Origin of the sequence: Chitinibacter tainanensis DSM 15459 (assembly GCF_000429785.1) — a bacterium.
Lineage (GTDB): Bacteria > Pseudomonadota > Gammaproteobacteria > Burkholderiales > Chitinibacteraceae > Chitinibacter > Chitinibacter tainanensis.
Genome location: NZ_KE386951.1, coordinates 282,895 through 335,618, shown reverse-complemented (window position 1 = coordinate 335,618; position 52,724 = coordinate 282,895). Strand labels below are relative to the sequence as shown.

The 52,724-nt window shown below is 57.3% G+C and carries 52 protein-coding genes (1 of these 52 running past the window's edge); 37 read left to right on the top strand and 15 right to left on the bottom strand.

Annotation, left to right across the window (positions count from 1 at the left end; translation table 11 throughout):
• The first annotated feature begins 252 nt into the window (after nucleotides 1-252).
• The 10 genes from G482_RS18350 to gspN all read left to right on the top strand — a co-directional run bounded on the left by G482_RS18350 (nucleotide 253) and on the right by gspN (nucleotide 8,811).
• Nucleotides 253-939, top strand: coding sequence for a trypsin-like serine peptidase (locus tag G482_RS18350; protein ID WP_156905391.1), 687 nt, complete (start codon nucleotides 253-255; stop codon nucleotides 937-939).
• Between the two features lie 72 nt (nucleotides 940-1,011).
• A complete protein-coding gene (locus G482_RS0111050) occupies nucleotides 1,012-2,268 on the top strand; it encodes a glutamate-5-semialdehyde dehydrogenase (RefSeq protein WP_028450079.1) in 1,257 nt (418 codons plus the stop codon).
• Nucleotides 2,268-2,543, top strand: a complete 276-nt coding sequence (locus G482_RS0111045) for a chorismate mutase (RefSeq protein ID WP_028450078.1) — start codon at nucleotides 2,268-2,270, stop codon at nucleotides 2,541-2,543. Before G482_RS0111050 ends, G482_RS0111045 begins: the two co-directional genes overlap by 1 nt.
• Nucleotides 2,544-2,554: 11 nt before the next feature.
• A complete protein-coding gene (gene nadD / locus G482_RS0111040; RefSeq protein WP_034619648.1) occupies nucleotides 2,555-3,187 on the top strand; it encodes a nicotinate-nucleotide adenylyltransferase in 633 nt (210 codons plus the stop codon).
• Between the two features lie 2 nt (nucleotides 3,188-3,189).
• A complete protein-coding gene (rsfS, locus tag G482_RS0111035) occupies nucleotides 3,190-3,573 on the top strand; it encodes a ribosome silencing factor (RefSeq protein WP_028450076.1) in 384 nt (127 codons plus the stop codon).
• Nucleotides 3,574-3,791: 218 nt separating this feature from the next.
• Nucleotides 3,792-4,718, top strand: coding sequence for a sulfate adenylyltransferase subunit CysD (gene cysD, locus G482_RS0111025; RefSeq protein WP_028450075.1), 927 nt, complete (start codon nucleotides 3,792-3,794; stop codon nucleotides 4,716-4,718).
• Nucleotides 4,719-4,937: 219 nt separating this feature from the next.
• The gene (gene cysN / locus G482_RS0111020; protein WP_028450074.1) at nucleotides 4,938-6,377 is read left to right on the top strand and encodes a sulfate adenylyltransferase subunit CysN; all 1,440 of its coding nucleotides are present in this window, start codon (nucleotides 4,938-4,940) and stop codon (nucleotides 6,375-6,377) included.
• Between the two features lie 159 nt (nucleotides 6,378-6,536).
• Complete coding sequence (gspL, locus tag G482_RS0111010) at nucleotides 6,537-7,574, top strand: type II secretion system protein GspL (protein ID WP_028450073.1); 1,038 nt, start codon at nucleotides 6,537-6,539, stop codon at nucleotides 7,572-7,574.
• Nucleotides 7,571-8,050 (top strand): type II secretion system protein M, encoded by a 480-nt coding sequence (locus tag G482_RS0111005; RefSeq protein WP_028450072.1) that lies wholly within the window; start codon nucleotides 7,571-7,573, stop codon nucleotides 8,048-8,050. The genes gspL and G482_RS0111005 overlap by 4 nt, the downstream gene beginning before the upstream one ends.
• Entirely contained in the window at nucleotides 8,050-8,811 is a 762-nt protein-coding gene (gene gspN, locus G482_RS0111000) for a type II secretion system protein N (RefSeq protein WP_028450071.1), read from the top strand. Before G482_RS0111005 ends, gspN begins: the two co-directional genes overlap by 1 nt.
• A gap of 67 nt (nucleotides 8,812-8,878) precedes the next feature.
• Here gspN and G482_RS0110995 read toward each other — a convergent pair whose 3' ends face one another.
• The 5 genes from G482_RS0110995 to G482_RS0110975 form a co-directional block, all read right to left on the bottom strand.
• On the bottom strand, nucleotides 8,879-9,715 hold the full coding sequence (locus G482_RS0110995) for a DUF2971 domain-containing protein (protein WP_028450070.1): 837 nt from the start codon (nucleotides 9,713-9,715) through the stop codon (nucleotides 8,879-8,881).
• 171 nt (nucleotides 9,716-9,886) lie between these two features.
• Entirely contained in the window at nucleotides 9,887-10,726 is an 840-nt protein-coding gene (locus G482_RS18345) for a polysaccharide deacetylase family protein (RefSeq protein WP_051258946.1), read from the bottom strand.
• 21 nt (nucleotides 10,727-10,747) lie between these two features.
• The gene (gene gspE / locus G482_RS0110985; RefSeq protein WP_028450069.1) at nucleotides 10,748-12,220 is read right to left on the bottom strand and encodes a type II secretion system ATPase GspE; all 1,473 of its coding nucleotides are present in this window, start codon (nucleotides 12,218-12,220) and stop codon (nucleotides 10,748-10,750) included.
• A complete protein-coding gene (gspD, locus tag G482_RS18340; RefSeq protein ID WP_051258945.1) occupies nucleotides 12,217-14,334 on the bottom strand; it encodes a type II secretion system secretin GspD in 2,118 nt (705 codons plus the stop codon). The genes gspE and gspD overlap by 4 nt, the downstream gene beginning before the upstream one ends.
• On the bottom strand, nucleotides 14,331-15,143 hold the full coding sequence (locus tag G482_RS0110975; protein ID WP_028450068.1) for a hypothetical protein: 813 nt from the start codon (nucleotides 15,141-15,143) through the stop codon (nucleotides 14,331-14,333). The genes gspD and G482_RS0110975 overlap by 4 nt, the downstream gene beginning before the upstream one ends.
• 222 nt (nucleotides 15,144-15,365) lie before the next feature.
• Between G482_RS0110975 and gspF the strand changes: the two genes are divergently transcribed.
• From gspF to G482_RS0110920, 10 genes are all read left to right on the top strand, one after another.
• Nucleotides 15,366-16,568 (top strand): type II secretion system inner membrane protein GspF, encoded by a 1,203-nt coding sequence (gspF, locus tag G482_RS0110965; RefSeq protein ID WP_028450067.1) that lies wholly within the window; start codon nucleotides 15,366-15,368, stop codon nucleotides 16,566-16,568.
• Between the two features lie 9 nt (nucleotides 16,569-16,577).
• On the top strand, nucleotides 16,578-17,078 hold the full coding sequence (locus tag G482_RS0110960; protein ID WP_028450066.1) for a GNAT family N-acetyltransferase: 501 nt from the start codon (nucleotides 16,578-16,580) through the stop codon (nucleotides 17,076-17,078).
• A 62-nt stretch (nucleotides 17,079-17,140) separates the two neighbouring features.
• A complete protein-coding gene (gspG, locus tag G482_RS0110955) occupies nucleotides 17,141-17,557 on the top strand; it encodes a type II secretion system major pseudopilin GspG (protein WP_051258944.1) in 417 nt (138 codons plus the stop codon).
• 10 nt (nucleotides 17,558-17,567) lie between these two features.
• Nucleotides 17,568-18,065, top strand: a complete 498-nt coding sequence (locus G482_RS19655; protein WP_028450064.1) for a GspH/FimT family pseudopilin — start codon at nucleotides 17,568-17,570, stop codon at nucleotides 18,063-18,065.
• Nucleotides 18,062-18,427 (top strand): type II secretion system minor pseudopilin GspI, encoded by a 366-nt coding sequence (gene gspI / locus G482_RS0110945; RefSeq protein WP_028450063.1) that lies wholly within the window; start codon nucleotides 18,062-18,064, stop codon nucleotides 18,425-18,427. Before G482_RS19655 ends, gspI begins: the two co-directional genes overlap by 4 nt.
• The gene (gene gspJ / locus G482_RS19650) at nucleotides 18,408-19,040 is read left to right on the top strand and encodes a type II secretion system minor pseudopilin GspJ (protein WP_028450062.1); all 633 of its coding nucleotides are present in this window, start codon (nucleotides 18,408-18,410) and stop codon (nucleotides 19,038-19,040) included. Before gspI ends, gspJ begins: the two co-directional genes overlap by 20 nt.
• 17 nt (nucleotides 19,041-19,057) lie before the next feature.
• Complete coding sequence (gspK, locus tag G482_RS0110935) at nucleotides 19,058-20,005, top strand: type II secretion system minor pseudopilin GspK (protein ID WP_169721071.1); 948 nt, start codon at nucleotides 19,058-19,060, stop codon at nucleotides 20,003-20,005.
• Nucleotides 20,006-20,106: 101 nt separating this feature from the next.
• Complete coding sequence (locus G482_RS0110930) at nucleotides 20,107-21,000, top strand: DUF6268 family outer membrane beta-barrel protein (RefSeq protein ID WP_028450060.1); 894 nt, start codon at nucleotides 20,107-20,109, stop codon at nucleotides 20,998-21,000.
• Between the two features lie 201 nt (nucleotides 21,001-21,201).
• The gene (locus G482_RS0110925) at nucleotides 21,202-21,702 is read left to right on the top strand and encodes a glycine cleavage system transcriptional repressor (RefSeq protein ID WP_028450059.1); all 501 of its coding nucleotides are present in this window, start codon (nucleotides 21,202-21,204) and stop codon (nucleotides 21,700-21,702) included.
• Nucleotides 21,699-22,664 (top strand): ABC transporter substrate-binding protein, encoded by a 966-nt coding sequence (locus tag G482_RS0110920; protein ID WP_028450058.1) that lies wholly within the window; start codon nucleotides 21,699-21,701, stop codon nucleotides 22,662-22,664. Before G482_RS0110925 ends, G482_RS0110920 begins: the two co-directional genes overlap by 4 nt.
• 6 nt (nucleotides 22,665-22,670) lie before the next feature.
• On the opposite strand, the gene G482_RS0110915 is transcribed toward G482_RS0110920, so the two are convergent.
• Complete coding sequence (locus tag G482_RS0110915; RefSeq protein ID WP_034619516.1) at nucleotides 22,671-23,834, bottom strand: class I SAM-dependent methyltransferase; 1,164 nt, start codon at nucleotides 23,832-23,834, stop codon at nucleotides 22,671-22,673.
• A 149-nt stretch (nucleotides 23,835-23,983) separates the two neighbouring features.
• Here G482_RS0110915 and G482_RS0110910 point away from each other — a divergent pair, with 149 nt between their 5' ends.
• The 10 genes from G482_RS0110910 to G482_RS0110865 all read left to right on the top strand — a co-directional run bounded on the left by G482_RS0110910 (nucleotide 23,984) and on the right by G482_RS0110865 (nucleotide 35,284).
• Nucleotides 23,984-24,838 (top strand): NAD(P)/FAD-dependent oxidoreductase, encoded by an 855-nt coding sequence (locus G482_RS0110910; RefSeq protein WP_028450056.1) that lies wholly within the window; start codon nucleotides 23,984-23,986, stop codon nucleotides 24,836-24,838.
• A 93-nt stretch (nucleotides 24,839-24,931) separates the two neighbouring features.
• The gene (ttcA, locus tag G482_RS18325; RefSeq protein ID WP_051258989.1) at nucleotides 24,932-25,879 is read left to right on the top strand and encodes a tRNA 2-thiocytidine(32) synthetase TtcA; all 948 of its coding nucleotides are present in this window, start codon (nucleotides 24,932-24,934) and stop codon (nucleotides 25,877-25,879) included.
• A complete protein-coding gene (locus G482_RS0110900; protein ID WP_051258943.1) occupies nucleotides 25,879-26,667 on the top strand; it encodes a fused MFS/spermidine synthase in 789 nt (262 codons plus the stop codon). The genes ttcA and G482_RS0110900 overlap by 1 nt, the downstream gene beginning before the upstream one ends.
• 110 nt (nucleotides 26,668-26,777) lie before the next feature.
• Nucleotides 26,778-27,290: an RNA pyrophosphohydrolase gene (locus G482_RS0110895; protein WP_028450054.1), complete on the top strand. Its 513-nt coding sequence runs from the start codon at nucleotides 26,778-26,780 to the stop codon at nucleotides 27,288-27,290.
• A gap of 48 nt (nucleotides 27,291-27,338) precedes the next feature.
• Nucleotides 27,339-28,919: a sensor histidine kinase gene (locus G482_RS0110890; protein WP_028450053.1), complete on the top strand. Its 1,581-nt coding sequence runs from the start codon at nucleotides 27,339-27,341 to the stop codon at nucleotides 28,917-28,919.
• Entirely contained in the window at nucleotides 28,903-30,279 is a 1,377-nt protein-coding gene (locus G482_RS0110885) for a sigma-54-dependent transcriptional regulator (protein ID WP_028450052.1), read from the top strand. Before G482_RS0110890 ends, G482_RS0110885 begins: the two co-directional genes overlap by 17 nt.
• 124 nt (nucleotides 30,280-30,403) lie before the next feature.
• A complete protein-coding gene (phnD, locus tag G482_RS18320; protein ID WP_169721069.1) occupies nucleotides 30,404-31,387 on the top strand; it encodes a phosphate/phosphite/phosphonate ABC transporter substrate-binding protein in 984 nt (327 codons plus the stop codon).
• Nucleotides 31,388-31,436: 49 nt separating this feature from the next.
• A complete protein-coding gene (gene ampD, locus G482_RS0110875) occupies nucleotides 31,437-32,018 on the top strand; it encodes a 1,6-anhydro-N-acetylmuramyl-L-alanine amidase AmpD (protein WP_028450051.1) in 582 nt (193 codons plus the stop codon).
• A 106-nt stretch (nucleotides 32,019-32,124) separates the two neighbouring features.
• Nucleotides 32,125-34,017, top strand: coding sequence for a potassium transporter Kup (locus G482_RS0110870; protein ID WP_028450050.1), 1,893 nt, complete (start codon nucleotides 32,125-32,127; stop codon nucleotides 34,015-34,017).
• A 214-nt stretch (nucleotides 34,018-34,231) separates the two neighbouring features.
• Nucleotides 34,232-35,284: a porin gene (locus G482_RS0110865; RefSeq protein WP_028450049.1), complete on the top strand. Its 1,053-nt coding sequence runs from the start codon at nucleotides 34,232-34,234 to the stop codon at nucleotides 35,282-35,284.
• A gap of 51 nt (nucleotides 35,285-35,335) precedes the next feature.
• Here G482_RS0110865 and G482_RS0110860 read toward each other — a convergent pair whose 3' ends face one another.
• From G482_RS0110860 to argB, 3 genes are all read right to left on the bottom strand, one after another.
• Complete coding sequence (locus tag G482_RS0110860) at nucleotides 35,336-35,983, bottom strand: pyrimidine 5'-nucleotidase (RefSeq protein ID WP_028450048.1); 648 nt, start codon at nucleotides 35,981-35,983, stop codon at nucleotides 35,336-35,338.
• Between the two features lie 54 nt (nucleotides 35,984-36,037).
• Nucleotides 36,038-36,469, bottom strand: a complete 432-nt coding sequence (locus G482_RS0110855) for a CBS domain-containing protein (RefSeq protein WP_028450047.1) — start codon at nucleotides 36,467-36,469, stop codon at nucleotides 36,038-36,040.
• A gap of 111 nt (nucleotides 36,470-36,580) precedes the next feature.
• Entirely contained in the window at nucleotides 36,581-37,459 is an 879-nt protein-coding gene (gene argB, locus G482_RS0110850; RefSeq protein WP_028450046.1) for an acetylglutamate kinase, read from the bottom strand.
• 179 nt (nucleotides 37,460-37,638) lie between these two features.
• On the opposite strand from argB, the gene G482_RS0110845 reads away from it, so the two are divergent.
• The 7 genes from G482_RS0110845 (at nucleotide 37,639) to G482_RS0110815 (ending at nucleotide 48,259) form a co-directional block, all read left to right on the top strand.
• Nucleotides 37,639-38,268, top strand: a complete 630-nt coding sequence (locus tag G482_RS0110845; RefSeq protein ID WP_028450045.1) for a TetR/AcrR family transcriptional regulator — start codon at nucleotides 37,639-37,641, stop codon at nucleotides 38,266-38,268.
• 2 nt (nucleotides 38,269-38,270) lie between these two features.
• Nucleotides 38,271-39,377 carry an efflux RND transporter periplasmic adaptor subunit gene (locus tag G482_RS18315; protein WP_051258941.1) on the top strand — a complete coding sequence of 369 codons (1,107 nt, stop codon included), beginning with the start codon at nucleotides 38,271-38,273 and terminating at the stop codon, nucleotides 39,375-39,377.
• Nucleotides 39,370-42,453 carry an efflux RND transporter permease subunit gene (locus G482_RS0110835; protein WP_028450044.1) on the top strand — a complete coding sequence of 1,028 codons (3,084 nt, stop codon included), beginning with the start codon at nucleotides 39,370-39,372 and terminating at the stop codon, nucleotides 42,451-42,453. Before G482_RS18315 ends, G482_RS0110835 begins: the two co-directional genes overlap by 8 nt.
• A gap of 45 nt (nucleotides 42,454-42,498) precedes the next feature.
• Nucleotides 42,499-43,842, top strand: a complete 1,344-nt coding sequence (locus tag G482_RS0110830) for a TolC family outer membrane protein (RefSeq protein ID WP_028450043.1) — start codon at nucleotides 42,499-42,501, stop codon at nucleotides 43,840-43,842.
• 89 nt (nucleotides 43,843-43,931) lie between these two features.
• Nucleotides 43,932-44,246: an H-NS histone family protein gene (locus tag G482_RS0110825; protein ID WP_028450042.1), complete on the top strand. Its 315-nt coding sequence runs from the start codon at nucleotides 43,932-43,934 to the stop codon at nucleotides 44,244-44,246.
• A gap of 112 nt (nucleotides 44,247-44,358) precedes the next feature.
• The gene (locus G482_RS0110820) at nucleotides 44,359-46,497 is read left to right on the top strand and encodes a UvrD-helicase domain-containing protein (RefSeq protein ID WP_028450041.1); all 2,139 of its coding nucleotides are present in this window, start codon (nucleotides 44,359-44,361) and stop codon (nucleotides 46,495-46,497) included.
• Between the two features lie 70 nt (nucleotides 46,498-46,567).
• Complete coding sequence (locus tag G482_RS0110815) at nucleotides 46,568-48,259, top strand: tetratricopeptide repeat protein (protein WP_051258940.1); 1,692 nt, start codon at nucleotides 46,568-46,570, stop codon at nucleotides 48,257-48,259.
• Between the two features lie 15 nt (nucleotides 48,260-48,274).
• Here the strand turns inward: G482_RS0110815 and G482_RS0110810 are convergent, their stop codons facing one another.
• From G482_RS0110810 to G482_RS19645, 6 genes are all read right to left on the bottom strand, one after another.
• Nucleotides 48,275-48,937, bottom strand: coding sequence for a DsbA family protein (locus tag G482_RS0110810; RefSeq protein ID WP_028450039.1), 663 nt, complete (start codon nucleotides 48,935-48,937; stop codon nucleotides 48,275-48,277).
• Complete coding sequence (locus G482_RS0110805) at nucleotides 48,934-49,371, bottom strand: disulfide bond formation protein B (RefSeq protein WP_028450038.1); 438 nt, start codon at nucleotides 49,369-49,371, stop codon at nucleotides 48,934-48,936. Before G482_RS0110805 ends, G482_RS0110810 begins: the two co-directional genes overlap by 4 nt.
• 175 nt (nucleotides 49,372-49,546) lie before the next feature.
• Nucleotides 49,547-50,803 (bottom strand): ABC transporter permease, encoded by a 1,257-nt coding sequence (locus G482_RS0110800; protein ID WP_028450037.1) that lies wholly within the window; start codon nucleotides 50,801-50,803, stop codon nucleotides 49,547-49,549.
• Nucleotides 50,797-51,495: an ABC transporter ATP-binding protein gene (locus G482_RS0110795; protein WP_211227610.1), complete on the bottom strand. Its 699-nt coding sequence runs from the start codon at nucleotides 51,493-51,495 to the stop codon at nucleotides 50,797-50,799. The genes G482_RS0110800 and G482_RS0110795 overlap by 7 nt, the downstream gene beginning before the upstream one ends.
• Nucleotides 51,496-51,534: 39 nt before the next feature.
• A complete protein-coding gene (locus G482_RS18310) occupies nucleotides 51,535-52,023 on the bottom strand; it encodes a ZrgA family zinc uptake protein (protein ID WP_051258939.1) in 489 nt (162 codons plus the stop codon).
• 48 nt (nucleotides 52,024-52,071) lie between these two features.
• A protein-coding gene (locus G482_RS19645) for a DUF3299 domain-containing protein (protein ID WP_051258938.1) crosses the window boundary here: on the bottom strand, nucleotides 52,072-52,724 show its 3' portion. Its footprint extends 16 nt past the window's final position; the window shows 653 of its 669 coding nt (coding positions 17-669); its start codon lies off the right edge, out of view; its stop codon occupies nucleotides 52,072-52,074.

Here is a 52,724-nt window from a genome sequence, read left to right as displayed (position 1 = left end):
CAAGCTAAAAAAGCTTCAGCTGCATCTGTAGCTTCTAAAGCTTCTGCCGCTGCTGCAAAATAATCAGCTTCTTGCCTGATTAAAGAAAAAAGGACGGCTTGCCGTCCTTTTTTCGTTTCTCCACGAGGTTGTGCCGTGAAGTTGATTTGCACTAGTTTTGCTTTGCTCTGTGCGGCAGGGGCCGCGCTGGCAAATCCGTCTGCGCTCAGCAAAGAGAAGCAGGCGCTTTTTTTTGGTCACGATGACCGTACGATGATCAGTGCGCCTTATGCCGCACCCTACAATGCGATTGGGCGGCTGGAGGTGAAATCGGGTGGCACATGTACTGCCACGCTGATTGCCCCTGATGTCGCGATTACTGCGGCGCATTGCTTCTTGATGCTACCGCGCCAGATTGATGCCGGGCGCTGGTTTATGGCGGGTTTTCACAATGGCCAGTATCAGGCCCGCTATCAAGTTGTGGGCCAGCTTTTTCATCCGCGTTTCCGCCAGGGGCTGACCTATAAAGGCGATGATGTGTATATCGCCCCCAGCGCCGCTCCATATGATATTGCGCTGATTAAGCTCAAGCTCAAAGACGGCACGCCACCCAGCCCGATGCAGCTGTTTCAGGGTAAACGGCAGCAGTTAATGCGCAGCATTTTGCAGCAAAACCAGCAGGTGAATCAGGGCGGCTTTGCCGAAGACCATGATACCCAGTTATCGGTGCATCATGGCTGCCAGCTCACCCAGCTGCGCAGCAATGGCACGATCTTCCACCGCTGCGATACCTTGTCGGGTGATTCGGGCTCGCCAATCTGGCTGGATTTGCCGACCGGCCCCACGTTGATTGCCGTACAAAGCTCGGCCCCGGATTGGTTTAACCGGGCGCTGGCCGATAATGTAGGCGTTACCGTCTTGCAATTGCCGTCCAAGGCGCAGCGCTGGCTGGCCCACTAGCCGTATCGCCGCCGCCTAGTAAGCGATACAATAGGCTGATTCGATTAAAAAAACAGTCACGGATTCATGACGATGGATATTCAAGCTTACATGCAGAATGTAGGCCGTCAGGCGCGGGCCGCTAGCCGCGCGATGGCCAAAGCCTCGACCGGCGCGAAAAACGCCGCGCTGAACGCGATTGCGGATGCAATTGAGCGCGATGCAGCGCTGTTGCTGGCCGCCAATCAGCAAGATATGGCGCAAGCTCGCGCTGATGGTCTGGAACCGGCACTGCTGGATCGCCTGCAACTAACTGAAAAAACCATCGCCACCATGGCGCAAGGGCTGCGCGAAATGGTCGCGCTGCCCGACCCGATCGGCAATATGGGCGACTTTAAATACCGCCCTAGTGGCATTCAAGTCGGCAAAATGCGCGTGCCATTGGGCGTGATCGGCATTATTTATGAAGCCCGCCCGAACGTCACCGCCGATGCGGCCGGCCTGTGCATTAAATCGGGCAATGCCACCATTTTGCGCGGTGGTCGCGAGGCGTTTCATTGCAACCAGGCCATCGCCGCTTGTGTGAAAGAAGGCCTCGCTAGCGCCGGCCTGCCAGAAACAGCGGTGCAAATCATCGAAACCCCAGATCGCGCCGCGGTGGGCGAGCTGATCACGATGAGCGAATTCGTGGATGTGATCGTTCCGCGCGGCGGCAAGGGGCTGATCGAGCGCATTAGCCGCGATGCACGCGTGCCGGTGATCAAGCATCTGGATGGCATCTGCCATGTGTATGTGGATGATGAAGCCGAGCTGGGCAAAGCCGTGCGCATTGCCGACAACGCCAAAACGCAACGCTACGCGCCCTGCAATACGATGGAAACCCTGCTGGTCCACCGCGTGGTGGCGGCACAGTTTTTGCCGCAAATCGCCGCGATTTATCAGGCTAAAGGCGTTGAAATGCGCGGTTGTGCGGCGACGCAGGCGATTTTGCCAGCGGCCATTGCTGCCACTGAAGAAGATTGGCGTACCGAATATCTGGCGCCGATTATTGCGATTCGCGTGGTGGATGATCTGCAAGCCGCGATTGATCACATCAATACCTATGGCAGCCACCATACCGATGCGATCATCACCGAAAACTACACCAAAGCGCGGCAATTCTTGCGCGAGGTGGATAGTGCCAGCGTGATGGTGAATGCCTCGACCCGGTTTGCCGATGGCTTTGAATATGGTCTGGGCGCCGAAATCGGAATCTCCACCGACAAAATCCACGCCCGCGGCCCGGTGGGGCTGGAAGGCCTGACCAGCGAAAAATGGATTGTGCTTGGCGATGGCGAGGTGCGCAGCTAATGAGCGTGCCGGCCGAATTGCTCGCGCTACGCGCGCAAATTGATGAGCTGGACCAGCAGCTTTTTACTGTGCTGGCCGCGCGTTTTGCGGTCACCGCGCAAGTGGGACAACTGAAAAAGCAGCACCAATTGCCGGCGCAAGATGCTGATCGCGAAGCGCAGCAGCTGGCCAAAACGGCGGCACTGGCAGCCGCCACGGGCTTGGATCCGGCTTTTGCCCAGCGGCTGCAGCGCTTGATACTCGATGAGGTGGTCGCCCAGCATCAGCAGTGCTGAGCGTCTCGGTGATGCGCACTATCGGCGTATTTGGTGGCACTTTCGACCCGATTCATTACGGGCATCTGGCCTTGGCGCGGTGTTTACGCACTTCGCTGGCGCTGGATGAAGTGCGGCTAATCCCAACGGGTTTGCCGCCGCACCGGCCGGCGCCACCGGTCAGCCCGCAGCAAAGGCTGGCGTGGGTACAGGCGGCAATTGCCGGCGAAAACGGCCTGCTGGTGGATGATCGAGAAGTAAATCGCGAGGGGTATTGCTACACAATCGATACCCTACTTGAGTTGCAGCAAGATACCCCTGATGCCTTGTTGGTGTGGCTGATCGGAGCCGATTCGTGGCGGCAACTGACGCGCTGGCACCGCTGGCGTGATTTATTAGAGGTCGGGCATTTAGTGATTGCGGCCCGGCCCGAGTATGCATTTAATGATTTAAGCCCTGATTTGGCAGCAGAATTTGCCGCTCGGCATGTAAATGCCACCCCGGCGCAGCTGTCTCGGGGTAAAATCAGTCAATTAGCCAGCCCGCTGCTGCCGGTATCGTCGACACTGATCCGCGACAAATTGTCGCGGGGGGAAGATGTCTCCGCACTGACCCCCGTGTCGGCCCTGCTGGTGGCCAGTGGGCTGTATTGTTTTAAGGAATAACTATGAATGAAATGGTAAGCGCCATGCGCGACGTGGCCGTGGCGGCCTTGGAAGACATCAAGGGCAAGGAAATCCAAGTCCTGGATACCACCCAACTGACTGATCTGTTTGAATGCATGATCGTAGCGACCGGCGATTCAAATCGTCAGGTGCGCGCCTTGGCCAATAATGTCTCAGTTGAGCTCAAAGCCAAAGGCTACGAAATCGTCAGCACCGAAGGTGAAGAGAGCGGCGAGTGGGTGCTGGTGGATGCCGGCAGCCTCGTGGTGCACGTGATGTTGCCACCGGTGCGCGATTATTACGATCTGGAACAACTGTGGGGCGGGCAAAAACCGACCTTCAATCCGCTTGGCCGGGCTTGGTCGGCGGTAGGCTCGGCAGAGTAATCTGCTGCAGGCAGGCAATGGCGGCGACAGGCCGCCATTGCTATTTGAAGCCCCACCCCGGCTTCCTTTGGCCGCCAGCTGAAAATGCAGCAGTACCGTGCGCAGCGCCTAGAGCAATTAGATCTAACGATATAGCCAAAACGTCTTTTTGGTTTGGGAATTTCTCCGTAAATTCCATCTCCATTCTCTATCGATTTTGAAATCCTGAAGTTCACGCCATGAATACTTTGTCTGAAGCGCGGCTGACGCACTTAAAGCAGCTGGAAGCCGAATCCATCCACATTATCCGTGAAGTGGCCGCCGAATTTGAAAACCCGGTCATGCTGTACTCGATTGGTAAAGACTCAGCGGTGATGCTGCATCTGGCCAAAAAAGCCTTTGCGCCAGGCAAGCCACCGTTTCCGCTGATGCACGTGGATACCACCTGGAAATTCCAGGATATGTACAAACTGCGTGAAAAACAGAAAGCCGAAGGCTGGAATCTGATCACGCATGTGAACGAAGAAGGCGTGAAAGCCGGCATCAACCCGTTCACCGCCGGCTCAGCCAAGCACACCGACGTGATGAAAACCGAAGGCTTGAAACAAGCCTTGAATAAATACGGTTTTGACGCGGCCTTTGGTGGTGCGCGCCGCGACGAAGAAAAATCCCGCGCTAAAGAGCGTGTGTATTCATTCCGCGATAAAAACCACCGTTGGGATCCGAAAAACCAGCGCCCAGAGCTGTGGAATATCTACAACTCGAAAGTCGATAAAGGCGAATCGATTCGCGTGTTCCCGATCTCGAACTGGACCGAACTCGATATCTGGCAATACATCTTCCTCGAAAACATCGAAATCGTACCGCTGTACTACTCGGCTGAGCGCGAAGTAGTCGATTACAACGGCACGCTGGTGATGATCGACGATGAGCGCATCTTGCAATACCTGACGCCAGAGCAAAAAGCCTCCATCCAGAAAAAATGGGTGCGCTTCCGTACGCTGGGCTGTTACCCGCTGACCGGTGCCGTTGAGTCCAAAGCGCAAACGCTGCCTGAGATTATCCAGGAAATGCTGTTGGCGACGACTTCCGAGCGCCAAGGCCGCGCGATTGACCATGACAGCGCTGGGTCGATGGAAAAGAAAAAAATGGAAGGCTACTTCTAAACACGTCGATTCGCTGGCTGCGCGACTGCATGTCCGCGTTGTGCGCGCCTCGCAATCCGCATGGACTTGATGTCCATTCACGTTTGCTGCGGTGCTGACGCCTTGACCTGAAGCCGCTCGCGGCGCGACTGAACGTGTTGATGACGAAAGCTCGCTACGGCCTTGAATTGAGTGACTCATTCAAGGTGAGCAATAAATAATTGAGATTGGAAGAACACCATGTCACATCAATCTGACTTGATCGCCAATGACATTCTGGCGTACCTGAAACAGCATGAAAACAAAGACATGCTGCGCTTTATTACTTGCGGCAATGTGGATGACGGTAAATCCACGCTGATCGGCCGTTTGCTGCACGACTCAAAACTGATTTTTGACGATCACCTCGCGGCGATTCAAAAAGACAGTAAAAAATTCAACACCACCGACCAAGAAATCGACTTGGCGCTGCTGGTGGATGGCTTGCAAGCCGAGCGCGAGCAGGGCATTACGATTGACGTGGCGTATCGTTATTTCAGCACTGAAAAACGCAAATTCATCATCGCCGACTGCCCGGGCCACGAGCAATACACTCGCAATATGGCCACCGGTGCGTCAACATCTGATCTGGCGATTATCCTGATCGACGCGCGTTACGGCGTGCAAACACAAACCCGCCGCCACAGCTTTATCGTGTCGCTGCTGGGTATCAAGCACGTGATCGTGGCCGTGAACAAAATGGATTTGGTGGATTTCAGCGAAGCACGCTTCAACGAAATCCGCGCGCAGTACTTGGAATTCGCCAAAGAGCTGAACATCAGCGACATCCGCTTTGTGCCGCTGTCGGCGCTGCGTGGCGACAACGTCGTGAACGAATCGGACAAAACGCCATGGTACGAAGGCGAAACACTGATGGGCTTGCTGGAAAGCGTGCAAATCAATAAAGACGCCAAGCTCGATGCCTTCCGCCTGCCAGTGCAATACGTCAACCGCCCGAATCTGGATTTCCGCGGTTTCTGCGGCACGATTGCCGCTGGCCATGTCTTGCCGGGCGATGAAATTATCGCGCTGCCATCGGGCAAAAAATCCAAAGTCAAAGCGATTGTAACTTTCGAGGGCGAGCAAGCGGTGGCGTTCTCTGGCCAGGCGATTACGCTGACGCTGGAAGACGAAATCGATATTTCACGCGGCGATATGATCGTGCGCGCGCAAGATGCGCAGCCGCACGTGGGCAGCGCGTTTGATGCACACGTGGTGTGGATGAACGAAGCGCCGCTGAGCGTAGGCAAGGAGTATGTGGTTAAACTCGGCGGCAAACAATGCTTCGGGCGCGTTACCTCTATCCAGTATCGTATCGACGTGAACAGCCTTGAGCACATCGACGCCAGTGAGCTGAAACTGAACGAAATCGCCTTGGCGCGTTTCGAGCTGACTGCGCCGATTGCTTTCGACAAATACACCGAATGCCGCGGTACCGGTAGCCTGATCGTGATTGATCGCCTCAGCAACGCCACCGTGGGCGCCGGCATGATTGTGGCCCAGGCCGAAGCTGGTGGCGCCAGCGCTAGCGAGCTGGACGAGCTGAGCCGTCTGCGCGAATTTGAAGTCGAGCTCAATGCATTGGTGCGCAAATACTTCCCACACTGGGAAGCCAAAGACGTGCGCGAGCTGCTGAAATAAACGCAGCAAGTCGCAAGATGACAACGGCAGCCCGCGGGCTGCCGTTTTTATTGGTTTTTTGTCATCGTTTCTTTATTGTTTCATCATTTTGCCGGCACAATAGCTGGTTTGTGATTCCATCCGCGTGGCCATGCCGGCCGCGCCAGAAGTGAGAAGTCGATGACCCAGTTTCATCGGGTAGTAATCCGCCTGCATACAGCGCCGCTGGCGGTGGCTGATTGGTTGGCCTTTGATGCCGCCGGCCAGCTTTTGCAGCAGGGGCAAGGCACGCAATGGCCTGCGGCCGAGCAGCTTGATCTGGCCCTGCCGGCCGCCTGGCTGACCCAACACCGTTTACGCCTGCCCGCCAGCAAAGACAAACAACGCCAACAGCTGATTGCCCAAGCGCTAGAAGACCGCGTGCTGGGGCCTTTGGCCGATTATCGCTGGCAAAGCCAGCGGCTGGGCGATGACACCTGCGTGTGGGTGTGGCCCGCCGCCGAGCAACAGCGCTTAAGCGAATGGCTGGCTAGCCAAAGCTGGGCGCCACAGCGCTGGATTGCCGAATTTGCCCTATTACCGGCGCAAGATGATGTGCTGCTGCCGGCCGGAGAAGGCTGGCTGCTACGCTGCGCCGGCCAATGCCTGTGGCTGGCTGATGCCAGCGAAGCCGAGCTGCTGTGTCCCACTGGCGCCCCCGCCGCGCAAAGCCGGGCGGCGCTGGCCGCCCCCAGCAAAGACGCCGCAGTATTACTGCGTGGCAAGCTATCAGGGGTATCGCTCCGGGTAGATTGGCAACAATGGCATTGGCCGCTATACCTGCTGGGTGTATTGCTGGTGTTGCTATTGCTCGGGCAAATCATTCAGTGGCGACAGCTGGCAAGCCGTGAAGCCAGTTTGCGCCAGGAGCTGCGCCAAACCTTTGCCAGCCTGTATCCGGGCGTGCCGGTGGTTGATCCGGTGTTGCAATGGCAAAGCCTGCAGCAAAATCCAGCCAGCCAAGGGCAGGCCGATGCGCTGGCGCTGGCGCAAAAAATCGCCAGCCAGCTCGATGGTAATTTGGGCGTGGAATCGCTCGCCGCCAAAGAGGGCAAAGTGAGTCTGATTTTGCCGGCCAGCCAGGCTGCGGCGATTCCGGCTCGCTTGCAGGCGCAGGGGTTAAAAGTCACTAGCCAAACCTTGCCCGATGGGCGTAGCCAACTGGAGATCACACCATGAGCGCCGCACTGCAACGCGCCCGCACCTATTGGGCCAGCCGCTCGCCGCGCGAGCAGCGCTTTTTGCAAGGCTGGGCGGTGGCCATGCTGGGCTTAGGGCTGTATTTTGGCCTGCTCTCGCCCTTGTGGCAGCAGATTGGCCGCCTGCAGGTGCAGGTGCCACGGCTGGAAGCCCAGCTGATGGCCATGCGAGCCACCCAGCCGGCGCTGGCCGCACCCGGTAAGGCGGCTACGGCCGATCTACGTAGCGCCGCATTTAGTGCCATGTCGGCGCGCCAGCTCAGTGCCGATATCCGGCCGCTGGCGGCCGGGCAGGTGGAAATCAGCCTGACGCAACCCAATGCCACTGCCGCCGTGCTGCTGGCCAGCGCCTTGCGCAGCGAGCTGGCGGCTCAGGTAGTTAGTCTGCAATTAAAACAACAGGGCAGTGAGATCGGCTTAGTGCTGGTCTTGGCCCGCGCCGGCCGGAGCGAATAATGGCCCAGATTCCGTTTTACCGTCGCCGCTGGGTGCTGGGCAGCCTGCTGAGTCTAGCTTTTGTGTTGCTGCTGTTGGCGCGCGCCCCGGTAGCCGCACTGGGCTGGGTGTTGCCCGCCAATCTTACTTTGAGCCAAGCCAGCGGCACCCTCTGGCAAGGGCAAATGAGCGCGCTGGGGCTGGAAGGCGTGGCGCTGCAGCAAAACCTCAGTTGGCAATTCGAGCCCCGCGCTTTGCTGGCCGGGCAGCTGGCCTGGCAAATCCGCGGCCAAGCCGCCGCTAGCACCAATCCGGCCGCCAGTCAGGCCCGACTGGTGTTGGGCGCTGGCGGGGTGGCGCTGGAAAATGTCGACATCACTCTACCGCTGGAAGGTGCGCTGCGCGCCGTGCCAAAAATCGCCGGCTGGGGGCTGGGCGGTACCGCGCAGCTGCGCAGCGCCCGGCTATCCAAGCAAGCTGGCGACAGCGCCGAGCTCACTCTCGATCCGCTATTTAGCCAGCTGGTACCCGCACTGAGCCCGCTCACCACATTGCGTGCCAATCTGGTCATGAATGAAGGTGGAGCGAAATGGACGATCAGCCCACTGGGCAGCAGCGCCATCGCCGTACAAGGGCAGGGCGCCTTGCAATGGCTGGCGGGCGGGCGTGTCAGTAGCCAAGGCGAAATCAATCTGCAGCCGGATGAAAAAGTAAAACAACAGCTTGCGCCGCTGTTGCTGCAAATTCCGGCTACGGCGAATGGATATCAGATTAAGTTCTGATGTTGGAGGTGTGATGTTGGGGTGGTGATTTTAAGCTCAAGTTTGTGTTTAAGTTTTGAAATTCCACCTAGTTCTTTGCATTTGTGAGATTGATAGCTTCTAACTTAACAGAATAAGTTTCAGAGCAAAGTTTGGCTTCGTATATCTTGGGGCGATGTATCCGTCGCTCTGCCGCTTGAAGAACTCGTTCACGTACACTGTCTTTGATTCTTGACCCCAAAATAATGCCATGCAGGCATGCAGATTCTAATCTGTATTGGCCTACAGACAGGTTGGGTAAGACAACCCGCCATTCTTCCTCATATTTCCATTCTTCGCTTTTGGTCAGGTAGGTCTTTTCAACCTCTTTCAACTCATCGGTCGCGCCAAAAAGGTAAATTTCTGGGCGCTCTAGTTTGTACTCAACTTTGAGCGCGTGATCGAAGAAACCGATATTTCTGTACTCAAGACATATCCCCTCGTGATTTGAAGCGTAGTGTGACCACATCAGGATGCTTGTAGGGCATGTGCTCACACAATAAATTCGGGTTTTTTCTGCAAAGCTTAAATGTTTTTTAACATCTTTCTGAAAATCGGGATGACTAAGCTGACCATAATATTTTTTACTAGCCTCGTTTGCATACTGCTTCTTCTGATTGTTGCTTATATCAGGGAAGAGTGAGTTATGTTTCTCAAGGATGAGACTTCTGAATTTCTTGCGTGTAATTTCGGGGGGATGAATACGAATTTTGGGTGCGCACTCGAAAGGATCGTTAAACTCAGCGGCGATTGATAAGTAAATACTGTCATCAACTATCTGGTCGATTAAATAGTCTAGCTGTGACTTTCCATCGCTATTACTCGTGGTGCCGACCCCACGGTACTTATAGAAAAAATCTGGTATTGATTCAGTCGTGAAGGGCATGGTTTGAACCAGTTAATTTTTCAGCTGATTGATTTATTTTGGCGAACTAAGACAATGACGCTGAGGCTCGAGGTTGAGTTTTTCCTGCAGCTGCTGCAAGGGCGCATAAGTGATTAGCTTAATACCACGCGCCTTAATGGCTTTGTGTAATGCCGGCTCTTGCCATGCCGCCTAGTCGCTTAGGCGCAAGGTTAGGTCGGGGATGGCGGCCTGTGCCGAAGGACTGTCTTCGGCGGGATGAATACCGATGGTGTGGACACCGTGCGGCAATTGCTTGATCAGCTCTAGATAGCCCCGATAAGCGACGCCACGTTGGCGCATGCTCGGATTGTAATGCATTAAAAATGTATCGGGCGTGACGATGGCGTTTTCAGACTGTATCTGCCGATGCACTTGATATTGCTCTGCAAGCGAGCCATGAAAGGATTGAATCACAATCGGGATGCCCGTTTCCTTGGGCAGACTGGTGTAGATATTGAGTAACTCGGGGGTGGCAGGCCAGAACACCATATGGGCATCCAGATGGGTGATTTTCAGTCCGGCGGCTTGCACCTTGGCAATTTGGGCGAGGAGCTCTTTTTTTACTTCGTCCGGTTTGGCGTGTGCGGCCAGCTCGGCCACCGTAGCCCACAAATTGCCTTGCGGATTGTAGAGCGAAGGCACTTCATCGCGTGATAACACGGCGCCCCACGGCTGCTTTTCCTGCCATTCATTAGTGAGCGTCAGATGGACGCCCACCGCTAATTGACGCGCTTTGGCCCATTGCGCCGCTTGCGCAAAATTGGGCGTTGGCGGCATTAACGATAGATCCTGAATCTGGCCGGCATCAATGAGCTTGAATGCAGCTTTATCTAGATCAGGATGCATGCCCACGTCGTCGGCGTTCACAATCAGCGCGATGTCTTGATCGCTCAAGCCAATGCATTTGGCTAAGGGCGTGGCAAATCCGGGCTTGGCAATCAAGCCCGCGGCAATGAACAAACAAGTGAGTATTGCGCGTGGCGATGCCATGATTTGCCTCGACGAGAGTGATTAGTTACTGCGGGTAATCCTCAGCATTTCCTCCACGCTCGTCACCCCTTCCACTACCCGCTGGGCGGCGTCTTGCCGCAGGCTGTGCATGCCGCGGCTTTCGGCGTAGTGGCGGATATCTTGTTCGTTGGCGGCGTTGTGGATTTGGCTGCGCAGGTTTTCGTCCACCAGCAGCAATTCGTGAATGCCGGTACGGCCACGGTAGCCGGTGTGGGCGCAGGCGGGGCAGCCGACGGGGCGATACAGGGTAATACCTGCTCGGGTATCTATCCCTAGTTCTTTTAATTCATCGCTGCTGGCGATATACCCCTGCTTGCAGCTGGCGCACAGCGTACGCACCAGGCGCTGCGCGAGCACGCCGATGGTCGATGAGGCGAGCAAGAACGGCTCGATGCCCATGTCCACCAAGCGGGTCATTGCGCTGGGGGCGTCGTTGGTGTGCAGCGTGGCGAGCACCAAATGGCCGGTGAGCGAGGCTTGCACGGCAATTTGCGCGGTTTCCAGGTCGCGAATCTCACCGATCATAATCACATCCGGGTCTTGGCGCAGAATGGCGCGCAGGGCGCGGGCGAAGCTCATTTCGATGCGCGGGTTCACCTGCGTTTGGCCGATGCCATCCAGGTCGTATTCGATCGGGTCTTCCACCGTCATGATATTGCTGTTTTTGGCATCCATGCTGCCCAGCGCAGCGTACAGCGTGGTGGTTTTACCCGAGCCGGTGGGGCCGGTGACCAGCACAATGCCATGCGGCGCGGCGAGCAGGCTGGTGAGCTCATTGAGCGTTTTTTCGCCCATGCCCAGCTTGGCCAGCTCCAAGCGGCCCGCCGATTTATCCAGCAAACGCAGCACCGCGCGCTCGCCATGACCCGTTGGCAGCGTCGAAACCCGCACATCGACTGGGCGGCCCGCAATGCGCAGATTGATACGGCCATCTTGCGGTAGGCGTTTTTCGGCGATATCAAGGCCGGCCATGACTTTAATCCGCGACACCAGCGCGGCATGCAGCGCGCGATTGGGCTCGATGACATCACGCAGCGCGCCATCGACGCGGTAACGCACCACCGAGCGGGTTTCGAATGGCTCGATATGAATGTCGGATGCGTTTTCGCGCAGCGCTTCGGTGAAAATGGCGTTGATCAGCTTGATGACCGGTGATGATTCTTCGGCCTCCATCAAATCCGACACTTCCGGCATGTCTTGCACCAGCCGCGCCAGATCGGCCGATTCTTCAATATCGTCGACCAGATTGACCGCGCTGCTGCTGCCGTGATCGCCAAAATGCCGGTTGAGCTGCGCTTCAAATTCGGCGGCGGCCAGCGGCACCAGCCGGTGTGGGCCAAGCTGGCGGCGTAATTCGGCCAGTGCGGCCAGCTCGCCGCCCTGACGCCAGTACAGCGGGGTGAGGCCGTCTTCGACCTGGCCATCCAATACGCCAAATTCGCGGGCGTAGCTGTAGCTTACACGCCGGCTCATGGCTGTTTGGCCGCCGGTTGGCTAGCTGGCTGCGCCGCCGGTTTCACCGCGGGCGAATACACCGATACGCCATTGCTATCGGGCAACTTGGCCGGCAATTGCACGCCCGGCATATCCTGCAAGAACCAATGCTCGCCCACTTTATAATCACCCTGCTGGTTGCGCAGATATTGATAGCGATCGTTGCTCAGCACCGCGCTGGCCCCGTTATCTTTGATCAGCACCGGGCGCAGGAAGATCATCAGGTTTACTTTTTGCCAGCTGCGGTTTTCGTATTTGAATAGCTCGCCCAGCAGCGGAATATCGCCCAGGCCAGGGATTTGGTTGCCGCTATTATTCAGGCGATCTTCGATCAGGCCACCCAGCACCACGATCTGGCCATCATCCACCAGCACCTTGGTTTCGATGGTGCGCACCTTGGTGGCCAAGCCCGCGCCGCCGGTATTCACCGAGTTATCAATGCTCGATACTTCCTGGAACACATTCAGCGTAATGATGCCACCCTCGGACACTTGCGGGCGTACGCGCAGCTTAATCCCGATGTCTTTGCGCTCCACCGTGACATACGGATTCGGGTTGCCGCCCACGGGCTGCTGCGAACCGGTGATGATCGGGATATTCTGGCCGACGGTGATTTTGGCTTCTTCGTTATCCAGCATCAGCAGATTGGGCGTCGACAGTACATTGCCGTTGCCGCTGCTTTGCAGGGCCGAGGCAATTACGCCCAGTGAGGCGGTGCCTTTGGTCGGGTCGCCATTAAAGAGCCCAAAGGTGGCGCCCAGCGGAATTGCGGCCGGGTTTTTATTGATGACCGCGGTGGCGATATTACCCAGCGTATTGCTGCCGGTGGCGAGGTTAGACACCATGCCGCCGCCGATTTTGTCGTTACCGCCGCCCACCATCCACTGAAAGCCAAATTCCGATAATTTGGATAGATTCACTTCGGCAATCATCGCCTCGACGTAAATCTGGCTGCGCCGCACATCCAGCTTGTCGATCACCGCACGCAGATTGTTATAGATATTCTGCGGCGCGGTAATGATCAGCGAGTTGGTCACGCTATCGGCCTGCACGCGCACGGTGGCACCGGCCACTTGCACGGTGGTGCTGGTATTGGTGGGCGCGGGGCTGCTCGTGCTGGTACTTGGGCTGCTATTGCCCGCGGTATTACTGCTCATTGCAGTGCTGGTGGGGGCGCTGCTGCTGGCCGTGCTGTCGTCTTGGCCGGTGAGCAGGCCTTTGAGCGTGCCGGCCAGTTTGGCCGCTTCGGCATTGCGTAGGTACACCACATTGATGGCGCTGTCGTTGGTAGCGGCTTCATCCAGCTGGCTAATCAGGCTGCGCAGTTGTGAGGTTTGTGCGGCATTAATCGCGCGCACCATCAGCCGGTTGCCACGCGGATCGGGCACCACAATCGAGCGGCGCACGCCATCATTTTGCGGAATGGCGCTGGCGACATTCTGCACGCTCACTTCCGGCATCAGGCGGGCGATGTTTTGCGCTGCATCCAGCGCCGAGGCGTGGTTGAGCTTGATGGTGAAGATTTCGCTGTTTTTCGGCTGGTCGATATTATCGATAATGCGCGCCAGGCGGCGCACATTGTCGGCGTAATCTGTGACCACCACGGTATTGCTGGTGCCCGATTGGTAGGCGCTGATCAGGCTATTGGGCGTGGCCAGCGGGCGCAGCATGGTGGCCATCTGGTTGGCGCTTTCGTTGTTCAGATTAAAAATCTGCGTGACGATCTGCTCGCCATTGGCGGCTTCGCCGCGCACCAGGGTTTTGTTGCTGAGTGATTTGCTGTCCGCCTCGGGCTGAATCTTGATCGCCCCGCGCGTTTCCACGGTGGCAAAGCCCGCCTGCCGCAGTGCCGATTGCAAAATCGGATACACCAGCTCTTTGCTCACCGGCTGGGTCGAAACGATATTGATCGTGCCCTTGACCCGTGGATCCAGAATAAAGTTTTTCCCCGAAATCAGGCTAATGGCTTTGACCGTCGTTTCGATGTCCGAATTGACGAAATTGAGCATGACCTTCTCGTCATTGGCCAGCGCCGGGGTCAGAAGCAGGGCACTTAGCAGGGTGCCGATCAGGGTGTGCTTGATGGTTTTCATGGATTTACGGTGTAGCTCAGGGTTTGCGCCTCGCCGGCGCGGACAATTTGTACGCTCACTGCGCTTTGCTGGCTGAACGCCGCATACAGCAGGGAGAGGTCTTCCAGTTTGGCCAAATTGCGGCCGTTCACACTTTTGATAATGTCGCCATCGCGCAGCTGCAAGACGCTGGCCAGCGCTTGCTGGCTGGCAGCCTCGACGGCAATACCGCCGCTGGCGTGGGTGGCCAGGCCCTTACTCCAGTTGGCCAGATTGCCGCCTTGCAAAATGCCGGTGAGCTGACCACGGGTGAGCGTGGTGGCCGGTGCTGCGCTGGCGGTAGTGGTACTCTGGGTGGGTATGGTGCTGTTGGTATTTCCGGTGTTGGCTTGTGGGGCAATACTCTGCTGCTCTAGAAATACTTTGCGGCGCTGGCCATTGAGCTCAAGCACGATATGATCGCGCTCGGCCGCCACCAGCTTGCCGTGGCTGCCGGCCTCTTGGCCAAGCTTCACTGCCACCGCACTGGCTTCCAGCCCTTCGATAATCGCCACGCCATTGGCGCCCGATACCAGCGCTTTTAGTTTCAGATTGCTGCTGGCTTCGCTTGCCACGCTGCTGGCCGGGCCACTAAACAGGCGGGCGATCAGATTGGGGTCTTGCTGCTGGGCGGCAGGCGCGGCGGCGGGGAGGCGCAGGCTGCGGCCAGCCTGGCTGGGCGTGAGCCCCAGCCACAATAAGCCCGCCAGTTGCCACAGCACCATACTGGCCAGCACGGCGCTGGCCAAGAGCGCCAATTGGCGGGAAGAGAGTCGGAAATTCAGTGCCATGGGTAAACTGCCGGGGCCAAAGTGGGGTGAAAGACCACCAGATCGCCCGCAAAGGTCATCAGTGATGTCAACTTGTCATGATTCTGCCATAGAATGTGCGCATTAAAGCACGGCAACATGACGTTCTGATGAGAATGACCGTGCCAAATGTCAATTGCATGACAAAATCGTCGCGCACCCGTGGGTGGGCGACAAACCCTGAACCCGAAAGACCTATTCATCGTGCCTGCCTATCGTTATCAGGCGCTGGCTGCCAGTGGCGGCCCGGCGCAAACCGGACAGATTGATGCCGAATCGCCCCGTCACGCCCGCAGCCTGCTGCGCGAGCAAGGCTGGCATGTACTGAGCCTGGAGCTAGCGGCGGCGCAAGGTGCCAACGCCCAGCGGCTCAAGCTCGGCGGTGCCGAGCTCTCTACCCTCACGCGGCAGTTTTCGGCCTTGCTGGATGCGGGCCTCACCATTGATGAGCTGCTGGTGGTGCTGGCCGAACAGGCCGAGCAGGGCAAAACCCGGCAGATTCTGGCCGGCCTGCGCCATGATGTCTTGGCCGGTTTGCCGCTCTCCAGCGCCATGGATCAATTTCCACGCGTGTTTCCGCTCTTGTATCGCACCTTGGTGAAGGCCGGTGAAGAATCGGGCCGCCTGGGGGCGGTGATGGCGCGGCTGGCGGATTATCTGGAAGCGCGGGGTGAGCTCAATAGCAAAATCACCATGGCGTTTATTTATCCGGCCGTGGTGATCGGGGTATCACTGCTGGTGATTCTGGGCATGCTCACCTGGGTGGTACCGCAGATGGTGCAGGTGTTCGAGTCGGCCAAGCAAACCTTGCCGCTACTCACCCGGCTGTTGCTGTGGAGCAGCGCGGCGGTCAAAACCATTGGCCCGTATCTGGCGCTGGGCTTGCTGTTGGCCGCGGTGGCGGCGCATCGCGCGCTAAAAGATCCGGTCCTGCAATTGCGCTTTCATCGCTGGCGCTTAAGCTGGCCGGTACTGGGCTATCTGGATCGGCTGGCCAATACCGCCCGTTTTGCCAGCACGCTCTCGATTTTGGTCGGCAGCGGCGTGCCTTTATTAAAAGCGCTTACCGCCGCCGAAGGGGTGATGAGTAATCGCCAGCTGCAATTGGCTGTGGGCGAAGTGGCCGGCCAAGTGCGCGAAGGGGTGAGCCTGGCGCGAGCGATGAAGGCTGCCAATGAATTTCCACCGTTGCTATTGCACTTGGTGGCCAGCGGTGAAGCCACCGGGCGGCTGGCGGCGATGCTGGAGCGCGCGGCCAGCGAACAAAGTAAAGAACTCGATCGCAAAGTCACCACCTTCACCAGCCTGCTCGGCCCGCTGATGGTGCTGGTGATGGGCGCGATTGTGATGTTGATTGTGCTAGCGATTCTATTGCCGGTGTTTGAAATGAACCAATTAGTCAAATAAGGGAATGCCATGACAGCCGTTCAGATTCGCCATAGCACCACAGCGGATATCGAGGCGATTACGCGGATTTATGCCGGTAAAAAAGCCTATACCGGCACCTTGGGCCTACCTTATCCGTCGCCAGAAGTCTGGCAAAAGAAACTGGGTACGCTGCCGCAAGGCGCGTATAGCCTGGTCGCCGATTTAAATGGCGAAGTGGTGGGCAATTTATTTCTGGGTGTCGAGCAAAATCCGCGCCGCAAGCATGTAGCGATGTTCGGGATTTGGGTGCGCGATGATCTGCAGGGCCAGCAGATTGGCACCCAGCTGATGACTGCCGCGATTGATCTGGCTGACAATTGGCTCAATCTGCACCGGCTTGAAATCACCGTTTACACCGATAATGACGCGGCAATTGCCTTGTACCGTAAATTTGGCTTTGAGATCGAAGGTGAAGGCAAAGATTTTGCTTTTCGCGATGGGCGCTATGCCAATGTGTTTTATATGGGGCGAATTCGCTCCGTTGCATGATGTATTTGCTTGCAGGCTAATTAGATTGTTGTTGATGGGGCTATACCCCTATGGAGTATCTGATGAAAAAGAACCGTGGTTTTACGCTGATTGAGATTTTGGTGGTGGTATCGATTCTGGCGATTTTGGGCGCGCTGATTGTGCCCAAAATCATGGAGCGCCCCAACGAAGCTCGGATTGTGGCGGCCAAGCAGGATGTGTCGGCCATTATGGCAGCGCTGAAACTCTATAAGCTTGATAACGGCCGTTACCCAACGGCGCAGCAAGGCCTGAAAGCGCTGGTGGAAAAACCCAGCACCGAGCCGCTACCGCAAAACTGGAAATCCTACCTGGATAAACTGCCGAAAGATCCATGGGGCCAGGATTATGTTTACCTGAACCCGAGCGCCCACGGCGCGGAAATCGATGTGCTGAGCTATGGCCCGGAAGGTCAGGCCGGCGCGGATAAGCCGGAAAACCTGATTGGTTCGTGGCAGTAAGCGGCATTTGATGCACAACCCAAGCGCTTTTCGTGGCCAGCAGGGCTTTACCTTGCTGGAAATTCTGGTGGTGACGGCGATTATCCTGATCGCCACCAGCATGACGGTTTTTCAGTTTCAGCGTGGCTCGGGCTTGGCCGAGGCCGCGGATAAGCTGGTGCTGCAACTGGATACCGCGCGCGATGAAGCAATGGCCAAAGGCCGGCTGATTGGCTTTTCGAGCGATGGCGCGGCCTATCAATTCTGGTGGCAGAACGAGCGCCAGGAATGGGAGCCGCTCAGTAGCGAAGGCCTGCGCAATACTCGCCTGCCCGAAGGCGTGCAGATCGCCGGCTACCGGGTGAATCAGCAAAATCGCCCGCTGGGCGAACGGGTGCTGCTGCCTAGCGATGGCGTGATCGAGCCCTTCGAAATCGAGCTGCGCGCGGGCAGCGATAGCCTGCGCATCAGTGGTGATGTGATGGGGCGCATCGGCGTGGCCAGCGCCGCCGCGGTGGCAGAGCCATGAAAGCGCGCGGTTTTACCCTGATTGAAGTGCTGGTGGCGCTGGCGGTGCTGGGCATTACGCTGGCGGCCGCGGCCAAGCTCGTGATCGGCAGCACCGATTTGCTGATCGATTACCGCACCCGCACGCTGGCCAGCTGGGTGGCCAGCAATCTGATTAACGAACAATTGGCCCAGCGCGCCTACCCGGAAACCGGCGCGACCGAAGGCCGCGTGCAGCAGGGCGGAGAAACTTTTATCTACCGCATGAATGTCAGCCCCACGCCGAATTACAGCTTCCGGCGGGTGGAATTACAAATCCTGGCCGCCGCTGCGCCCACGCATGTGCTTTCCACGCAGGTGTACTATGCCACGCGCACCCAGTAATGCCGGCGGGGCCTTTTCCAGCCAGCCTTGCACGGCCATACGCCGGCAGGGTATGCGTGGCTTTACGCTGCTGGAAGTGCTGGTGGCGCTGACGATTTTTGCCATTCTGAGTTTAATCACCTATCGCGGCGTGAATATGCTGGTGGATACCCGCACCGCCGTGATTGATGAAACGCGCTATTGGCGCGAGCTCACGCTGGCCTTCGAGCGCATCGAGGCCGATCTGGCTCAGCTGGCGCCACGCCCATGGCGCGATGCAGCGGCAAGCTGGCAGTTGCCACTGCAATCGGTGGAGGCGGTCGCCAATACGCCGGGCGTGGGGCTGGAATTTGTGCGTTTTGATGCGCAGCGCGCGCCCTTGCATGGGGTGTATCAGTGTCAGGGCGATCGCCTGCTGCTCTGGCTGTACCCGCGGCCCGATGTGGTGCGCGAGGATGTGCCGCGCCGCTACACCATGCTCAGCAATCTTACCCGCTGTGAATGGGCGTATCTCGATGCGCAAAATCAGTGGCAAAACAGCTGGCGCAGTGCCAGCAAACCGCGTGCGATTCGCGTGCGGCTGGGGCTGGCCCAGCGGGCGGGCGATTACGAACGGATTTTTCTGGTGCCATGATGCGGCTGCGTGGGGTAATGTCTCGGCAAAGCGGGGTGGCGATTATCGCCGCGCTGATGGTGGCCGCGCTGGTGGCCTCGGTGGCCGGGCTATTGATGTTGCGCCAGCAGCGGGCCTTGCAGCAGCTGGAAATTCGCAAAGACACGGCCGAAGCGCGCGCGGCCACGTGGTCGGTCTTGCAGCTGGTGCGCCTGACTTTGCGCGATGATGCGCGGCTGGGCCAGCCTGATCATCAGCGCAAACCGTGGGCGGTGCCGATTCCGGAAATCAAAATCGAAAACGGTGGCCTTAGCGGCCGGCTGACCGAACTGAATGGCCGCTTTAATCTAAATAACTTGCGCAGCAGCAATGGCGAATTCGACCCCGCCGCGCTGGCTGCCTATCGGGCGCTGCTGGCTAATCTGGGCCTGCCGGCCAATCTGGCCGATAGCCTGCAAACGGCCTGGCAAGAGCGGCGGCGCCCACGGACGGCTGGCGCCGCCAATCCATCCAGTGCGTCGCAGCCAGCCTCAGCCCCCGCCAGCGCGGCCGGTTCGGGCGAGCTGGTGCCGTGGCTGGAGCTGAATGATTTGCAAAGCGTGCCCGGCTACAGCGAGGCCATCGTGCGCCAGCTCGCGCCCTATATGGTGACCCTGCCCGGCAATAGCACGCTAAATGTGAATTTCGCCAGCGCCGAAGTGCTGGCCGCGTGGCTGCCCAAACTGGGGGTATCTGGCGCTGAGCAAGTGCTGGCCAAGCGTCGCAGCCAATACTTCAATAGTGTGGATGAATTTGTGGCCGCCTTGCCGGTGAATCAGCAAGCCGATGTGCCGCGCGAACGGCTGGCGGTGAAAAGCGATTATTTCTGGGCTGATCTGGGCGCCCGCTTTGGCGTGGTGTTTTTGCAGCACCGCGCCTTGCTTGATCGCGGCCAGAATGAAATGCCCACCGTGCATTGGTTGCGCCGCGAATACGGGCCCTTGTGAGTCGCTTAGCGCAGCCACCGTGCTAATCCAACCTAGCTTGACTCGCCACTGACACGCCAACGGGTTAAACTGCGCGCAACGATTAATCTGGAGGCATTGATATGTTCAAAACCGCTTTGCGCGCCTTGGCCCTGACGCTGGCTGCGACCGGCGCCGCGCACGCCGCCGATGGCAGCACCCTGAATTACAGCCTGACCCCGGTGCTGATCGGCGATTTCAATCTGGATTCGGGCGGTAAAGCCAGCGGCACCTGGATGACCGCCGATTTTGCCTACACCAAGGCACTGGACGCGCAGCGCCAGGTGGGCCTGAGCTTTGGCGCCGGCCGCCAGAATTGGTCGTTTGATCACCCCACCGCTTGGGGCGGCAAAACGCCATTTGAAACCCTGCATCGCTTTAATCTGGCACTCAATTACACCTACATGAGCCAAAGTGGCTGGATGTATAACTTTGACACCGGCGTGAGCTACGCCGGCGAATCAGAAGCCAAAACCAGCGATAGCCTCAGTTACGGCGCCACCGCTTTTGCGGCCAAAATGCTGCAGCCTGGCCTTTTGCTCGGCGTGGGGGTGAGCGCCTGGACTGGCTTAGATGACGCGAGCGTCTTCCCGTTTGTGGTGGTGAATTGGCAAATCAATGAAAACTGGCATCTGGGCAACCCCTTGGCCAGCGGCCCGGCCGGCCCGGCTGGGCTGGAGCTGAGCTACAAAGTGAACCCAAAATTTGAACTGGGCGTGGGCGGCACTTGGCGTAGTTTCGAGCATCGGCTGGCACAGAAAAACGCCGTGGCTGCCGGTGGTCGGGTTGAGCAAAACAGTGTGCCGGTGTTTGTTCGTGCGGGTTATCAATTTAGCCGCGAATTTGCGCTAGATCTGCACGTGGGTGCCGCCATGGCCGGTGAGATCATCATCGACAACGCCCAAGGGCAGGAAATCAGCAAGGAAAAGCACGACGCGATGCCATTTGCCGCGATTTCAGTGTCAGGCCGCTTCTAAGCCCGCCCCTCCCTCAGGGGAGCCTCGCTACGCGAGTGGGGGGCATCAATCTAAACCCGCTACGGCGGGTTTTTTTACGCCGATTACTGGGCTTACGCAAAAACAACAGCCATCTATCGCTCAATAGGGCGTGAACACGAACTATGCTGAAATGCAGTCACGGCCAAACCGGCCGTATTGGCTTGCAAACGAGGTTGAGGCATGAAAACGGTACTGATTCTTTCGGCGCTGGGGCAAGATAAACCCGGCTTGGTCGAGCAACTGGCGGCGCTGATTTCGGCGCAGGGCGGCAATTGGCTGGAGTCTTCATTTGCCCGGCTGGCCGGTCAGTTTGCCGGCATCGTCAAAGTAGCGGTAGAGGGCGATGGCGCCACGCTGCTGGCGGCTGTGCAGGCCTTGCCCGATCTGGCGGTGAGTGCGGTGCTGGATCAGGAAGCCGACACCGCGCCTGTGCAGCAATTTGGGCTGCATCTGGTGGGGCATGACCGGATTGGGATCGTGAAAGAAGTGGCCAGCATCCTGGCCCGCCAACAGGTGAATGTGGAAAAACTCACTACCTGGCTGGAAAGCGCGCCAATGAGTGGCGATGTGATGTTTCATGCTCGCGCCGAGCTATCGGCGCCGGTGCAGGTCGAGCTGGCGACTGTGCGTCTAGCGCTGGAAGCGATTGCTGACGACCTGATGGTGGAGTGGGTGGCATGAACTGGCGGGGTTGGCTCGCCGCTGCTTGCTGCCTGAGTGCGCTGCTGCCGGTTCAGGCCCAGCCACTGGTCACCGTAGTGGAGAGCTATCACCCCGAAAACAGCTGGGATCACGACTATTTGCAAGGCATTAAAAGCAAACTGGATGGCGTGGCCGAGCTGGAGTTTTTATTTCTCGATACCAAACGCCTACCGACGGATGAACACCTCGAGCAAGCCCAGCGGGCGCTGGCCAGCATCCAAACCCAGCGCCCCAAGGTGGTGATTTTGGGCGACGATGCGGCGCTAGCGCTGATGGGGCCCAAGCTGGGGGTAATGAAAGTGCCGACGATTTTCCTGGGCATTAACGCTGACCCCGCCAGTTATTTCAGCAAAAACCAATTACCCCCTACGATCAGCGGGGTGTTGGAGCGCCCGCAATATCGCGCAAGTTTTAGCCTTGTGCGTGAGCTGCTGCCGCACGGCAAGCGCTGGCTGGTGCTGCTCGATTCTGATCGCTCGGCCGAGATCTTGCGCAATGATCTGCTGGCGCTGAATGAAAAAGGCGTTGAAGTGCAGATGTGTCGCACCTTCGAGCAATGGAAAAACGCCATCAAAGCCGCCGAAGGGGTTTACGATGCCGTGCTGATTGGCACGTATCAGGCGCTGATCGATCAAGACATGGCGCATGTGGATGCGCGGCAGGTGATGCAATGGACGGCTGGCAATAGCAAATTACCGCTATTTGGGTTTTGGGATTTTCAAATTGGCCGCGATGCCGCCGCCGGCGGGGTGGTGATCACCGGCTTTGAACAAGGCGCGATTGCCGGCAGCATGGCGCGCGCGTGGTTGCTGGTGCCCAATCAAGTGCAAGCTATACGCCCGAGTGCCGCCGGGCGCGTGATGCTCAGCCGCGCGCAGGCTGAGCGCTGGAAACTGCGGGTAAGCCCCGCCTTGCGCCAGCGCATCAGCTGGCTGCCCTAAGCCCGCTTACAGCTCGCCGGAGCGATCTTGCTGGCGAAAGCCCGGTGCGGTGGGGCCACTCAGGCCGCGTGAAAACGCAATCGCTTTGAATAATTCGCCCATTTCCGCATGCCCCAGCAGCTTTTGCAGCGCGGCGGCGGTGCGCAGATATTCCACCGATTTGCTATCGAGCTGGCGGGCTTGCTCCAGAATGCCGCAATCAATCAGATAGCTAGCCTGGGAGGTATAGCCGTCTAGCGCAAGCCCCGCTTGGTCTGCAGCGGTATACATCGCAGAAAAATCCACATGGCAGGTGAGATCAGTCAGCCCGGGATGAAAGAAAGGATCATGCACGGTGTGATGGCGATAGTGGCCAATCAGTGTGCCCATGCGCCGCTCGGGGTGATAAAACTCGCCAGCCGGAAAACCATAATCCAGCATCAGAATCAGTCCACGCTGCAGGCTTTGCCCCAGCGCGCGGATAAAACCCTGCGCTTCGAGCTGGATTTCGCTGCAATAGCCGTCAATTTGCGGCCAGCGTGCGCAGTGCGCTAGCAAGACCGGATCTTGGCACGGCCGGTTGGCCCAGCTGAGTTGACCGTCAGTCAGGCACACACCGCGCCGCTGCCAGACACCATCGACCAGCTGCATGACTTCGCAGGGCATGGCATCGAGTACTTCATTGCCCACCATCACGCCGGTGAATTCGGCCGGCAGGCGCTCCAGCCACACCACTCGCTCGGCCAGATGCGGCACCAGCGTGCGCAGGGTAGCGAGCTGGCGCTCTTGCAGCTCGGCCGAGAGCTCCAGAATGGCGTATTGCGCCGGCAGTTGTTCCAGCCGTTCCAGCTCAGCCAGAATTTGCGCCGCCAGCTGCCCGGTGCCCGCGCCGATTTCCAGCACAGTACCGCCGGCCTCGGCCAGCACATGGCTGATGGTGTGGGCGAGGGCTCCGCCAAACAGCGGCGAAAGCCCCGGAGCGGTAATAAAATCGCCTGCCGTGCCAAATTTGGCCGCGCCACCGGTGTAGTAGCCGAGCCCCGGGCTGTACAGCGCCAGCCGCATATAGTCGGCAAAGGAAATCCAGCCGCCAGCGGCGGTGATCTGGGTGGCGATATGGGCCAGTAGCTGCTGGCTGCTGGCCAGTGCTTCGGCAGAAGGGGCGGGGAGCTGGGCTTCCTGTTGGCGCATGATCAAAGCGGGTCGAGGCAAAAACGTGGATTTTAGCATGCTCGCCCACTGCGCCGCTGGCCGCCAGCCGGCCGCTGCGGCACAATACTGATCAGTAGCGGTGGTTGAGGTCACCGCATTGTGTAGAAATTGAGGGATGGGTTTTGGCCATGGTGCAGGTGGAAGTGCTGATTGTCGGTGGCGGGATTGCCGGCCTCACGCTCGCGCAATGGCTTAGCGGGCTAGAGCGGCGCTGGCTGCTGCTGGAGCGCGGTGAGCTGGGCGGGTGCCTGCGCGAGAGCGACTATCCGCTCAAATGGGTGCCGGGCTTTGCCGACATTAGCGGGCGCGATTATGTCGCCCGCCTGCTGGCGCAAGTGCCCACCGAGCATTGCCGCTCGCACACCACGCTGGCCAGCATTGCACCCAGCCCAACTGGCGGGTGGCGGGGCACGCTGAGCACCGGCGAAAGCTGGGCCGCACAACGGGTGGTGCTGGCCTGCGGGGTGGCGCCCTACGCGCCATTTGCCCCGCACCCGAGGCTGATTGTGGGGCCGGGTCTGATGCAGCTGGCGCACTTGCAGGCCGGTGACGCAGTGGCGATCTTGGGCGGCGGCGACAATGCACTGGAGCATGCTTTACTGCTGCATGCGCGAGGCTGCGTGGTGACCGTGTATACCCGCGGGGCGTTTCGCGCTTCTAAGGCGATGTATCAGGCTGCAAGCCATGCGGGTATTAGTTTGCAGCCCTATACCCCGGTAGATGAATTGGCTGATGCGCCGACTGGGCTGTGCCTGCCGCAGCTGGCTGGCCAGCCCGTGTATGCGGCGGTGGCCGTGTATTACGGCTATCGGCCACCGGCGATTTTGGCCGAGTTCCCCGCCCTGCGCGGTGCGTCTGGGGCGGGCTTGGCGGCGGGGGTGGATATGATTGGCGATATGCGCGAAAACCCCGACCCCAACCTCTTGCTGGCGCAGGGGCAGGCGGCGCAGCTGGCGAAACAGCTGGATCGTCAGCTAGCCTAGCCTAGGCCTTTTCAGGTAAAATCCGAAACAATTCAATCATCTATCGCGGGGCTGGCAGATTGCGTGCAATCGGCGGCCCCGCGCGCTTTTGTCATGACCGAAAACACTGTCACGGCGGCGCTCGACGAGGCCGCTGAAGCTGCGAAAAAACAGCAATATAACTTCAACAAACTCGCCAAACGCTTGCGCCACCATGTGGGCGATGCGATCAACGATTTCAATATGATCGAGGATGGCGACCGGGTGATGGTTTGCCTCTCGGGCGGCAAAGACAGCTACACCATGCTGGATATTTTGCTCGGCCTGCAAAAATCGGCGCCGATCAATTTTTCGATTGTGGCGGTGAATCTGGATCAGAAACAGCCCGGCTTTCCCGAGCATGTGCTGCCTGAATACCTCAGCCAGCTGGGCGTGGAATACAAAATCGTTGAGGAAGACACCTATTCGATTGTGAAGCGGGTGATCGAGCCGGGCAAAACCACCTGTAGCCTGTGTTCACGCCTGCGCCGCGGCATTTTGTACCGCGTGGCCGACGAGCTGGGCGCGACCAAAATTGCCTTGGGTCACCACCGCGACGACATCTTGGCCACGCTGTTTCTGAATATGTTTTACGGTGGCAAGCTCAAAGGCATGCCGCCGAAACTGGTGTCGGACGATGGCAAGCATATGGTGATTCGCCCGCTGGCCTATTGCAAAGAAAAAGACATCGAAAAATACGCCATTGCGAAAGAATTCCCGATTATTCCGTGCAATTTGTGCGGCAGTCAGCCGAATCTGCAGCGCCAAGTGGTGGGCGATATGTTGCGCGACTGGGATAAACGTTTTCCGGGCCGGCTGGAAAATATGTTCGCGGCCACCTGCAATGTGGTGCCTTCGCATCTGAATGACCCGAAAATCTACGATTTTGTCCACGCGAAAGCCGATGGCGTGGCGCGGGCTGATGGCGACAAAGCCTTTGATAAAGAAGAATTTGCCGATCCCGCACGGATTTCGATTCTGGCCAGCAAACCTGCAGCCAGCGCATGCGGGAGTGACGACTGATGCTGTTTCGCTCCAAACGGTTTTCTAAAGCCAATGACGACGACATTGTGATTGATGTGTCCGAAGAAGGCGGCGTGCGCAAACTGCATTTCGGTCAGGATGACACCCAGAGCGCGATGAAAATCAGCGCGCCCAATGAGTTGCTGCTGGCGTATTCGCGCTGCGTGTTTGCCAGCTTGCTGTTTGTGGAGCCGCCCAAAGACATGTTGCTGATTGGCCTGGGTGGCGGTTCGATTGCCAAGTGGGTGCATGAATACCTGCCCAGCACGCGCCTGACCTGCGTCGAGCTGCATCAGCAGGTGATTAACGTGGCGCGCAGCATGTTTTATCTGCCGCCCGATGATGAGCGCCTGAGCGTGTTGGCCGCTGATGGCGCGGCCCATGTCTATGGCATGGCCGATGATTCGGTTGATTGCATTGTGATGGACGCGTATTCGTCCACTGGCATCGCCGCGCCGCTGGCCAATGCCGATTTTTTCCAGGCTTGCCGCGATAAGCTCACCGACAACGGTGTGCTGGCCGTGAATTTGTGGAGTATCGACCGCAAATTCGAGCAATATTGTGCCCAGATTGGCGAGCTTTTTGATGGCCGCCTGCTGTGCTTGCCCGCGCGGCAAAAGGGCAATGTGATTGCGTTTGCCTTTAAACGTGGTCAAAACAGCCCACAGTGGGAGCGCTTGGCTGAACGGGCGAAAAAGCTGGAAAGCCAGTATGGGCTCGAATTTGGTGAGTTTGTCAGCGATCTTGCGCGGATGAATCCGCATAATGATCGCCGGCTGTTCATCTAGGCCGCCGCTTGCCCGCATGGCTAATGGCGCAAACGCAGGAAATGGTTTGCAAGATGGCCGGGATGTGAAAAAATTAAGGTAATCAACGAAATTCTGAAATAGGTAGTTTTATGCTCGACCGTGATGGCTATCGGCCAAACGTCGGCATCATCATCCTCAATCGCCAGAACCAAGTGTTTTGGGGAAAACGGGTGCGCGAGCACTCCTGGCAGTTTCCGCAGGGCGGCATCAAGCAGGGGGAAACTCCTGAACAAGCCATGTATCGTGAACTGGCCGAAGAAGTTGGCCTGTTGCCCGAGCATGTCGAGATTGTCGGCCGCACGCGGGATTGGGTGAAATATGATGTGCCGACCAACTGGGTGCGCCGTGAGTGGCGTGGTACCTACAAAGGTCAAAAGCAAATCTGGTTTCTGCTGCGCTTGGTGGGCAGAGATTCGGATGTCTGCCTGCGCAAGACCGCACACCCCGAGTTTGACGCTTGGCGCTGGAATGAATACTGGTCACCGCTGGAGGCCGTGATTGATTTCAAGCGGGGGGTGTATGAAGCTGCGTTGGGAGAGCTGGCGCATTACATTGGCCAGACTCTGACGCCGCCCAATCTGGGTAGTCATATCAGCAATTAAACACAATAACGGGTGGCCACGGTCGCCCGTTTTTTCTGCCGGTCATTCATGGATTTAGTCGCTCGTCAGGTTAGCGAGGCTTTATGGCGCTCGCTGGCCTTTTTCAACGTTTTCCGCTTGCTGACCATCATTGGCTTGTTGGCGGGGATGTTTTTCTTTGCCCGCTCGCCGGTCAATGAGCTGGCCAATCCCGTTGATGCCGCTATGCTCTTGGGCGGCTATACCATTTTCGCCTTGTTGTTTACCGCCGGGATTGCCAAGCGCTGGCCCAGTTTTGATCTGCAGCTCTCTTGTCAGGTCACGGTCGATGTCCTGATTATTGTGAGCCTGATGCATCTGGGCGGCGGGGTAAAGAGCGGACTGGGGATTTTGCTGCTGCCTTATCTCGCTGCCGCCGGCCTGATTGCGCGTGGGCGGATGACGCTGTTTCATGCTTCGGTCGCCAGTATTGCACTGTTGCTCCAGATGTTGTGGGCCAATCTGACCCAAAGCGGGGAAGACTGGGCTTCAATGCCGACTGCGCTCTTGTGTGTGGCCTCCTTTGCCGTGGCGTGGCTGGCGTTTCGCTTATCGCGCTACGCCGAAGAAAACCGCGCCTTGGCTGAACAGCGTAGCGTGGATTTGGCCAATCTCGCTCAGGTGAATGAGCGGATTTTGCAGGATGTATCCGATGGCGTGTTTGTGGTGGATGAGAATGAAACCATTCGCCAATATAACGAACAGGCCGTGCGTCTCACCGGCTTGCGGCCGGCGCTGGGCTCATCACTGGCGGCGGATGTGCCGGAGCTCGCCGGCCCCTTGTTGCGCTGGCGTGCCCAGCCCGGGGTGTCGGCCGAGCTGGTACAAACAGCCGATGGCCGTAATACCTTGCGGGCCCGCTTTGTGCCGCTGAACGAGGGCGGTAACGGCAGTGTGCTGATTTATCTGGAAGATATGGCCCGGCTTCGCCGTGAAGCCCAGCAGCTCAAACTCGCTGCCTTGGGGCGGCTCACTGCCAATTTGGCCCATGAAATCCGCAACCCGCTGGGCGCAATTACCCATGCCGCGCAGCTGATGCAGGAAGAGGCGGATAATCCGCTGTTGCAAAAACTGACCCGCATTATCAATGACAACAGCCAGCGGCTAGAGCGGATGGTGAAAGATGTGCTGGAGCTCAACCGCCGTGATCGGGTCAAGCGGCAAGATATCAAGCTCGCCGAATGGCTAGACACCTTCAACGAAGAATTCATCTTGCAAGAAGCCGGCGTGCAGGCCTTGCAAATTGAGTGCGAGCCGCAAGTGCTGGTGCGCTTTGATTCCGGACACTTGCAGCAAGTGCTGTGGAATCTGGCCCGCAATGGTTGGCGTTACTGTACTCAGCAGCCGGGTAGTCTAAAGTTGCTGGTAACTCGGCAGCATGAATTCTGGGTGCTGGATGTGCTCAACGATGGGCCGCCGGTGCCACCAGACGCTCAGTCGCAATTATTTGAGCCTTTCTTTACCACGGAAAGTAAAGGCACGGGCTTGGGGCTGTATATTGCGCGCGAAATTTGCGCCGCGAATGGTGCCTTGCTTGAATATCTGTCGCCTCCGCAGGGTGGGGCGTGTTTCCGCATTGTCTTTGGATATACCGATGGCCAGAAAATCTAAAAGCTTGCCCCGTGTCTTGGTGGTGGATGATGAAGTTGATCTGGCAGATCTACTGGAACTCACGCTGCTGAAAATGGGGCTGGATGTCGTCAAAGCCAATGGCGTGCAGGTGGCCAAAGGGCTATTGGATAGCCAGCGCTTTGATCTGTGTCTTTCGGATATGCGCATGCAGGACGGCGAAGGGCTGGAGCTGGTGCAGCATATTCAGGCGCGCAAGCTCGATGTCCCCATTGCCATCCTCACCGCCTATGGCAGTACCAATAATGCGATTGCCGCCTTGAAGGCCGGCGCTTTTGATTATCTGGCCAAGCCGGTGGCGCTGGAGCAGCTGCGCACCCTGGTGAAATCGGCCTTAAAGCTTGATGCGCCAGAGCCCGCCGTGACCGTGCCCAGCGGCGATAATCCGCTGCTTGGGCAATCGCCAGCGATGCTGCATGTGCAAGGGCTGATTGAAAAGCTCGCCCGCAATCAGGCGCCGGTGTACATCACCGGTGAATCAGGTTCGGGGAAAGAGCGGGCGGCGCGGTTGATTCACGCCAAATCCAGCCGCAGCGAGCAGCCCTTTGTGGCCGTGAACTGTGGCGCGATACCAGAAACGCTGATGGAAAGTGAGTTTTTCGGCTACCGCAAAGGCGCGTTTACCGGCGCCAACGAAGACCGGGCAGGTTTTTTTCAGGCCGCCCATGGCGGGACTTTATTTCTGGATGAGGTGGCCGATCTGCCGCTGGCGATGCAGGTAAAACTGTTACGCGCTATTCAGGAGCGCAAGGTGCGGCAGGTGGGCGGTGTGGCGGAAGTCGATGTCGATGTCCGGATTATCTCGGCCACCCACCAGAATTTAGCCAAATGCGTTGAGGCTGGTAAGTTTCGGCAGGATTTGTATTACCGCCTGAATGTGATTGAGCTCAAAATGCCACCGCTGCGCGAAATGGGTGACGATATCTTGCTGATTGCGCGAGCGGTGCTGGCCAAGCTGGCGCAGCGGCACAATATGGATACGCCGCAATTGCAGCCCGATGCCCTACAAGCGCTGCGCCGCTATGATTTTCCCGGCAATGTGCGCGAGCTGGAAAACCTGCTGGAGCGCGCGCTGGCGCTCAGCGATGGCGAGCACATTACCGCCGAAGATCTGCATCTTTCTGATCCCGTTGCCACCGAGGCCGCCGCGCAGGCCGCCGATTTGGGGGAAACCTATCCGCTGCAGGATTATCTGGATCGGGTGGAAAAAGCAGCGCTGCTGGCGGCGCTGGCGAAAACCAATTTCAACCGCACTCAGGCCGCCAAATTATTGGGGATTACTTTTCGCAGCATGCGCTATCGGCTAGATCGGCTGGGGATTGCGCAGGAGTGTGATGAATAAGGCGATGCGTACCACTTGTCTACTGCGATCAACCGCTGGCGGTAGTTTGTAAGACTGGTTACTTATCCTGCGCAATCAATACGGTATGATCCGCGCCTTTTGTAAGCTTTTGCGCGGATTAGTCATGTTGAAGTCGGTACGGTGGTGGGTGTTGGGCGGGATGTTGTCGGTATGGTTGAGCGGAGCATCGGCCGCGCCGACCCTCACCGTGGGCCTGATCGCCCATGGCGAGGCAGCCGAAGCGGTGGCGGCTTGGCAGCCAGTGCTGGATGACCTGGCCAAAGCCACCGGCCGGCCCGTGAAAGCGGTGGCCGCCAAAAACTATAGCGAAATTCTGGATGGCCTGAAGTCGGGCCAGATTCAAGTAGCGCGGCTCGGGAATAAAGTGGCGCTCGAAGCGGTTGAAACTGCGAATGTCGATGTATTTGGCCAACTCGTGCTGGCCGGTGGCATCGATAAATACTCCTCGGTGCTGATCACCCGTAAAGACAGCGGCATTAAGGATTTGCAGCAGGTTCTTTTGAGCAAAGGCCGCTATCGCTACGGCAGTGGCGATCGCAAATCGACCTCCGGTTTTCTGTTGCCGCAGTACTATGCCTTTCTGAAAAACAATATCGTGGTGGAGCAGCACTTCAAAGCGGTGCGCTATGGTAATCATCAGGATAATTTCCTGGCTGTCGCCCGCGGTGAAGTGGATGTTGCCGCCAACAATACCGATGATCTGGTCAAATTTGCGCGCAAATTCCCGCAAGAGTCGGCCAAAATCAAAGTGATCTGGCAATCGGATGCATTTAATTTTGACCCGCTGGTGATGCGCCGCACCTTACCGGCTGAGCTCAAACAAGCCATTAGCAGCTTCTTTTTGCAATACGCCACCAATCCGCAATACCCGAATGCCAAAGCCAATCTGGCCGCCGCTGATAGCCTGGCCGGCTTTAAGCCACTGGCCAATCGCGATTTGAAGCGCATTGCCGAAGTTGAGCTGTTTTATGCGCAATTTAGCACCACGCTGAATACCGCTTTGAGCCAAGCGCAAAAAGAAGTGCAGGAAAAAGCTTTTTACCGCCGGCATGAGCAATTGATCGCCCTGTTGGGGGGTGCGCGCTAAGCCGTGGCAGAGTAGGATGGCTGGCGAATCATTGTGTGGCCATCCTGTTATGCCGATTTCTTATCTGATCGATGCCCAAGGCTGGTGCGCCGGCGCGCGCCGGGTGCCTAGCCCGAATTGCGACGCGCGCAGCCAGCCGGTGGATATGATTGTGATCCACAATATCCACCTGCCACCGCAACCGCCGGGTACGCGCGAATTTGCCGGGGATGATATCGAGCGGCTGTTTACCAATAGCCTTAATCCCTTAGCCCACCCCGCTTATCTCGAGCTGGCGCAGTTGCGCGTTTCGGCGCATTTTCTGATCCGCCGGAATGGCGAGCTGATCCAGTTTGTGTCTTGTGCTGAGCGCGCCTGGCACGCCGGCATATCCAGCTGGGCAGGGCGGGAGCGCTGTAATGATTTTTCGGTGGGTATAGAGCTGGAAGGCTCGGATTATGTGGCTTTTGAGTCAATACAGTACGGGGTATTGCAGCAACTAGTCGATGCCTTGCAGCTGCGGTATCCGATTGCGCATCTGGTGGGGCACCAAGACATCGCACCGGCGCGCAAGACCGACCCAGGCCCCTATTTTGACTGGCTACAATTGCAGGCTCAGCGGATGAAATTACGCCCGGCTGGCAACGAATGAAATAGCGCGCTGCTTTGGTGCATTGCCGCAACGAATGCCGCCAAATCATGCATTTAGCCGCCCACAGGCATATAATCCGCTTCCCGCTTTGGACGATTGAATCATCATGTCTCACCCAGATAGCCGTGATCCTAAAAAGCTAGCTGGCCTTGTGGTCGGCGCCATCGGTGTGGTGTATGGCGATATTGGCACTAGCCCGCTCTACACGCTAAAAGAATGCTTTAACGGCCACGTTCCTCTCGCGCTGAATGCGTTTAATGTACTGGGTATTTTGTCCCTGATTTTCTGGGGCCTGATGCTGGTCGTGACCTTGAAATACGTCAGCATCATTTTGCAGGCCGACAATCGCGGCGAGGGGGGGATTCTAGCGCTGATGGCCTTGGCCTTGCGTGCGGCGGGGGATCGCAAAACCACCGCGTTCAGATTGGCCGTGCTCGGTATATTCGGCGCCGCCCTGTTTTCCGGCGAGAGCATTATTACACCCGCGATTTCGGTGCTGTCCGCCCTCGAGGGGATTAGCCTCGTTTCCCATACTCTAGAACCCTACATTCTACCGGTCGCAATTGCGATTATGATTGGACTGTTCGCCATGCAGTCACGCGGCACGGCCCTGGTGGGTAAGCTATTCGGCCCGATTATGCTGACCTGGTTTGGCGTGCTGGCCCTGCTGGGGGTGATTAATATCGTGCAAGCACCGCAAGTGCTGGCCGCGGTGAATCCTTGGTATGCCGTACAGTTTTTTCTAGCCCATCCGTGGGTGGCCTTCGTGCTGCTGGGGGCCGTTGTCTTGTGTCTGACCGGGGTTGAAGCACTGTATGCCGATATGGGGCACTTTGGCCGGCCGGCGATCCGCTATGCCTGGTGTTTGCTGGTGCTACCGGCCTTGGTGTTGAATTATTTTGGTCAAGGCGCTCTACTGATCTCTAACCCCGAAGCAATCAAGAATCCGTTCTACCTGCTTGCACCAAGCTGGGCCCAATTGCCGCTAGTGGTCTTGGCGACCATGGCGACTGTCATTGCCTCACAAGCGGTGATTTCCGGGGCCTTCTCGGTGGCTAATCAGGCGGTACAACTGGGTTTTTGCCCACGGATGGATATTCAGCATACTTCCGAGCGGGAAATGGGGCAGATCTATATCCCCGGGGTGAACTGGTTCTTGTTGGTGTCTGTCATTATCCTGATTTTGAGTTTCCGCACTTCTAGTAATCTCGCTGCCGCCTATGGTTTTGCGGTGACCTGCACCATGGTCATGACGACCTTGCTCGCGTTTTATGTGGCTGGGCATTATCTACAAGGGCAGAAAAAGTATCTGTACTGGGCTGTTTTATCTTTCTTGCTGCTTATTGATCTTGCGTTCTTCTCGGCCAATATCCTGAAGCTGCATGAGGGCGGCTGGTTCCCACTGATGCTGGGCTTGATCGCCTTTACGCTGATGATGACTTGGAAACAAGGCCGCAAGATGCTGTCGGCCAAACTGCGTGAGGGCGAAATGCCCTTGCCCGGTTTTGTCGAAAGCTTGGAAGCCTGCCCGCCGCAGCGTGTAGAAGGCTTGTCGATCTTTATGACTGCTAGCTCCGATTCGGTGCCGCATGCCCTGCTGCATAATCTGAAGCACAACAAAGTGCTGCATGAGCAGGTGGTGTTTCTGACGATTCAGACCGACGATATTCCCTTTGTGCCCAGCCGCGAGCGAGTGGTGGTACGCAAACTGGGGCAAACTTTCTACCAGGTAATCGCGACGTTTGGTTTTAAAGAAGAGCCGAATGTGCCGCTGGTATTGCAGCAGGTAACGCAGCTGCAGCCCGAGCTGGCATTTGATGATATGAATACGTCGTTTTTCCTGTCGCGCGAGACAATTGTGGAGGCCAAATACCCGTCAATGAGCTGGTGGCGCCGGCGTTTGTTTAGTTTGATGAGCCGCAACGCCACGCGGGTGACCAACTTCTTCAAAATCCCGCCGAATCGGGTGGTGGAGATGGGGATGCAGGTCGAGTTGTAATAAGTCCTTGAATTTGCATGGTGAAGAAGCAGTCGGCGTGGTGTCGACTGCTTTTTTTTCGGCCATCTGAGCCAGATTTCAAGGCCAGCGGCATGGCAAAAATACACCAAATGGCTGTGATTTTGTGCCGCGAGCCAAGTTGAGCTGCCGCATACACTGCGAGGCATCTGTCCAGCACCGCTGGATTTTTCAAAGTGTAGTGGAGGCAATCAGCATGAAAATCAAAACAACTGCTCTCGTTATTTCCCTGGCGCTGGCTGCCGGTTTTGCGCAAGCCGACGTGACTATCTCTGGTGATGTGACCGGTGGGGTCAAACTGGATGATCGTGGTAGCGATAATAAAGACGGCGTTTATCTGGACGGCACTCTGTCGTTTGACGGTACGCACAAAATTGATGCGATTCCATCATCGATCATCTGGCGCTTGTCGGCTGGCGTAAATAACAGCAGCGGCGGCAGCAAACTGGATGACTGGGTGAGCGTGAAAGATGCTTATGTCGGTCTGCAAGGTGATTTCGGTACTGCTCGTATGGGCCGCTTGATGACACCAAGCTATGACGCACAAGATGCGCTGTTTACTGATACCGGTCTGAGCTGGTTGGCGGGTGACTATGGCCTGGGCCAAGCTACGCGGATTAACAATATCGTGCGTTATGACACCCCTGAGCTGAAAGGCTTCTCGGCGGGTGCGGCGTTTGGCTTTAAAGACTACAACGACGACGGTAACGGCTCAGGTAAAACCTATGACGTGGCTGCCAAGTACAAACTGGCTGGCTTGCAACTGGACGGTACTTACCAGAAACGTGATGGCGTTACGGATGATCTGACCGTGGGTAGCGCTTCTGCGACCCAAACATTCGATACCGAAACTTACTACGCGGGTGCACGCTATGAGCTGCAAAACGGCCTGGGCTTCACCGCGGGTTACAAACACAATATGTTTGACCCAGGTAACGCCAAAATGGAACAAGGCCAATGGTTGGCACAAGCGAGCTACAAACAAGATAAACACGCGGTTTATCTGAGCTACGCCAAACTGGACGATGTATCACTGAATGGTGCTAAACAAGGCGATTCAGGTGCCCAGGCGTACGTAGCCCGTTACAACTACTCGCTGAACAAAAACAACCTCGCCTTTGTGGAAGGTCGTTATGTGGAAAATGAAGCGAACTCTGCCATTGGCGCGGCCGACAATGCCTTTGACTACAGCGGTAAAGCCGGTCAAAACACTTCACGCGTGATGGTGGGTCTGAAATCATTCTTCTAAGCTTGTCGGCTTAGACTGCAGACGCAAAAAAGGGGGCTTGGCCCCCTTTTTTTATCGCATCAACCGAGCGTTAAGTTGAGTCAGTTGATGTAGATGGCGAATCTGATGCTGCGCGGCGGGGTGACGCTGTCGGCCAGGGCTCAGCCAGACCGTGTGCATGCCCAAGCGACGAGCCATCTGCAGATTATCGATGCTGTCTTCAACCATGATGCAATCGCGTAGCGGCACAGCAAAATGCCGACTCATTTGCAAAAACGCCAAGCGCTGTGGTTTGGGGCGTAAGCCTACCGTATCAATCCCGGCAATGCCGGTAAATAGATCGGCGATACCCAATTGCCCGAGCATCCAGCGGCCATACTCGGCCGGACCATTGGTAAACAGGTATTTATTACCAGCCAGCTGTAATAAGGTAGAGCGTAAGCGGGGCATTGGGTGCAGTGCCATCCCTAACTCAGCAAAGGGGTGACAGGCTCGCAGAAAAGTGTGCGGATTAAGCTCGGGGTGGTGACGACGCAAACCTAGTAAAGTCGCACCATAACGTTGCCAATAGCTCACCCTGAGATGGTTCGCTGTGTGATGGTCGATCGCCAATTGCTGTTGCAGCCACTGTGTCATCGCCCGGTCAATCACCGGGAAGGCATGGCGGCTGGCGATGTGGAGGGTATTGTCGAGATCAAAAATCCAGTGCAAAGGGCGCATTGAGCAGAAAAAAGGCTGGCACACGGCCAGCCATTGTACGCATTTGTGCGGCGCTTAGCCGTAGATGTAATGGGTCATCTGCCCAATCACGAATTCTTGATCGGCAATTTTCTCGCGAACTAGATCGCCAATCGACAATATCCCCATCACCCGATCGCCATCCAGTACGGGCAAGTGGCGGATGCGTTTTTCGGTCATCAGCCCCAGGCAGTCATCCACATTGGCATTCAGTGGGACGCACAATAGCTTGTGCGTCATGATTTCCGAGATCGGGGTGCCGGCAGACGTTTTGCCCATCAGCACTACTTTGCGCGCATAGTCGCGTTCGGAAAAAATCCCGACCAGTTTTGCGCCATCCATCACCAAAATGGCGCCAATATTGTGTTCGGCCATTACCTGCAAGGCCTGATACACCGTGGCGTTGGGTGAGACAGAGATCAGCTGTTCACCGCTTTTTTGATCCAGTAATTGTCGTGCTGTTTTCATTGGTGGCTCCCGTGCGTTTGGGTATTACCAATGTAGTTGGCTGCCTTGAATAGGCAAGAAAAAAGGCCGGCGCAGCGGGGCTGGCCGACCTTGTTGCAGTGCTGTGATTTGTTACTTCGCGCGGATCATCGTGCCCACACCTTGCTCGGTCAGTACTTCCAGCAGCAGGGCGTGTTTGACCCGGCCATCAATGATGTGGACCGAATTTACACCGCTCTTGGCGGCATCGAGCGCCGAGCCGATTTTCGGCAGCATGCCGCCCGAAATTGTGCCGTCCGCAAACAGCTCATCAATTCGACGTGCAGTCAGCTTGGTGAGTAAGGTGCCTTCTTTATCCAAGACGCCCGGGGTATTGGTCATCAGAATGAGTTTTTCGGCTTTCAGCACTTCTGCCAGCTTGCCGGCCACCAAATCGGCATTGATATTCAGGCTTTCGCCGCTGCTATCGACGCCGATCGGGGCAATGACCGGAATAAAATCGGCGGCATCCAAATGCTGCACGATGGCCGGGTCGATTTTCTCAATTTCACCCACTTGGCCGATGTCGACGGTTTCTTCGCCGGCTTCGTTTTTCAGCATCATTTTGCGCGCGCGGATGAAGTGGCTGTCTTGCCCGGTGAGACCAATGGCCTTGCCGCCGTGTTTATTGATCAGCGACACGATCTCTTTATTTACATGGCCCCCCAATACCATCTCGACCACATCCATGGTTTCCGCATCGGTGACGCGCATCCCTTGGATGAATTCGCCTTTTTTGCCAATCCGGTCGAGTAGGTCATTAATTTGCGGGCCGCCGCCATGCACCACCACCGGATTCATGCCCACCAGTTTGAGCAGCACAACATCCGAAGCAAAACCTTCTTTCAGTTCTTCGTCGATCATCGCGTTGCCACCGTATTTAATCACGATGGTTTTATCGAAAAAGCGCTGAATATACGGCAGGGCTTCAGAGAGAATTTCGGCTTTGGTTTGGGCGGTAATGTCGCTCATGGCTCGCTCCGGCGGCAGATGAAAGAGTGCGGCGATTGTACCGCAGAACACCGGGCGCATTAGCCGTTTTTGCGCAATTTGCAGTGCATTTTTATACGCTGATTGGCGTGCTGAGCATGCTTGACGTTGACATACTCGAAGCACATAATAAATGAACGTTCATTTATTTATTGCCGGTTATGAACTGCCCGCTCAAACGCTGGACTCGCCGTAAAGAAGCTCGCCCACAGGAAATCCTTGTGGCGGCTTTGTCTTTATTTGTTGAGAAAGGCTATGCCGCCACCAAAATCGAAGACATTGCCCGCGCCGCCGGCGTTACGCGGGGTACTCCCTATCTGTATTTCGCCAATAAAGAAGAAATTTTCAAATCGGTCATCCGCGAATTGCTGCTGCCGCAAATCTCGCAAGGGGATGATATCGTCAATCGCTGGCAAGGCTCGATTCGCGATTTGTTTGTTGAGTTGATGCATTTCTGGTGGACGCAACTGGGCGCAGAGCAATTATCGGCCATGCCCAAGCTGATGCTAGCCGAAGGCGGTAATTTCCCCGATGTGCTGGCCCTGTACCGCGAAGGCTATGTGCAGCCGGGCAATGCGCTGATCCGCCGGGTGTTGCAGCTTGGGATCGAGCGGGGCGAGTTTGCCGCGGTTGATCTGGATTACGCGCCGCACATTATTAGTTCGCCGGTGATTATGGCGATGATCTCGCAGCATTCGCTGCACTGTTTACCTGAACAATTCGATCCGAAACGTTATTTGCAAACGATTCTGGATATTCTGTTAACTGGACTGCTGCAACGCAAAGGCTAACCATGAACCGCCCTCTACTCGCTGTGCTGTTTGGCGCTCTTACCCTAACGATGGCTGGCTGCCAGAAGCCGGTGGAAACCAAGCCGGAAATTCGCCCCGTGCGCACGCTCACGGTTAGTGCCAAAGAGGCGCATTCGGTGGGGGAGGTGTATAGCGGTGAAGTCAAAGCTAGGCATACCGTACCGATGGGCTTTCGGATTGGCGGCAAGCTCAATAGCCGGCCGGTGAATGTCGGCGATAGCGTGAAAGCCGGCCAGGTGCTGGCTAGCCTCGATCCGGGCGATGTGCGGCTTTCGGCCGATGCGGCACGGGCGCAACTGGAATCGGCGAAGGCGCAGCTCGCGCAAGCCGAGCTCGATTACAGCCGAGCCAAAGATCTATTGGCGCAAAAATTCGTCAGCCAAGCCGAAGTGGATAAACGCCAAACCTTGCTGACCGCCGCGCGCCAGCAATTTGAGCAAGCCCGCTCGCAAGCGCAGTTGGCGCAAAACCAGAGCAGCTACGCGCAGCTATTGGCCGATGTTTCAGGCGTGGTGACCGCCACACAGGTTGAGCCCGGCGCCGTGGTGTCCGCTGGCCAGCCGGTGGTGTTGCTGGCCAAAGATGGTGAGCGCGAAGCGGTCATTGATGTGCCGGAAGGCAAGGTAAAAGCCTGGAAAGTTGGGCAAAGCGTGAATGTCAGCTTGTGGGCGAATGAGCAGCTTAATCTGACCGGTACGATCCGCGAAGTAGCGCCGGCGGCCGATGCCTTAACCCGCACCTATCGAGTGAAAGTGACTTTACCGGCGAACGAGCAAATCAAGCTGGGTATGACGCTGAAAGTCAATCAGCAGAATGCTTCCCAGCCTATACCTAGTGTCTCGCTGCCGTTAACTGCCGTGTTTGGCCGTGAACAGCAGCAGCGCGTCTGGTTGGTGAGCGCGGCGAAAGAGGGTACGGCGACCGTGAAAAGCACCCCGGTCAAAGTGCTGGAAATGGCCGGTGAAAGTGCGCAGGTGAGCGGTATTCAGCCCGGCGCGGTGGTGGTAACGGCTGGTGCGCATCTGCTGCGCGAAGGGCAAGCCGTGCGTGTGCTCGCCACGTCAGCCAAGGAGGCGCGCCATGACTAAGCCGGAAGCCGCGCAAGGCTTTAATTTATCCGCCTGGGCCCTCAAGCATCAGTCGCTGGTGCTGTATCTGATGGCGGTGCTGTCGTTGGCTGGGGTTCTGGCCTACACCCAACTGGGGCAAAAAGAAGACCCGGAATTTACTTTTAAGGCCATGGTGGTGCGCGCCTTCTGGCCGGGCGCCTCGGCCTCGGAAGTGGAGCGGCAGGTGACGGACCGGCTGGAAGAATCGCTACAGGGCATTGGCTACATCGATTACACCAAGAGCTATTCGCGCGCCGGCGAGGCATTGATCACCATCATGCTGTACGAAAAAGTGCGCGGCAAAGAGGTGAACGATGCCTGGTATCAGGTGCGTAAGCGCGTCAACGACATCAAGGGCAATTTACCGCAAGGAGTGGTGGGGCCGTTTTTTAATGATGAATTTGGTGAAACCTATGGCAGCTTGTATGCCTTTACCGCCGATGGGTTTACGCCGGCCGAGCTGAAAAAATACGTCGAAAAGGTGCGCACCGAAATCTTGCGCATTCATGATGTGAATAAGGTGGTGCTGATCGGTACGCAAGACGAAAAAATCTATGTGCAGTACAACAGCAGCAAACTCGCCACGCTGGGGGTAACGCCATTTCAGATTAATCAGGTCTTGGCGGCCACCAATACCGTGAGTGCCGCGGGGACGGTGGAAGGGCGCGAAGAGCGGGTGTTTGTGCGGGTTTCGGGCGGGTTTGATGCCGTAGATACCATCAAAAACACACCGATCACCCTGAACGAACGCACCTTTAAAGTGGGCGATGTGGCGCAGGTCTTCCGTGCCAGTATCAATCCGGCCACCACCAAAATGCGCTTTGCCGGTCAGGATGCGATCGGGCTGGGTATTTCGATGAAAGCCGGCGGCAATGTGTTGGCGATGGGCGAGCAAATCGACGCGACGCTGGCCAAAGTGCGGCAGGATTTACCGGTCGGCATCGAGTTTCATGCGGTCTCGGATCAACCGGCGGTGGTGAAGCACGCGGTGAAGATCTTTATGCATTCGCTGCTGGAAGCAGTGGTGATTGTACTGGCGGTGAGCTTTCTCTCGCTGGGCTGGCGCACCGGGATTGTGGTGGCGTTATCGATTCCGCTGGTGTTGGCGCTGACTTTCCTGTGCATGAAAGTCTTTAATCTCGAACTGCAGCGCATTTCGCTGGGCGCGCTGGTAATCGCACTGGGCTTATTGGTGGATGACGCGATTATTGCCGTGGAGATGATGGCGCTCAAGCTCGAAGAGGGCTGGGATAAATTCCGCGCCGCCACATTTGCCTATACCTCCACCGCCTTCCCGATGCTGACCGGTACGCTGATTACGGCGGCGGGGTTTCTGCCGGTAGGCCTTGCTAAATCTAACGCGGGTGAATATACCTTCTCGATTTTTGCCGTGGTGGGGCTGGCGCTGATTATTTCCTGGGTGGTGGCGGTGCTGTTTACGCCGTATCTGGGTTATCACCTCTTGCCGGAGCATCCGCATGGGCAGCACGAAGCTGGCGCGCCGAATCCGCACAACGGCAAGTTCTACCAGCGTTTTCGCGCCGCGGTGACTTGGTGCCTCACTTACCGTAAAACCACCTTGGCGCTCACCCTTGGGGCATTTGTGCTGTCGGTCGGGCTGTTTGCCGTGGCAGTGCCCAAGCAGTTTTTCCCGGCCTCCAGCCGGCCAGAACTGATGGTCGACTTATGGCTGCCCTATACGGCGTCATTTGCCGCGACCGAACATGAAGTGAAAAAAATCGAGGCGGTATTGCTGAAAGACCCCGATGTCGCTTCGGTTACCAGCTATGTGGGGGTGGGCTCGCCGCGCTATTACATGCCGCTGGATGAGCAAATGCCGAATATTAATTTTGGCCAGCTCACGGTCATGACCAAAGACGAACATGTGCGCGAAAACGTACTGAAACGGATTAACACCCTGTTTGCGAATGATTACCCGAATGTCCGTGGCCGCGTCACGCGACTGGAAAATGGCCCGCCAGTGGGGTATCCGGTGCAGTTTCGGATTATTGGTGCGGACGAAGCGCTGCTCAAACGCACCGCCGAAGAAGTCGCCGCCGTGATGCGCGCGCACCCTAATCTGCGGCAGGTGCATACCGACTGGGGCGAGCAGGTGAAAGTGGTTCGGCTCAATATTGACCAAGACAAGTTGCGCCAGTTGGGCCTCACCAGCCAGCAATTAGCGCAAACGCTGCAAATGGCCATCTCCGGTGTGACCGCAACGCAATTGCGCGAAGACAACTTGCTGATCGATGTGGTGAGCCGGCTGGAAGACGCCGAGCGCACCCAGCTCGATTTCCTGCAAAACCTGCCGATTGCCTTGCCGAGCGGGCGCAGCGTGCCTTTGTCGCAACTGGCCAAACTGTCGCTGGAAAACGAAGAGAGCATTATCTGGCGGCGCAATCGCGTACCGGCGCTCACGGTGCGGGCGGATGTGATGGGCGCGCAGGCGCCAGATATTTCGATGGCCTTGTTGCCCAAAATGCAGGCGATTGAAGCGAAATTACCGGTGGGCTACCACATCGAAGCGGGCGGCACGCTGGAGGCCTCGAAAATCTCGCAAGATTCGATCGCGGCCGTGATGCCACTGATGCTGATCGTGGTGATGACATTGCTGATGCTGCAGCTGCAGAGTATTCAGCGCATGATCATGGTCTTACTCACTGCGCCGTTGGGCATGATCGGCGTTACGCTGGCTTTGCTGATCTTCCGTGCGCCATTTGGCTTTGTGGCTACGTTGGGGGTGATTGCGCTGTCGGGGATGATTATGCGCAATTCGGTGATTCTGATGGATCAGATCGAGCAGGATATTGCCGCCGGCTCAACGCCCTGGGATGCGGTGATTGATTCGGCCGTGCGCCGCTTTCGCCCGATTATGCTGACCGCTTTGGCCGCGATTCTGGCGATGATCCCGCTCACTCGCGACACTTTCTGGGGGCCGATGGCAATTGCCATTATGGGCGGGCTGTTTGTCGCCACCGTCCTGACTTTGCTGGTGCTGCCGGCCTTGTATGCCGCCTGGTTCCGTTTACAACCGCCACCGGCGTCAACCTGAAACGCCGCCGCTGCGTTAAGTGCTATCTGATAAGGAAGACTTGCAATGATGAAATTCAAACCCCTGCTCCTCGCCATGGGGCTGTTTTCGCTCCATACCAGCGCGTGGTCGACAGATTTGCTACAGGCTTGGCAATCGGCGGCGCAATTTGATGCGCGTATTTCCGCCGCCCGCAATGCGCAAATTGCTGGCCAGGAAAAAGCCAACCAAGGTCAGGCGCTGTTATTGCCTAAAGTGACGCTGAGCGGTAATACCGCCTATGCGCATAGCGAATATCAGCCGGGCCGCACTGTGCCGACTGCGCCGCATACCGATAATGATGGCCAGACTTATGGGTATAGCATTAGCGCCGCCCAGCCGATTTATCGTGCCGATGCCTTTGCTTCGGCTGAGCAATTAAAAAAACAAACCGCACTGGCCGATGTGCAATATCGCGCCGCCGAGCAGGATTTGATTTTGCGGGTCTCGAAAGCGTATTTCGAATTATTGGCCGCCCAAGAAAAAGTAACCCTCGCGCAGGCACAAAAACAGGCGGTCAGCGAGCAATTGGCGCTGGCCAAAAAATCATTTGAAGTCGGTGTGGCCACCATTACCGATACCGATGAAGCGCAAGCGAGCTATGACAGCATTCTGGCCGCAGAAATTGCGGCTAAAAATGATCTGGATGTCAAAGCCAGCGCCTTTAGCCTGCTCACCGGTTTACCCGCAGATCAGCTGGCTCGGATTGGCGATCAGCATCAACCGGCGGCGCCGGAGCCAAATGATTTGAGTGTGTGGCTGAATAAAGCCAAAACCAATAGCCTCAATACCCAAGGCCAGCAAATTGCGCTGGAAATTGCCGAGCGGGAAATCGATAAATATAAAGCGCTGAGCGCACCAACCCTGGATCTGGTGGCCAGCTATGGCAATGATTGGACGGGCTCGGGTTTATCGCGCTCGGGTGCGACTGATCAAACCAGCAGCGGCGCGATTAAACTGCAATTGTCGATTCCATTGTTCACCGGCGGTGACCGCTCATCACGCCTGCGTGAAGCGGCCGCCAAGAAAGACGAACAAAAAGATAATTTGCTGGCCACTCAGCGTGATGCCGAACAAGCCACCAAACAATCCTTTTTGGGGGTTAATGCCGGGGCCGCGCAAATTCGCGCCTTGCAGCAGGTATTGAAATCCAGCGAAAGTTTGCTGGCTTCCAGTAAATTAGGCCGGGAAGTGGGCGTACGCACCACAATTGATGTGCTGAATGCCGAACAAAAATATTATGCCACCCGCTATGATCTGGTGGTGGCGCGTTACAGCTACCTTTATGCCAGATTACTACTAGCCGCGGCCGCTGGTGAATTAAGCGAAAAAGACCTGATCGGCGTGAATGAATGGCTGGTAAAAAATTAATATTTTAATTCGCTTAACTTGAATTATTGAAAACCGCACCGCATAATCTGAAAGGTCAGCTGTATAAAACTGTCTTTCTGGAGCAAAACATGGATTTGTCGAACCTCGATTATCAGCAATTGGTAGAACTGCGCGGTCAAGTTGAAGTTGAACTGGTACGTCGTAAAGAGCAAGAAAAAGCGCGCATTCTGAGCCAATTGCAAAGCGCTGCCGCGGCAAGTGGTTTCACCGTTGCCGAATTGATCGGTGAAGTTGCCGGCAAAAAAGGCGCCAAAAAAGCCGTTAAAGCTCAATACGCTAATCCAGCTGATCCAAGCCAAACTTGGACCGGCCGTGGCCGTAAACCACAGTGGGTACACGACCTGCTGGCCAACGGTGGCTCACTGGATAGCATCCGCATCTAATTGTCTGTTCACAGGCAATGCTGAAAAGGGCAGCTTAGGCTGCCCTTTTTGTTCTGGCGCGTTAAGATAGGGCTGCCAGTCCTCTGTCTTTGGAATTGATCGAGTTTTATTCATGTCGCATCCCCTCACTGCCCAATTAAATCCCCAGCAAGCCGCCGCCGTGGCTTTGCCGGCTGAACACGCTCTGATTCTCGCCGGGGCCGGTAGTGGGAAAACCCGGGTGCTGACCACCCGCATTGCCTGGTTATTATCCACCGGACAAATCAGCCCCTCCGGCTTATTGGCGGTGACCTTTACCAATAAATCGGCCAAGGAAATGCTGGCGCGGATAACTACTATGTTGCCGCTCAATCCGCGTGGTTTATGGGTGGGGACATTTCACGGCCTGTGTAATCGCATGCTGCGTTTACATCATCGCGATGCCGGCTTACCGCAAGCCTTTGCGATTTTGGATACTCAGGAGCAATTGGCGGCGATTAAGCGGGTATTGAAGTTGTTTAATCTGGATGATGATAAATACCCACCCAAAACCATCCAGCATTACATCAATGGCCATAAAGAAAACGGCCGCCGCGCTGCCGAGGTGGATGCTTGGGATGATTACTCGCGGCATTTGCGGCTGGTGTACGAAGAGTACGAAAAGCAATGCAATCGCGAAGGCGTGGCCGATTTTGCCGAATTGCTGCTGCGCTGTTATGAATTGCTGAGCCACAATGCCGGTATTCGCGCGCATTATCAGCAGCGCTTTGCGCATATTCTGGTCGATGAGTTTCAAGATACCAATCGCTTGCAATACGCTTGGCTCAAATTGCTGGCCGGCGATACTGGGGCGATTTTCGCTGTGGGCGATGATGATCAATCGATCTATGCTTTCCGCGGGGCAAATGTTGGCAATATGCAGGATTTTCAGCGCGATTTTGCGGTGAAACATGTGATTCGGCTGGAACAAAATTACCGTAGTCACGGCAATATTCTGGACGCCGCCAATGCAGTCATTGCCAATAATCGACAGCGGCTGGGCAAACAGCTCTGGACCGATGCCAGCAGTGGCGAGCCGCTGCGGGTATTTGAAGGCGCCAGCGATTTTGAAGAAGCACAATTTATCGTTGAAGAAACGCAAACGCTGATTCGCGAAGGCATGCCGGCCTCGGAAGTGGCGATTTTGTATCGCAGCAATGCCCAATCCCGCATTATCGAGCACGCGCTGTTTTCGGCTGGCGTGCCGTATCGGGTGTATGGCGGCTTGCGCTTTTTCGAGCGGCAGGAAATCAAGCACGCGCTGGCCTATTTACGGCTGATCGCCAACCCCTCGGATGATAATGCGCTATTGCGGGTGATTAATTTTCCGGCGCGGGGCATTGGGGCCCGCACGGTCGAAAATATCCAGGAAAAAGCGCGGCTGGAAGGCTGCACGCTGTGGCAGGCCGCCTGCAATCTGGGTGGGCGTAGCGCGGCGGCGGTGGGTAAATTTATTCATCTGGTGGAAGCCATGCGCAATCAGATGGATGGCCTGCCGATGGCTGAGCTGGTGGACATGATGCTCGATCTATCGGGCTTGCTCAGCCATTACCGCAATGAAAAAGACGCCGAAGAGCGGGTGTCCAACTTGGAAGAGTTGATCAACGCTGCCGCCAGTTTCGAGCCGGAAGAAGAAAACGTGCTGATTGCCTTTCTGGCTCATGCCAGCCTTGAGGCGGGCGATCATCAGGCCAATGCCTATGAAGAAGCACTGCAGCTCATGACCGTGCATGCGGCCAAAGGGCTGGAATTTAAAGCGGTGTTTCTCTCTGGCCTGGAAGAAGGCCTGTTCCCGCACGACAACAGCGCCAATGATCCGCAGGGCCTCGAAGAAGAACGGCGGCTGATGTATGTGGCGATTACCCGCGCGCGCGAGCGCCTTTACCTCACCTTGGCACAAAGCCGCATGCTGCACGGGCAAACGCGCTACGGGGTGGCCAGCCGTTTTCTGGATGAAATACCGGGTGGCTTGCTCAAATATCTGAATCGCGGTTACGCGCCCAGTGGTTACAGCGCGCCGGCCAGCTATAGTGCACAGTATCCGGCCCCTAGCCATAAAGCCACGCCCGAGCATGGGCTGGCGATTGGCAAGCAGGTGGAGCACCCGAAATTTGGCCGCGGCGTCATCACCGATCACGAAGGCGGCGCCAACGGCAATGTGCAGGTCAATTTCGAGCAGCATGGCAGTAAATGGCTGGCCGTGGGCTATGCCAAGTTGAAATTACTGGATTGATCCCCCTTGGGGTATTGGTCGCCAGATTAGATTTAATAAGGTATCGCAGGCGATACCGTTTGGGGTATGTATGCCAGCCAAGGTAAGGGCTTATTCCTTTGTCGATCGGGCGCCGATTGCCGCGGCCGATGAGCCGGTGAGCCTGGATGATCTGTCGGCCTTCCGGATTCTAGTCATCGACCACATCCCGGAAATGCGTGCCACGCTGAGCATGACGCTGAATCAGTTTGGCGCGCAAGCGCTGGAATACGCCAGCCGCAGTGGCGAGGCGCTGGGTATGCTACGGCGCACGCCGTATGACATCATTCTCTGTGCTTATGATCTGGGCACGGGTTTTGATGGCTTGTACCTGTTTGAAGAAGCGCGCCGGCATGGGCTGCTCAAAGCCAGCTGCGTGTTTGTGATGCTCACTGGCGAGCGGCAAAGCAGCAAGGTGATCGGCGCGGCTGAGCTGGCGCCCGATGCGATTGTGCTCAAGCCTTTTACGGGCGACACCCTCTTTGCTCGCGTGCAACGGGCCTTACGCAAAAAACAGCGTTTCAAGCCAATTGACGCCGCGATCATTGCGCATGATTTTCTGCGGGCCATCAGCTTATGCGAGCGCGAGATCAGTGAAGGTGGCGATGACACGCTGGATTTCGTGCGCATGAAGGTGCATTTGCTGCTGCGCATTGCCGATTGGCACGCCACTCGCGATTTGTGCCGCAGCCTGCTGGCGCGTAGCGATCTGGCCTGGGCCAAAATGGCGCTGGGTAAGGCGCTGTTTCAGCTGCGCGAATACGATGAGGCGCAGCAGATTTTCCGTCAGGTGATGACCGAGCACGAGCTAGTGCTCGAAGCCTACGACTGGCTCGCGCGCGTGCAGCAGGCCCAGCATCAGGTGGCCGCGGCCAAGCTCACCCTCTCGCAGGCGGTGCATAAATCACCGTATGTGGTGAACCGCATGCGCGAATTGGGCGAGGTGGCGCTGGCCGCTGGGGATGTGGCCCTTGCGGAGCAATCGCTGACCGAAACGGTGCGGCTGGCGCGGTTTTCTTTCTGGCCGCAGGTCAGTGATTACAGTCAGCTGGCCGAATTGCAAATCGCCCGCGGCGATGTGGGCGCTGCGCGTAAAACCGCTGCCACCATCAAGCGCGATTTCCGGCAAGGCCCCGAGGCAGTGCTGGCCGAAGTGCTGGAAGCCGATGTGCTGTTAAAGCTTGGGGATCGCAGCAAGGCTGCGGTGCAGCTTGATCAGGCCTTGCACACCGCCAGCCTGCTGATCGAGCCGCCCAGCGCCGCGGTGGCCTTGGGCCTGGCGAAAAGCTGTTTGGCGCAAAACCGGCATGAACAAGCCCGCCAGCTCACGCTGTCAGTGCTGAAAAACCGCCATGATGATCCGCAGCTGGCCGCCAAAGTGACGCGTATGTATCAGCAGCAGGGGCGAGAAGAAGAAGCGCTGCAAATGATCGAAGAAACCGCCGCCAATATTGTCGAAATCAATAATGAGGCGGTCTTGCTGGCCAAACAGGGCAATCTGCAAGCGGCCGCCGAGCGCTTTTTGGCGGCCGTTAAAGACATGCCGGCCAATCTGCAGGTCTTGCTCAACACCATCAATGCGCTGCTCGCTTATGTAAACCAGCATGGCTGGCACGATAGCTATATGCAGCGGGCGAAAGAGCTGCTCACCCGCGTTAGCACGCTCGATCCGGCCAATGGCAAAGGCCTGCAGATGGCCGAGATTTTCCGCAAAACCCAGCGCCGTTTTGGCATCAAAGGCTAAACCGGCTCGGGGGCTTTACGGCGCCGAGTTCGGGCTGGCCTGCAGCGCGCGCTGGATCAAGTCGGCGAGCTGCTGATAGCCAAATTCCTGCAGCGGTTGACCGTTCACAAAATAGCTCGGGGTTTTGTTAATGCCCAGCGTGCGGGCATCGGCAATGTCTTGCGCCACGATGGCCTGCACGCCTGGCGATTGCAGATCTTGCTGCAGCTGCGCCATATCCAGATTGAGCGTGGCCAGTTGCTGCAAGGCCAGTTGCAGATCCGCCTGATGATTGATTGCCCACTGCGCCTGCGTGGCCAGCAGTTTTTCCAGCGCGGGCCAGTATTGGCCCTGCTTGCGCGCCGCTTCCAATGCCGCAACGACTTGCTCGGCGCCTGGGTGTAGGGGGGCATAACGCACCACAAGGCGAATTTGCTCAGGGTGTTTGGCCATTATCTCTTTCACAAAGGGATAAAACGCCGCACACGCTTCGCAGGCCGGGTCGAGAAACTCAACAAGCGTGACTTTGGCATTTTGCGCGCCGTAAATCGGCGAATGCATGCGTTGCAGCGCCTGGGGCTGGCTGGCGATCTGCGCCACCTGCTCGGCCTGGCGGTTTTGTTTCACGTACAAGGCCGCCACGATAAATAAAGCCAGCAGGCCAAGAGCGGCACTAAGAAAAATCAGTTTGTGTTTCATGAGCGATGAGGGATCCGTACAGCGATTAACAACAGGCAGATCAGGGCAAAGCCCAATACCGATAGCAGCGGAATAGTCAGCCAGCCAAACCAGCTGATGCTCACTTCCGCGCAGCTACTGCCTTGGGCGCAAGGGCTGGCGCTGGGGCTAATCAGGCCCAGCTGCAGCAACCAGTGAAAAATCGCCGTGCCCAAGCCCACCACACTCAGCGGCAGGGCATAGCGCACCACGCCCCGATCCAGCGGAAACAGCGCCGGCGCCAGAATCAACACCAGTGGAAACATCGCAATGCGCTGATACCAGCACAAGGTGCACGGCGGCACCGCCAATACTTCGCTAAAAAACAGCGCCCCCAGGGTGCTGACTGCGGCCACCAGCCAAGCGGCAAAGAGCAGCCACCAATCAGTGTGGGCGGAACGGGCAAGAGGGTTCATGCAGCATCTGCCAGCTAAACAAGGGCAGACTAGAGCCACCGGCAAAAGTTTCGCCCAGCGCACTGGCAGGATTTACCTTGCCAGTGGCGCTGGGTTGCCGGGCGGGTGGCTGGGAAAGTTCGGAAAGAGGCGTTGCTAGCCGCTGTGGGTGGGTATAAATCGGCGCGGGCGTCGATCAATGTGGGCTTAGTCCATCCGCCAGCGAGAGCCGATAGGCGCGCCAAGCCGGAATGGCGCTGATGATCAGCCCCACCGCCAGTGTCAGCCCTAGCATCAGCCATTCCAGCAGGCTCGGGGCGGCAATGCCGATGTTCAGGCTATATACCTGCCGCAGTATTGGCCGGCAAGCAAATAACAGCGCGTAGAGCAGGCCCATACCCAGGGCGATGCCACTGATTAGCAGCAAGGCGGTTTCACCCATCACCAGTGCGAAGATCTGCCAGGTGCGCGCGCCCACCGAGCGCAAAATCGCCATTTCGCGCCGCCGCTCATTTAAGCCGGTGAGCAAGGCCGTGAGCATGCCCAACAGGCCAATCACCAGCACAAAGGCGGCCACAAATTGCAGCGCTTGCTCGGCGATGCGCATCAGTTGCCACAGCTCGGAGAGCGCCACGCCAGGCAGGATGGCCATGAGTGTTTCATCCGGATATTGATTCACGCTGCGCTGATAGCCAAATAAACCGGTACGTGATTTCAGGCCGACATAAAAGGCGGTAATCGAGCTGGGCGGCGGGATGGCGCGGCTTTCATCGGCCGCCAGCACACCGGAGCTGGCTAGCAGTGAGGCGCTGCCCGATTCCCAGCCCTCGTGAATGGCGGTAAGGCCATCCAGCGACACATGCACGGTGTCATCCACTGGCGTGCCAGTTGGGGCCAGAATGCCCACAATGGTAAAGGGCTGATCGCTATGCTCGGACAGCGCGCCTTCGCCGCTGCCATGGGTAAGGACGATTTTTTGCCCTAGCTGATAACCCAGTTTGCGCGCCACCTGCGCGCCCAACACGGCATCATGCGTACGGCTAAACACTTGGCCACTGGCCAGTTGTAGCGGCCGGTTGTCGGCATAGCGCAGATGGCGGAAATAATCGGGTGTGGTGCCCAGCACGGCAAAGCCGTGGTGGCTATCGCCCAGCGACACCGGCACCGTCCAGGCTACGCGGCGATCTTTGGCCAGCGCCTGATAGCTATCCCAGCCGATATTATTGGTGGCGCTGCCCACGCGAAACACGCTGTACAGCAGCAATTGCACCGAGCCGGTGCGGGCGCCGACGATCAGATCGGTGCCGCTCACGGTGTTGGCAAAGCTTTGCCGCGCTTCGGTGCGCAGCCGCTCCACCCCCACCAGCAATAGCACCGAAAGGGCAATGGTCAGCAGGGTGAGGCACACGGTGAGCCGGCGGTGCAGCAGCGAGCGCAGAGCGATTTTCAGCATACGGCCTCCGCTGCGGCTTGGTTGATGGCGGGTAGACTGAGCTGACGATCAAAATGATGCGCCAGCTGCGGATCATGGCTGACCAGCAAAATCGCGGTCTGTTGGGCATTGGCGCAATCGAACAGCAGCTCGATAAAGGCATCGCGCCGCTCGGCATCCAGCGCCGAAGTGGGTTCGTCGGCAATCAACAGCTCAGGCGCGCCGATCAGGGCACGAGCCAAGGCCACGCGCTGTTGCTGGCCTACCGAGAGTGCCGCCACCGGGCGGGTGAGGTAAGCGGCTAAATCCAGCCTCGCCAGCAGCTCGCGTGCTTGCGCCTCGGGGCTACCCGCCAGCGTCGTGGCGCGCTGCCGCCGTAGGCGGGAAAACTGGCAACTCAGCAGCACGTTATCTAGCACCGACAAATACGGCAGCAGATTAAATTGCTGAAACACATAGCCCAGATGATCCGCGCGCAGATGATCGCGCTGGGGGCCGCTTAGCGCGGTGAGGTCGTGCCCAAGTAGGCGAATCTGCCCGCTTTGCGGGCGCTGAATGCCGGTGAGCAAGGCCAGCAGCGTGCTTTTGCCGCTGCCGCTGGGGCCATGCAGAAAGAGCCGCTCGCCGGCGGCCAGATTAAATTGCGCAAGCTGCAGCGTGGGTCGGGCAGCGCCCGGCCAGCTGAAGGTGACATCGGCCAGTTCAAGCAGCACGACCCTTTCCTTGTTCACAGCAGCGGCGGAGGGCGCCGCTTATTTCAATTTGATACTGTCGCCTTTTTTCAGTGACAGCTGTTTTTGTCCCTGCGCGGTGGCCAGATTCACGGTCAGCTTTTTCAGGCCGGCGGCGTTTTTCCACAGTGGCAGGGCGATGTTGGCCGGGGCGCTGGCGCAATCAAAGCGGTATTCGGCCTCGATATCGCTGTGCGCGCCTTTGTTAAAAGTGGGTAGAGTCACTTGGGCCGGCGCGGCTTTACATTGCGCGGCGGCATCCGGCACAAACAACTCGGCGGGGCTATTTAGGAGGGTTTTTACCGCGGCGAATTTGGCTTTTTCGGCCTCGCTTTTCGGGGCGTGTTCAAAACCCAGCAAATTATCGGCCGGGCTTTCCAGCGTGATTAGCACTTGACGCCCGTCAATCGCGACATCCAGCTCGGCTACACCGTGCACATGTGCGGCATGCTCATGCGCCGAGGCGAAGAGGGGTATGGTCAGCAGAGCAATAGCAATACTTGATTTCATGGGTATACCTCAGTGGGGTGTTAAAGCGGATGGCGACTCATGCGCTGCTTATTTGCTGGCCGCGGCGGGTTTGACATAGGGGCGCACTTCAGCGGCCGCCAGCTGGTAGCCCACCGGTACATCGGCTGCGCCATCGGCCAGCGCCAGATTGGCTTTGGCCGCTTTGATTTGCAGCTTGCCCGCCACCGTCACTGGCGCATACAGCTCGGTCTGCTCAAAGCCTTTCGGGTATTGCACCACGATCATCTGATTGGGCGGTGGCGCGGGTACGTGAATGCAGGCGCCAATCACCGGCACCAGCAAAAATTCGGTGATTTTTTTGCCGCTGAGTTTCAGGGGCAGCAGATAGCCATCGATCTGGATGTCCTGATTATTCAGGGTGGTGATCATTTCGCCGGTGCGTTTTTTCTCGAATTGCTCGATCTCGGCGATCAGTTTGTTCAGATCGGCGAAGTCTTCTTTGAGTAATTTGATGTCGTTGGCGGTGAGGTCGGCGGCTTTGAGCTTGCCTTTGTCGAGCATGCTTTTTACTTCGCGCTGCTGCACGGCGCGCATCAGGCGCATTTTTTGCGCTTGATCCATCTTGGCAATGCTGGCGCGCAACGCCGGCGCATCGGGTTGGAGGTCAGCCCATTTCACGGGCTTGCTGTCGGCGAGGGAGAGTTGGCAGCACAGCGCAAACACAAGGCCGCAGGCCAAAC

Coding starts and splice junctions, on each gene's coding strand:
- G482_RS18350 (WP_156905391.1), top strand. CDS start 253: ATGATCAGTGCGCCTTATGCCGCACCCTACAATGCGATTGGGCGGCTG.
- G482_RS0111050 (WP_028450079.1), top strand. CDS start 1,012: ATGGATATTCAAGCTTACATGCAGAATGTAGGCCGTCAGGCGCGGGCC.
- G482_RS0111045 (WP_028450078.1), top strand. CDS start 2,268: ATGAGCGTGCCGGCCGAATTGCTCGCGCTACGCGCGCAAATTGATGAG.
- nadD (WP_034619648.1), top strand. CDS start 2,555: ATGCGCACTATCGGCGTATTTGGTGGCACTTTCGACCCGATTCATTAC.
- rsfS (WP_028450076.1), top strand. CDS start 3,190: ATGAATGAAATGGTAAGCGCCATGCGCGACGTGGCCGTGGCGGCCTTG.
- cysD (WP_028450075.1), top strand. CDS start 3,792: ATGAATACTTTGTCTGAAGCGCGGCTGACGCACTTAAAGCAGCTGGAA.
- cysN (WP_028450074.1), top strand. CDS start 4,938: ATGTCACATCAATCTGACTTGATCGCCAATGACATTCTGGCGTACCTG.
- gspL (WP_028450073.1), top strand. CDS start 6,537: ATGACCCAGTTTCATCGGGTAGTAATCCGCCTGCATACAGCGCCGCTG.
- G482_RS0111005 (WP_028450072.1), top strand. CDS start 7,571: ATGAGCGCCGCACTGCAACGCGCCCGCACCTATTGGGCCAGCCGCTCG.
- gspN (WP_028450071.1), top strand. CDS start 8,050: ATGGCCCAGATTCCGTTTTACCGTCGCCGCTGGGTGCTGGGCAGCCTG.
- G482_RS0110995 (WP_028450070.1), bottom strand. CDS start 9,715: ATGCCCTTCACGACTGAATCAATACCAGATTTTTTCTATAAGTACCGT.
- G482_RS18345 (WP_051258946.1), bottom strand. CDS start 10,726: ATGGCATCGCCACGCGCAATACTCACTTGTTTGTTCATTGCCGCGGGC.
- gspE (WP_028450069.1), bottom strand. CDS start 12,220: ATGAGCCGGCGTGTAAGCTACAGCTACGCCCGCGAATTTGGCGTATTG.
- gspD (WP_051258945.1), bottom strand. CDS start 14,334: ATGAAAACCATCAAGCACACCCTGATCGGCACCCTGCTAAGTGCCCTG.
- G482_RS0110975 (WP_028450068.1), bottom strand. CDS start 15,143: ATGGCACTGAATTTCCGACTCTCTTCCCGCCAATTGGCGCTCTTGGCC.
- G482_RS0110960 (WP_028450066.1), top strand. CDS start 16,578: ATGACAGCCGTTCAGATTCGCCATAGCACCACAGCGGATATCGAGGCG.
- gspG (WP_051258944.1), top strand. CDS start 17,141: ATGAAAAAGAACCGTGGTTTTACGCTGATTGAGATTTTGGTGGTGGTA.
- G482_RS19655 (WP_028450064.1), top strand. CDS start 17,568: ATGCACAACCCAAGCGCTTTTCGTGGCCAGCAGGGCTTTACCTTGCTG.
- gspI (WP_028450063.1), top strand. CDS start 18,062: ATGAAAGCGCGCGGTTTTACCCTGATTGAAGTGCTGGTGGCGCTGGCG.
- gspJ (WP_028450062.1), top strand. CDS start 18,408: ATGCCACGCGCACCCAGTAATGCCGGCGGGGCCTTTTCCAGCCAGCCT.
- gspK (WP_169721071.1), top strand. CDS start 19,058: ATGTCTCGGCAAAGCGGGGTGGCGATTATCGCCGCGCTGATGGTGGCC.
- G482_RS0110930 (WP_028450060.1), top strand. CDS start 20,107: ATGTTCAAAACCGCTTTGCGCGCCTTGGCCCTGACGCTGGCTGCGACC.
- G482_RS0110925 (WP_028450059.1), top strand. CDS start 21,202: ATGAAAACGGTACTGATTCTTTCGGCGCTGGGGCAAGATAAACCCGGC.
- G482_RS0110920 (WP_028450058.1), top strand. CDS start 21,699: ATGAACTGGCGGGGTTGGCTCGCCGCTGCTTGCTGCCTGAGTGCGCTG.
- G482_RS0110915 (WP_034619516.1), bottom strand. CDS start 23,834: ATGCGCCAACAGGAAGCCCAGCTCCCCGCCCCTTCTGCCGAAGCACTG.
- G482_RS0110910 (WP_028450056.1), top strand. CDS start 23,984: ATGGTGCAGGTGGAAGTGCTGATTGTCGGTGGCGGGATTGCCGGCCTC.
- ttcA (WP_051258989.1), top strand. CDS start 24,932: ATGACCGAAAACACTGTCACGGCGGCGCTCGACGAGGCCGCTGAAGCT.
- G482_RS0110900 (WP_051258943.1), top strand. CDS start 25,879: ATGCTGTTTCGCTCCAAACGGTTTTCTAAAGCCAATGACGACGACATT.
- G482_RS0110895 (WP_028450054.1), top strand. CDS start 26,778: ATGCTCGACCGTGATGGCTATCGGCCAAACGTCGGCATCATCATCCTC.
- G482_RS0110890 (WP_028450053.1), top strand. CDS start 27,339: ATGGATTTAGTCGCTCGTCAGGTTAGCGAGGCTTTATGGCGCTCGCTG.
- G482_RS0110885 (WP_028450052.1), top strand. CDS start 28,903: ATGGCCAGAAAATCTAAAAGCTTGCCCCGTGTCTTGGTGGTGGATGAT.
- phnD (WP_169721069.1), top strand. CDS start 30,404: ATGTTGAAGTCGGTACGGTGGTGGGTGTTGGGCGGGATGTTGTCGGTA.
- ampD (WP_028450051.1), top strand. CDS start 31,437: ATGCCGATTTCTTATCTGATCGATGCCCAAGGCTGGTGCGCCGGCGCG.
- G482_RS0110870 (WP_028450050.1), top strand. CDS start 32,125: ATGTCTCACCCAGATAGCCGTGATCCTAAAAAGCTAGCTGGCCTTGTG.
- G482_RS0110865 (WP_028450049.1), top strand. CDS start 34,232: ATGAAAATCAAAACAACTGCTCTCGTTATTTCCCTGGCGCTGGCTGCC.
- G482_RS0110860 (WP_028450048.1), bottom strand. CDS start 35,983: ATGCGCCCTTTGCACTGGATTTTTGATCTCGACAATACCCTCCACATC.
- G482_RS0110855 (WP_028450047.1), bottom strand. CDS start 36,469: ATGAAAACAGCACGACAATTACTGGATCAAAAAAGCGGTGAACAGCTG.
- argB (WP_028450046.1), bottom strand. CDS start 37,459: ATGAGCGACATTACCGCCCAAACCAAAGCCGAAATTCTCTCTGAAGCC.
- G482_RS0110845 (WP_028450045.1), top strand. CDS start 37,639: ATGAACTGCCCGCTCAAACGCTGGACTCGCCGTAAAGAAGCTCGCCCA.
- G482_RS18315 (WP_051258941.1), top strand. CDS start 38,271: ATGAACCGCCCTCTACTCGCTGTGCTGTTTGGCGCTCTTACCCTAACG.
- G482_RS0110835 (WP_028450044.1), top strand. CDS start 39,370: ATGACTAAGCCGGAAGCCGCGCAAGGCTTTAATTTATCCGCCTGGGCC.
- G482_RS0110830 (WP_028450043.1), top strand. CDS start 42,499: ATGATGAAATTCAAACCCCTGCTCCTCGCCATGGGGCTGTTTTCGCTC.
- G482_RS0110825 (WP_028450042.1), top strand. CDS start 43,932: ATGGATTTGTCGAACCTCGATTATCAGCAATTGGTAGAACTGCGCGGT.
- G482_RS0110820 (WP_028450041.1), top strand. CDS start 44,359: ATGTCGCATCCCCTCACTGCCCAATTAAATCCCCAGCAAGCCGCCGCC.
- G482_RS0110815 (WP_051258940.1), top strand. CDS start 46,568: ATGCCAGCCAAGGTAAGGGCTTATTCCTTTGTCGATCGGGCGCCGATT.
- G482_RS0110810 (WP_028450039.1), bottom strand. CDS start 48,937: ATGAAACACAAACTGATTTTTCTTAGTGCCGCTCTTGGCCTGCTGGCT.
- G482_RS0110805 (WP_028450038.1), bottom strand. CDS start 49,371: ATGAACCCTCTTGCCCGTTCCGCCCACACTGATTGGTGGCTGCTCTTT.
- G482_RS0110800 (WP_028450037.1), bottom strand. CDS start 50,803: ATGCTGAAAATCGCTCTGCGCTCGCTGCTGCACCGCCGGCTCACCGTG.
- G482_RS18310 (WP_051258939.1), bottom strand. CDS start 52,023: ATGAAATCAAGTATTGCTATTGCTCTGCTGACCATACCCCTCTTCGCC.